Raw genomic sequence first — 42,793 nt, forward strand, 5'->3', positions numbered from 1 at the left:
TCTTTGCTATGTAAATAATTATTTATAGCTTCTTTTAGTTTTTCCATATATTTATATTCTTTTTCTAATTCAAAGACACGATTTACATTAAGTGCAAACAATACTCCTTCTTTTAATTCATAAGAATTTTCTAAAAATAGTTTATCTAAAAATAAAATAGTATTTTTTATAATAAGCCTAGCTATTTCAGGCTTATTTTTTATATTTTTATATTCTATCAATAAGCATGTTGCAATTTTTAATTGTAATAAAGGATTTTTCACATCATAAACTATATTATTAAGTTGTTCTAAAATTTCTTCTTTTAATATAAAATCATTATATTTATGCTTAGAATAATTAGGATTGTAGTTATAAAAATAATATAAAAAATCAATACTATCTTTATATATTATATTTTTTTCATTTTTATTGATTTTATCTACTAACTCGCTAAATGAAACTATATTTTCACAGCCATTTAAGTCTAGCTCGAGTAAATCGCTTATGATCTTTGTATCTCCCATTTTAATTCCTTAACAATGCTATATATTCACTTTGTTTTTCGTTTAAGACTTTAAAAGTGCTTATCATGTAAGAAAATTCATCATCACTTAAACTATAAAGTTCTTTAACTAATAAATCATTTTTTGCTCTTAAGACATCATAAGCTTTTTTAGTTTTTGGAATTTCATCATCACTTGGTTGAGGCAGAGGAATTCTTTCTAAGTAGGTTTTGCTTACATTGATTTGCACCATATTTCTTATGATAAAATCAACCACTAAAGAATTAAACAAAGCCAAAGTAAATAAAATTCTTTCATAAGACACTACATCTATACAAATTTCATCATCTTTTAAAATATATAGTTTTGGTACATTTGCAAACATACTATGTCCAAAACCACAATTTTTTGGTAATAAAGAAGCTATCAAGGTTCTTTCATTTGTATCGCTTGCAACAGCCCTATAAGTAAATCTAAAAAATTCTCTATCATACTTTATCAATTCAGGCTTTAGTTCTTTGCTGGTGGCCTTTTTAGCTCTTAAAAGTTCTTTGCTTTTTAAACGCTCATCAAATTTAGCCTTTTTTAAAAAATAAGTAGCTTGGCTAAAATTTGCATTAAATTGATGTATCATTTTACCTTCATATAAGGGCAAAAGTCCTTCCCTAAACTCTTCTATAAACAAATCTTTATCACTAGTCATATTTAATTCTTGTCTAAAATCTATATAATCAAAAGACAAGGTTTGAAAAGTATTGTAGCATTTTCTTAGAATTTCTAAAGCTTGCTTGTCTTTTAGCTCCATTAAGGCTAGGTGAGTTGGGCTTAGCTTTTTGATATCTTCTAAACTTAGAGTTAAAATTTCATCTTTGTTTTTTAATGAGTTTATATCTGTTTTATAAAACATTGTTTTGATTTTGTGAGTGTGATTTGCTTGCGTGTTTTTTATAAGCATAAGAGCAAATTTATAGCTTCTATGAACATCTATAAAGATAGCTTTATTGTTTTCAAAACTATAAAAATACTCTAAAGTTTTATTTTCTAAAATTTCTTTTCTTAAAGTCAAGCTTCCATCTTCAAACATCAAAGCACTAGGAAGCACATAAGCTAAATTTCCATCTTGTTTTAAAAGAGAAAGATTTTTTTCTACAAAAAGACGAAATAAATTAATATCTTTTGTTAAAGAATTAGACATAAATGTGTTTTTATAATAAACATTAATTACATCTATATATGCTTTTTGTTTTTCATAATTTTGCTTTATATAATCTTTCACTAGCAAATTGTCTTGAATTTCTTTTTTCTTGCTAGCGATTAAGCTTCTATAATCGCTTTTATATTGTGGAAAGAAATCATTGTCACTAAATTCTGATTTATCCCAAGGTGGATTACCTATGATGATATCAAAGCCTTTAAAGACTTGATTTTCTATGATTTCAGGAAATTCTAACTCATAATTAAAGAAGTTAAATTCTTTTTGATATTTGCCGATGATAGCTTTTGCTTGTTCATTTTGGCTTAAATTTTGTATATCATCTTGACTTAGGGCTTTTAGAATTTGTAATTCTTCTTTGTTAGCAAAATGAAGTGAGTTGATATAGTCTAGATATAAATTTAACTTATCAAGCTTTGGTGTGATTTCATTTTGATAGATTTGTTTGGATTGTTTGATTTGTTCTTCGTTGGTATCTTGTAGATTATCAAGCTTTTCAAATACTTCTTGTAAAATTTCAAATTCTTGAGTAATGGAATTTGTGAAAATATTTTCTTTATTTTGCTTTATTAAATTTTCAAAATCACTTATACTTGAGCCTACCAAAGCATTGCCACATTTTATGTGATGTTCTATAAAAGAAAGTGGGGTTCCAAAGATAAAACTATCTATCCAAAGACTAAGCTTAGTAAGCTCTATACTAAATGGATTTAAATCCACTCCATAAATAATGCGTTTTAGCAAAAGTCGTTTTAAAACATCACTTTCATCTAACTCATAATCTTGCGTGAAATCTTTTATATGATTTGCGATATTTTCTTTTTCTTGTTCGTGGAGTTGCTTTAAATTTGTAAAATGTTCAAAATCTGATAAAACAATATGCGTGATAGCATTTAAAACCGCAACTAAAAAATGCCCACTACCGCAAGCATTGTCTAGAATTTTAAATTTCAAAATGTTTTCATTGTTTAGTTTGTCTTTTAAAGCACTTTGGATTAAAAAATTAGCTATGGATTGAGGTGTATAAAAGCTTGCACTTGCTTTTCTTGAGTTGCTAGTATTTTTTAGATAAATTTGTCCTTTTTCATAAAAGGTATATTTTTCTAATTTTTTTGATTTTTCTAAAATTTTAAAATCATAATTATCAAAATAACACTCTATTTCTTTTGATTTTTCTTTATAGCTTACATAGTAAATATGTTCATTTGCTACTTCAAAAAAGTAAGAAAGCAAGCCTTCATAAATCGTGCCTAAATGCTCTATGCTTAAGGTTTTATAATCTCTTTTAAAAGTTAAATTTTTATCTTTGTAGTATAATAATTGTTCTAAAATTTTCTTCAAGTCTTTATCGCTGAAAATCTTTGGTGTGTTTAAAAGAGTGGTTTTGCTCTCATCAAACAACCCGCCATTGAAAACAGGCATGTCAAAATTGCCTTTACCTTTATTATAAATTTGAAATATCATTTCTAAATCACCAAAGCCAGCACTTGAGCTTTCATCATCGCTTAAATTTTGCAATAAAGTTTTTATGCTAATTTTGCTTTTGAAGTATTTATGCTTTTCTAAGATATTTTCAAATTTATCTTCAAAATAAGCAATAAATAAAAGCCTAAACACAAAATATAAAGAATTTTCATAGATTAGCTTTAAATCAGCTTTAGTTTTGTTATAAATCTTAGAACCTATAAATTCAAATAAAGATTCATTGCCATTAGTTCCATAGATGATAGATTTTAAATCATCTTCTATTTTTATTTTTGATTCTTTATTAACTTGTAAAGATTTTTCTATGTGTTTTTCTTCCGTATAACTTGCTGAAGCAAAAATACTATAAAAATACGCAAAAGCTTGGTAATTTTTATCTTTTATGATTTGTTCTAAATTTATCTCATAAAATACCTTGTTTGCACTAAGTGTAGAGTTATCATAAAAACGCCAAAATCTACCATTAGTTAAAAAGCCATAATTTTTCTTAAGATTACTAAGATATCTTAAAATTTGAAAATGGGGATTTTCTTTTACTTTTTTATTATCTATTTACACATCATAGGCTTTTGACTCCATGATAATAGTGAATTCATTGCTTGATTTTTTTGTTTCTTTGTCTAAATTTTCATAATTTGCTTTTATATTTTCATCACTAAAAAGCAAAAAATCGGGCTTTTCTAATTTACCTTGTATGATCTTTTCATCTTGTCTTATAAATTTCCACCCTAAAATGTCTAACACTTTTGATATAAATTCATCTTCAAATTGATGTTCGTTATAATTTTGAAAATTTCTTTGAGTGGCGTTGTATAGACAGATTATATTATCTAAGGTTGTTTTATATGTGTTTTCATTTTTAGTAAAATTATAAATATTTGGAAAATCCACCTCTAGAGCATAGTTGGTAAAAAGATTATTATCAAGATATTTTTTAATTTCTTCATAAAAATTCATAGAACAGCCTTAGTATTTTTTAAAATGATAACAAAAAGAACTTTTTAAAATGCTAAGAAATACTATCAAGCTTTATAATGAATTTAAATTTAGAATTAATAAAAACCTTACCATCTATCTTAAAAGAAGCCTTCCTTGAAGTCCTATCAATAATTAAGAAACCTTTGATGAAATTAAATTATTAAAATACTAAATTCTAATAAATTGATATATGAAAGATTAAATTTGGTGGAGACGAGGGGAATTGAACCCCTGTCCAAAAATAAAACAACCACGGCATCTACATGCTTAGCAAAGGTGAAAATTTCATCTAGCCAAACTCACCTTCCAAAATTTCAAGCTAGACTAAGACTTTAACTTCAATCAAAACTTGTCAAATTTCAATCTACACTATCAAAAATGACCAAATCCTAAGCTAGATAGTATCACTTAAAATTCAGGCTCAACTGAACTTACGCAGCTTTAGCGTAAGCAGGAGCAAATTTAACGTTGTTTGCGTTTAATTTTAATTTGAGCTTTATACGCTTTGCTCAAAGCGACATGCCACCAAGGCCACTCTACTCCTGTCGAAGCCAAGTCGTCCCCGTTATTTAGAAATTTTATCAGGAACATTTGCAATTTGAGGGTTAAATACACTTAAAAAAGAAGCATTTTTTTCATAATCACTGCAATATCTATCAAGCTGCTCACCCACTAAAAACATCCAATCCACAAATTCATCACTAGCAGGCCCATCAAATTTAGCTGCTTCTTGCATAATTTCCTCACAAAATGTGCAAAAATTTGCAATCTCATCTAAATTTAATCTTTTAGCAGCCCAAACTACATTGTGAATATTTTGCTCTAAGTCTTTTAAAGCTTCTTTGTATTTTGAGCTATCACTGCTTAGCTTTACTATCAAAGGCTCTAAAACATCGCAAAGACTTCTAAAAAAATACAAAAAACGCTCGATTTCTTCAAGCTCGTAATCTAACTCTAATTGCTCTAAAATTCCCATAAAAACTTCTATAATCTAAGTTTAAATGTTTATTTTAGCAAATTTTAGATAAAATTAAAATTTCTTAGCAAAATAAAATGGAAAAAATATGGATAGAATCGTAGAAATTGAAAAATTCTCCCCTGATGAAACTTATGAAACAAGTCTTAGACCTTCAAATTTTGATGGCTACATAGGACAAGAAAACATTAAAAAAAATTTAGAAATTTTCATTAAAGCTGCTAAAAAAAGAAATGAATGTCTAGATCATATCCTTTTTAGTGGGCCTGCAGGACTTGGTAAGACAACTTTAGCAAACATTATCTCATATGAAATGAATGCAAATATCAAAACTACCGCTGCACCCATGATAGAAAAAAGCGGAGATTTAGCTGCGATTTTAACTAACCTTAGTGAGGGAGATATTTTATTTATCGATGAAATTCATCGCTTAAGTCCCGCCATAGAAGAAGTGCTTTACCCTGCTATGGAGGATTTTCGTCTTGATATCATCATCGGCAGTGGACCTGCTGCACAAACGATAAAAATCGATTTACCCAAATTTACTTTAATAGGTGCTACTACAAGAGCAGGTATGCTAAGTAATCCTTTACGCGATCGCTTTGGTATGCAATTTCGCTTGGAATTTTATAAAAATGAAGAGCTTGCTATCATTTTAGAAAAAGCAGCTCTAAAGCTTAATAAAACTTGTGAAAAAAAAGCTTCTTTAGAAATAGCCAAACGCAGTCGCTCAACCCCAAGAATAGCATTAAGATTGCTTAAGCGTGTAAGAGACTTTGCTGATGTAAATGATGAAGAAATCATTAGCGAAAAAAGAGCTAAAGAAGCGCTTGATTCTTTAGGGGTAAATGAGCTTGGTTTTGACGCGATGGATTTGCGGTATTTAGAGCTTTTAACTGAAGCTAAAAGAAAACCTATAGGACTTTCTAGTATAGCTGCAGCATTAAGTGAGGATGAAAATACCATAGAAGATGTGATAGAGCCATATTTACTAGCAAATGGTTATATAGAAAGAACAGCCAAAGGTCGCATTGCAAGCTTAAAAAGCTTTGATGTTTTAAAATTAAAATATAACAAAGGTTTATTTGATGAAAAGTAGTAATTTTTTCTTGATTAGTTTTATTTTGATCATTTTATTTTGGGTACTTTTTTTGTTTAAACCTTTTTTGATGAATATAGCCATAGCAAGTTTAATGGCTGTTTCTACTTCTAATGTTAATGTTAAATTTTTAAGTATTTTCAAAGGTAAAAAAGTCGTTGCTGCAGCAGCTACTACTGCTTTTATGCTAGCTTTATTTTTTATCCCTTTTGTATATGCTATTATAGAGCTAGCAAAGGCTGCAAAAGGTTTTGATATAAGCTATTTTCACAATACCATAGAATATTTTAAAAATTATTCCCTACACCTACCCGAATCTTTAAGCTTTATAGAACCCAAAATCAAAGAAGCATTAGCAAGTATTGACTTAAATTCTATCTCTAAAAATGTTTTAACCTATCTTTCAAGCGCAACTAAATTTGGCACTAAATTTCTAACTGACATGGTATTAATTTGCGTATTTTATTTCTTTGCTAATCTTTATGGAGCCCAACTCATTGGCTATATAAAAAGCATAGTGCCTATGAAAAAAGAAGAAACTCAAGGCATTTTAAGTGAAGTGAGTAATGTAATGTCTGTGGTGTTTTATTCTATGGTGCTAAATGCCATTTTACAAGGGGTGCTTTTTGCTATCATTACTAAATTTTATGGTTATGATGCGATTTTAATGGGAATATTATTTTGCTTTAGCTCTTTAATCCCTGTGGTAGGTGGGGCCTTAGTTTATGTGCCTGTCTCTTTATATGAATTTGCAAATAATAATCTAAGCGGTGCTTTAGTGATTTTCATTTATAGCGTGGTAATGATATCTTTTATCGCAGATACTTTAGTAAAACCTTATATCATTAAATGGATCAATGAAAAACTTGTTCAAATTCCAACACAAATTAACGAACTTTTAATTTTCTTTGCGATGATAGCAGGAATTTCAAGTTTTGGCTTTTGGGGTATTATCCTTGGACCTGCTATTTTAACTTTCTTTATTTCTACTTTAAAATTATATGTGATTTTAAAAGAAAAGCATTTTGTATAAAAGCGATTATTTTCCAATAATCGCTAAAATTTCTTCTTCGCTTGTAAGTTTTTTATTGTATTTAATCACTAAAAATTTAGAGTTTTTATACACATCTAAAACTCCATTTATGCCTTTAATCATATTTAAATCATGTTTTGTTTCTAAAGATAAATAGACATTTTTAAAATCTGCCGGACTTTGTAAAAACAAAAGCAACGCAAACCAAATTACAGACAAAGCTATCAAAATAAAAGCAAGAGCAACTAAACTAAAATGGTGTAAAAAATACCCTCCAACGACACCACCTAAAAAGCTTCCAAAATAGCCAAAAGCATTAAACACACCCAAAGCTGCGCCTTTTTCATTTACCTTAGCAAATTTACTCGCACAGCTTTGCATAATAGGCTCATGTAAATTAAATCCTATAAAAAACACTACAACACCCACCATAAACACTAAAGCATTATGCGAAAAAGCAAATATAATATAAGCAATGATAAAAAATGCCACACCTAAAAGCAATATCTCTTTACTTAAGCCTCTTTTTTCTCCCAAAGATCCTGATAAACCCATAGCTAAAAACCCAAGCACCATAGAGCTAACATAAACATGCCATAAATTCTCACTTGGATAATTAAACTCATGCACCAAAACCAAAGGAATACTTAAAAACGCAATACTCATAAGCATTTTTTGCATACAATTAGTAAGATTCATCAAAGCTAAGTTTTTTTCTTTTAAAAGTTTTTTCAATGGGGTTTTAGTATTTTCATGCACTATTGTATGCTCTTTTGGCACAACGCTAAATAAAAGCACGATACAAATTAGACTTAAAATGGCACTTAAATCAAACAAACTAGAAAGTCCAAATTTAGCACTCATTAAAGGAGAAAGCACTAAAGAAGCTGCAAAAGAAAGTCCTATAAATGAACCCATGATAGCCATAGCCTTGCCACGATTTTCTTCATTGATAAAATCACTTATCATAGCAGTAGCTACTGCTCCTATGGCTCCTGCACCTTGTAAAAGCCTTCCAAACATCATCGTATAAATATCATCAGCATATGAACACACCAAAGAACCTATGATAAACACCACAAGTCCTATTAGCATAGTTTTTTTACGCCCTATTTTATCTGAAATAATACCAAAAGGAACTTGCAATGCCATTTGAGTTAGAGCATACACACCTACTAAAAGCCCTACTAAAAACTCATTAGCTCCTTTTAAATTTAAAGCATATAAACTTAAAACCGGTAAAACTATAAACAATCCAAAAAATCTAGTTCCTACAATAAAAGACAAAGGTAAAACGGTTTTTAACATCTTTTCTCCTTATAAAGGATAATTTTACTATGATTTTGATAAACTTTTTTTAAAGTCAAAACAAAAAGAGTAATTTATGAAGAAAAAATTAAAAATCATTCTAGCAACTTCTAACGCACACAAAGTAGAAGAAATCAAAAAATTTTTAACTACTTATGAAATTTATGCCTTAAATGAAATCATCACCCCTTTTGAAATCATCGAAGATGGCACAAGTTTTAAAGAAAATGCTTTGATAAAATCTAAAGCTATTTTTAATGCTTTAGGCAAAAAACAAAATGAATTTATCACCTTAAGCGATGATAGTGGTATAAGCGTAGAGGCTTTAGACAATGCGCCAGGGATTTTTTCTGCAAGATACTCTCAAGAAGGCACTGATGAGGCCAATAGAAACAAGCTCATCCAAGCTTTACATGAAAAAAATCTACATCAAAGCAAAGCTTTTTACACTGCAGCCATAGCTATAAGCTCAAAATATGGACATTTTAGCACGCATGGATATATGCATGGCCTTGCTATTGATACTCCAAGGGGTAATAATGGCTTTGGGTATGATCCTTTATTTATCCCAAAAGGTTTTGATAAAACTTTAGGTGAATTAGACGAGCAAGTAAAATTAAAAATTTCACACCGCTCACAAGCACTAATGTTTGCTACTTATATCTTAAGGGTATTAGAAAAAATGGAGTATTGATGAAACAATTTATAAAATATATGCTTATTGCTTTTGGTGTTTATGTGATTTGGATTTTACTTTATTTTAATTTTGCTTTAAAATAATGATAAGTTAAAATAAAACTTGGCAATAAAAAAAGCGAGCCAAACAAAAGCAAGCTCATAGCTAAAACCGTAAGCAAACCAAAATAAATCGTCGGGATAAAATTACTGCTAATCATCACTAAAAAACCTAGAATAATCGTAACACTAGTATAATAAATCGCACTTCCTATACCTATATGTGAAGCTTTTATAGCCTCTTCTAAGCTTTTATGTTTTAATTCTTCTTTAAAACGATGAATATAATGAATCATATCATCAACCCCTATTCCTATACAAATAGCAGCTATGGTAATACTCATAATATCAAGTGGTATATTTAAAATACCCATTAAGCCAAACACCAAAGCTAAAGGTATGAGATTGGCCAAAATCGCCACAAAAGCATAAACAAAACTTCTAAAAATCACCACAAACAAAGCAAAAATCACAAGCACCACAAAGGCTAAAGTGTCAAATTGTGATGAAAAAAGACTTTGAAGCATATTATTATACAAAGGCATAATACCACTGATTTTAACCTCTACATTATCATTTTGCAAAAGCTCATTTAAGTCTTTTTCAAGCTGTTTTAAAAAAGCATCGCGTCTTAAATTTGGATCACTATCTAGCATACGCACGCTAAATCGCAACTCATTATTTTCTACACTAACAAAAGGGGTTAAAACTTGCTTTTTAAAATTCTCATCTAAATTTTCATACAAAAACGCTAGAGCAAAATCATCTAAAGTCTTACCATCATTAATGCTTTTTCCAAGCTCTAGCAAACTTTGCAAGCTAAGCACAGAGCCTACATATTTTTGCTTACTTAAAAACTCATGAACCTTAGCAGCTATTCTTGTTTTTTCACTACTAAAAAAATACCTATCATCTTTGGATAAATCATCAAATTCTTGTTCAAACTCATCTAAGCTTTCATTTTGTTTTGGATTTTGCTTAAATTTGACAATCACATCTAAAGGCATAGTTCCACCTAGCTCTTTATCTATAATCAACAAACCTTGTTTAATCCTAGAACTATCTTTAAAATAACTCACAAAACTATTTTCTACTTTAATTTGTAAAATTCCATACAATGCAAAAGCTACACAAAATAAACTTATACTATAGATAAATTTTCTATGTTTTAAACTTACATTTGCACAAAAACTTAAAAATTTCAACGAATTTTGATTAAGCTCTTTAAAATTTAAACGCGGCATTAATACCAAAATACTTGCAAAATAAATATAAGCTAAAATCAAACTCACACTGATGCCAAGGCTCATCATAATACCGAGTTTGATAATAGGCTCAATATCTGAAAAAACAAAACTTAAAAACCCAACAACCGTGGTTAAAATAGCAAAAAAACTAGGACTTGCTTTATCAAGTAAGGTTGAGAGTAAAAGCTTATAAACGCTAGCTTTTGGGTGTTTGTGTAAATTTTCTATAAAATGCACGATTAAGTGTATCACAACAGAAACAGTGATAATGAGTACCAAAGCTACATAGTTTGAAGACACCACAGTAATATCAAAGCCCAAAAGCGCGAAAATCCCGCTTGAAGTAAAAAGCGAAACCACACAAATTCCCAAAGCCAAAAACACTAAACGCAAAGAGCCAAAAAACCACCAAAGTGCTATAAATAAAAGCCCTATTAAGCTAAGTCCATAAATTTTTAAATCACTTTTTACATAATTAATCATATCATTAGCGATCATTTCAACACCACCAAGGTGTAAAAAGTCTCCATTTTGACTATATTTAGATACTATTTTAGTAATTTCTTCTAATCTTTTTGCACTAAATTCCCTTGAGCTTTCTTGGTGCTTTTTAATCAAGGCTCTAAAATGTTCTTTTTCATTTTCATTTTGCGCATTATCCCTTGAATCAATCAAGTCATTATAAACAAGATCAGGTGCTAGATAAATCAAAATTCCCGTTGTTTTTCCATCTTTTGAGATAATATTATTTTTATAAAAGGGTTGATTTAAAATTTCTTTTTTAGCTAGATTAATATCCACATCTTGACTAAAAATATTAGGTATATTTTGGATAAGCTCTTTTAACTCTTTACCTTTAGAACTTGCAAGCAAAGGTGCATTAGCGACAGAAAATACCTTTTGCACACCATTGATTTTTTCTAAATCAAGGGTTAAGTTTTTGATAGTTTCTAAATTTTCTTTAGCAAAAATATCTTTATTTTTAGGAGCAAAAGCAAGCATTAAAAAATTATCATTGCCATAACGCGCTGAAACTTCTCTATATAGTTTTAAACCCTCATCATGCTCTAAAAGCAAGCTTTCAGCACTTGCATCAACACTTAAATTTTTAGCAAAAAAACTAAAAAATATACAAAAGATTAAAGTAATCCCCAAAGTTAGCTTTGGGAAATTAAGAAAGATTTTTAAAATTTTACTTAGCATTATTTAGAAAAATCAACACTAGAAAGCTTTTCAAGCAAGGTTTTAAAATCACCATTTTGTAAGACATCTTTAAATTGTGAGCGATAAGTTTGTATAATACTTATACCAAAAATATCCACATCATAAATTTGCCAATCATTATTTTTATCATAAAATTTAAAGATTACAAAATTTTCTTTACCATCTACTATCATAGAAGTTTTTAAAAAGGCTCTTTTATTTTTTTCTTCTAAATTAATCACTTTTAATTTTTGAGAATCATACAAAGCAAGCTTATCTGTGAAACTTTTTTTAAGGTTTTTTTCAAAAGCTTTGTTAAATTCATTTTTTTCATTTTCACTTAATTTTTCATATCTTGTAGAAAGACTAAGTTTAGCCATAAGTTCATAATCAAAAACACCATCAAATAAAGCAAAGATTTTTTCCGCTGCTTTAGCTTTATCGTTTTTATTTTGATCTAGAATTTTTAAGCTCTCATCAATTTTTTCTTGCATGGTTTTAGAAATATCTTGCAAATTTAAAGCAAAAGCAAATACTACGCTAAAAAACAAAGCTATGATTTTTTTCATTTTATCTCCTTATTTGATGAGTTCTTGGCGTCTTTGTTCATACGCATCGCGTATAAAAATGTAATAATCTACACTATTTTGGTAAATATCATCTATTTTTTCATACTCAAAACTTAATTCATTGAGTTTTAATGCAGCATTTACACCCACACCAACCCAAAAATTCTCAATATACCCCTCAGGCACCATAAACCAATTTACAGGCAAAGCTAAAGCATCTCTTACATTATAAGGACCTAAAAGTGGAAGCACTAAGTGTGGTCCACTACCTACTCCCCATTTGCCCAAAGTCGTTCCAAAATCAGCTTCATAACTTTTTAAAGGAGTTTTACTCGCACTATCTAACAAACCAAATCCAAAAATCACATTCACACAAAATCTTCCAAATTCCTCACCAGCTTTTCTAAATTCTAAACTTAAAAGATGATTAATAAATCTAAAAGGTGATCTTGTGGTATCAAAAGCATTTTTTACACCTGTTCTTATAAAACTTGGAGTAATGCTTTTATAAGAAAGCACAACTGGTCTTAAAAAATAAGTATAAAAATCATAATTAAATTTACTCATAGCTTTATTGTAGGTATAAAAGCTATCTTTGACTTCTTTTTTTTGATATTCTTGTTCAAAATCTTCAAAGTCATTTGCTAAAATCAAAGTGTTAAAAAATAAACACAAAGTTAGTATGTATTTTAACAAGCTTTTTCCTTTTAAAATTTCATAAATTGAAATCTTATATTATACAAAAATTAAAATAAATTTTTACATTAAAAATATTCTTTAAAAAAAATTAGTAATTTTTATTTACTTATGAAATAAGTCTTAGAAAATATGCAAAAAATATAAATTTATTTTTGCTTTTAAAAATAAGCTATAATTTTTTTAAAATTTACTATTAAAAGGATAAAAAATGAAAAAAATTTTTACCCTACTTTTTTTGTGTATTTTTGGCTATAGTGCTGATGTAAATATCGCTGCAGCTGCAAATGTAGCTTACGCTTTTAAAGCCTTACAAAAAGAATTTCAAAAAGAAAACCCTGATATTAGTATCAATGTAAGCTTAGGTGCTAGTGGAAATTTAGTTTCGCAAATCAAAAATGGAGCGCCATTTGATATATTTATGGCTGCAAATATGAAATTTGCACAAAGTTTGTATGAAGATAATTTTGCTAGTACAAAACCTGTTATTTATGCTCAAGGAGCTTTAGCTTTACTAAGTGTTAGAATGGATTTAAGCAAAGGATTAGACACGCTTAAAGAAGAAAAAGTAAAAATCATCACCATAGCTAATCCCAAAGCTGCTCCCTATGGTCAAGCTAGTATAGAAACTTTACAAAATGCTAAAATTTATGAGCAAACAAAAACTAAAATTATCGAGGCAAAATCCATAGGAGAAGCACTTACTCAAACATTAAAAGCAGCCGATGTGGGTTTTATAGCAGCAAGTGCTTTATATGAAGATACGCTAAAATCTTATAAACTCCAAGAAGGAAAAAATTATATTTTAATCAATCCAAAGCTTTATGAACCAATCAATCAAGGCATTGTTATCACTTCTTATGGTAAAGATAATGCTAAAGCTAAGAAATTTTATAATTTTATTTTAAGCAAAAAGGCTAAGGAAATTTTCAAAGCTTATGGCTATAATATCCCATGATTAAAGCTAAAATAAATATTATAAAAAATCATGAAAATATAAACTGGGTAGAATTTCTTATAAATAAACATAAATTATTTATGCTTGCTTTAGAACTTGATGAAAAAGCAAGCATTGATCAAGAAGTTTTACTAGCTTTTAAAAGTAGCGAGTGCTTGCTTAGTAAAAAAAATTTAGAAAATTCATTTTTAAATACCTTTTATGCAAAAATCATTGATATTTTTCAAGGACAAATCATCACTATCGTAAGATTAGAAAATGAAATTTGCACTTTCGAAGCTCAAATTAGCACCCATGAGTTTTTAGAGCAAAATTATCAAAAAAATGATTTTGTATTTGCTTATGTACATCCTAGTGCTTTATTTATCAAAGAGTATTTATGCTAAAACTTGACTTTGAAAAAATCTTTAAAAATAAAGAAAAAGAATTTAAACTTAAGGTTAAATTTGAAGTTAAAGAAGGAGAATTTTGTGCTATTTTTGGAAAAAGTGGTAGTGGCAAAACTACGCTTTTGAGAATTTTAGCAGGTTTTGAAAAAGCACAAGGAATTTGCACTTTTAATAATACGATATTTTTTGATGATAAAAACTTTCTAAGCCCACAAAAAAGAAAACTTGGCTTTGTTTTTCAAGATTATGCTTTATTTGAAAATATGAATGTAGAGCAAAACTTACTTTTTGCCAAAAAAGATCTAAAATTTGCTAATGAACTTTTAGAACTTTTAGATTTAAGCAAACACAAAAAAAGTCATATTTTAGAACTAAGTGGGGGACAAAAACAACGCGTAGCTTTAGCAAGAGCCATTATGCAAAAACCCAAACTTTTACTTTTAGATGAGCCATTTAGCGCCTTAGATAATGAGATAAAACTACACTTGCATGATTATCTTTTAAATATACATAAAACTTATAAAATCACTACTATTTTAATCAGCCATGATGTAAGTGAAGTTTATAAACTAGCTAATAAAGTCATCATTTTAGAAAATGGAGCTATCATTAAAGAAGGCTCGCCTAATGAAGTTTTTTTAAAGACACAAGGCTCACAAAAATTTGCTATAAAAGCACGCATTTTAAAACTACAAAAGCAAGATAGCATATTTATAGCCATACTTGCCATAGGTAATCAAATCAGCCAAGTAGCGCTAAGCCCTTTAGAAGCTAAAGATTTTAAAGAAAATGATGAAGTGCTTTTGAGCCAAAAAGCTTTTGCGCTAAATTTAAGCAAAGTATAAAAACTATAATTTACATTAACTTGTATATTAAAAAATTATATAAAATTTTTAATACAAGCTAAAACTTAGTGCTTAAGCCTTTTGGCTTAAAGCACATTCATACTTTGTATCATTACTTTTGCTTTACATTCAGCACAGCAATATAGTGTTTTTATCTTAGCTTCATCGCCCATAAATCTTGGTTTCATAATGCTAGCGATTTTCTCAATAGCCTTTTTAGTAGCAAATTCTTTCCCACACTCTACACAAGCAAAAAGTTCATCTTGAGCTAAAACCATAAAAGAAAAATACTCTTTTTCCAAATCTATCCCACTTCTTTGAAGCATTAAAGTATCTTTTTCAGCACAACTTGCCTCACAATACCCACAGGTAGTACATAAGCTTGCATTAAATTTCAAAGAATTATCTTTAGTATCAGCCACTAAAGCTCCTACATTACAAGCTCCCACACAAGACAGACATAAGGTACAGGTGTCTGCATTAATGGTGATTTTTCCATAGCGTATCCATTCTTTACTTGAGATATTGCCTAAATTTTCTTCCTTTATAAGCTCTCTTAATCTTATAGCAAAATCTTCTCTTTTTAAAAGCGCAGGATTATAAGAAATAAATTTGAGATTTTCTATAAAATGTGCTTGATTTATAGCCTCTAAAAGTTCTTTTTCATCTTTAGCTAGAAAAATTGCGTTTTGTTTAAATTTTCTTTGAAAAATTTCATTCATCAAAGCTATCACTTCTAAAGCACCTTGTGATAAGCCATCGCTATAAAAAATCGCACTCGCACCACTTGTTTGAAGCATAGCTAAAAAATGTGCTTGATCAAGATAGTTTTCGCCTTTAATCATAAAAGGCATTACATCTTCTTTTAAAGTGATATTTAAATTTTCTATAGACATTTTCTCAGGGATTATTAAAATGATTTTATCTTCATAAAATTTTAAAATTTCATAAAAGCTATTGCGTGGCATAGGTGCATAATCAAGCGCTCCACTAGGACAAATTCCTACACAATCACCACAGCTTAAACAATCCACATGAGAAAATTCTAATTTTCTTTGCTCATCATCTTTTAAAATAGCCACACTAGGACAAATTTCAGCACATTTTCCACAATGAATACTTCTTCTTTCATGGTATTGACAAATGCTATCATCATAACTAATATAATTTCTAAATTTATATTTTGGAGAATTAGAATTTAAAAGTTTTATAAGTTCTTCTTGACTTAAAGTGGTTAAATCATAGCAACCACTTTGTTGATCAAAACTTTCTTTTTTTACATCATATAAGAAAAAATCACAATCAATCTCTACTTGCTCATTATCTTTTAAAGCTATCACACAAAGCTCGCCCACGCAACCTAAAACACCCAAACATTGCTCATTACTTAGTTTTAAAACCTTATATTCTTGTTTTTTTAAGCTTTCAATAAGCTCATCTTGATCCTCATTGCTTACAATAATTACATTTTTACCCACTTCTTTGGTGTATTCTAAATCAAGTCCTAAATCATAAACTTTAGATCTAATCTTATATAAGGACTCAATAGTTTTAGCTTTTTTAAGTACATCATCTTGTGAGTTTTTAAGGTAAAAATTAATTTCAGGCGCATAAACTTCAGGATTTAAAAGCTTTGAATTTCCTATAAAAACTTCTTCATTACAGGCTTTTTGAACTATGCTAATATCATCACTTAAAGGAATTAAATCTTCATTTTCTAAAAATACAAAATCTTTCATAGCACTCTCTTTTAAATTTTTTAATCTTAATTATATAAATTTCATTATAAAAAAGTTATAATTTTACTAATTTATTCTTAAGGTTTAAGATGAACAAATTTAGAAATTTTCCACCCATAAACACGCTTATAAACGATGAAAACTTGGCTAGCTACCCTTTGTATTTAAGATCTCATTTTGCAAAAATAGTTGTTTCAAATTGTAAAAAAGAACTAAGTAAAAATGAAAATTTAAATTTTAGCTTGCAAGATTTGCTAAGTAAAATTACTCAAAGCATTGATGAGTTTTTAAACATGCAAAGTCAAAGTTTAATCAATGCTAGTGGAGTTATTATACACACTAATCTTGGTCGTAGCATTATTGATGAGAGTATTTTTGAAAGAACTAAAGAAATCATCTGTTCTTATTCAAATTTAGAGTTTAACATGCAAAGTGGTAAAAGAGGCTCAAGGTATGACGCACTTAGTGCAAATTTAAAAATATTATTTAATTGTGAAGATTGCTTAGTTGTTAATAACAACGCTTCTGCTGTATTTTTGATCTTAAACACCTTAGCAAAAAATGAAGAAGTTATTACTTCAAGAAGTGAGTTAGTTGAGATTGGGGGAAATTTTAGAATTCCTGAAGTTATGCTAGCAGCTGGAGTTAAACTAAAAGAAATAGGCACGACTAATAAAACTCATTTATATGATTATGAAAAAGCTATCAATAAAAATACTAAAATGATTTTAAAAACCCATCGTTCTAATTTTGCTTTTAAAGGATTTTTTGAAGAAGTAAGCTTAAGTGAAATTCACACTTTGACAAAAAAGAAAAAGCTCATATCTTATTATGATTTGGGTGCTGGCTGGTGTGAAAAGATTAATAAACAACTTAGTAAAAACGAGCCGAGTGTGAAAGAGCTTTTAAAACATTGTGATATTTTAAGTTTTAGCGGTGATAAACTTTTTGGTTCTACTCAAGCAGGCATTATACTTGGAAAGAAAAAATACATTCAACAATTAAAGAAAAATCAACTTCTAAGAATGCTAAGGGTTGATAAAATCACTCTAGCTTTTTTAAATGAAACTGCCAAAGCTTACTTAGAAAAAGAATATGAAAAAATCCCCACACTAAAACTTTTAAATGATGATTTAAAAACCATAGAAAAAAAAGCACTCTTTGTCAAAGAAAAAATTCCTATAAAATGTGAGTTAAAAGCTTCTAAAAGTTTAGTAGGTGGTGGCTCTATGCCTGATAAAAGCTTAGATACTTTTGTGTTAAGTTTTGATGAGAAAGCTTTGCTTTTACAAGAAAAATTTAGAAAAAAAGGCGTAATCGGCCGTGTTGAAAATGGGCATTTTGTGCTAGATTTTAGAAGTATTTTAGAAAAAGATTTAAACAAAATAATAAGCATTATTAAAGAGGTATTTCATGCATAGTATCATCATAGGCACTGCTGGGCATATTGACCATGGTAAAACTTCGCTTATTAAAGCTTTAAATGGTTTTGAAGGCGATGATTTAAAAGAAGAGCAAGAAAAAGGCATTACGATTAATCTTAGCTTTTCAAATTTAAAAAGTGAAAATTTAAATATTGCTTTTATCGATGTGCCTGGGCATGAAAGTTTAATTAAAACTATGATAAGTGGTGCTTTTGGCTTTAGAGTGTGTATGTTTGTCATAGATATAAACGAGGGTTTAAAGGCTCAAAGTATAGAGCATTTAAGGGTTTTGGAATTTTTAGGCGTAAAAGATGTAGTGCTTATTTTGAGTAAGGTTGATTTATGCAAGGATTTAGTACAAAAGCAAGCAGAGCTTTTAAAAGAATTAAAAGCCTTTAAAATCAATATCTTAAAAGTTTTTCCAACTAGCATTTATGATGAGCAAAGTATATTAAATTTAAAAAACTATCTACTTAGTTTAAAGCCTAAAGAAAATGATGAAAATTTGATTTTTAGATACTACATTGATAGGGTTTTTTCTCTAAAAGGTATAGGAACGGTAGTAACAGGGAGTTTAAATGAAGGAAAAATAAGCAAAAATGAAAAAATATTTTGCCTTGAAAATCAAAAAGATATCATTGTAAAAAACATACAAATTCATGAAGAAAATGTTTTAGAAGCAAAAGCTTATAATAGAGTTGCTTTGAGTTTAAATTGTGATTATCATGAGTTAAAAAAAGGCTATATATTAAGTAAAAAAGGTGTTTTTAAAAGCTTTAAAAGTATCGATGGGGTTGTTTTTAATGCAGAGATTAAACACGGAAGTATTTTAGAATTTTGCAGCGGCTCAAAAAAGCTTAATGCAAAAATTAGTGTAATCAAAGAATTTGAAGATAAAACTTATATTAACTTAGAATTTGATAAAAACTTACCTTTGTGTTTTGATGATAAATTCATCTTGCTTGAAAATGGGCGTATTAAAAGCGGTGGTGTGGTACTTAATGCGGTAAGTGAGCCTTTAAAAAAAGATATAAAAGCTAAGTATTTAGCACTTTTAGAACAAAAAGATTTAAAAAAGGTATTTGAGTTTTTAAAACAAACTCACAAACTTGGCTTTGGATTACTTTCAAGCTATCAACGCTTTAAACTCACTCATGAGCAAGCCCTGAACCTAGCAAAAAGCTTAAATCATGTTTTTGTCGATGAGCAAGCTTTAAATGTATATGATTTAAATGCTATGCAAACTTTGAAAGAATTTATTGATTTTATTTTCTCTAAAAATCCTTATGCTTTAATCTCGTCTCATTCTATCGCCTTAAGGCTTAGCTGGGCAAGTGAGAGCTTTTGCGCTTATACACTCAAGCAAATGCAAGAAAAATTAGATTTTAAAGATGGCATATGGTTTTTAAAAGGACAAGATTTTGAAAAATTACAAGAAAAGGCTCATTGTGAGCTTTATGAAATTTTAAAAAAAGAAGGCATAAAACCTACCGCACCTTACAATCTTTATGAGTATTTAGAGCTTGATAGGAAAAATGGAGATCTTATTTTAAAAAAACTCACTAAAGAAAACAAAGTCAAAAGATTAGCGCATAATCTTTTTATAGAAAAAAATACTCTTGAAAATCTCATGCAAGAGTTTTTAAAACTTTTGCAAAATCATCATTTAGATGTAGCTTTTGTTAAAAATCATTTTAAAATTTCGAGAAAATATGCCATAGCTTATTTAGAATATCTTGATAAAAACTACCCTCAAGTTAAAAAAATAGAGGAAAAAAGAATATTAAAAATCTAAGTGTTAAAGATTACATTTTATAATGTGCAAAAATTTTAAAACAAAGGAAAATGATGAAAAAATCTTTAGCTCTTTTAACTCTTGCTAGCTCTTTATTTGCTGCAAGCAATGAAGAAATTATTAATTTTTTTAAGAAAAATCCAAATTTATCAAATGCAAACATTAGTGTTTCTAGTAGAGAAAAAATTCCTGATACTAACTTTGAAGCTGTGATAGTTAATTTTGAAATTAGTGGTAAAAATTTCCAAGAAATCGTTTTCACTCAAGATAATATCATCACAACTGAAGTAATTGATGTAAAAAAAGGTGAATTTTACTCTCAAGTTTATCAAGCAAAACTCATGGAAAAACAACAAGCTGAATTTTCAAAAAAAGCTCTAGTTGAACTTAAAAAAGAAAAAATGTTTATTTCTTTAGGCGATAAAAACAAACCTTTACTTTATGTTTTTAGCGATCCTGAATGTCCATATTGTAGAATGCATTTAGATAAAATAGAAGAAACACTAAAAACTCATCAGGTTAAATTTATCTTAACCCCTATCCATGATACTAGTGCTTTTGAAAAATCTGCATTAATTTACAAAGAAAGTAAAAATGCTAAAGATGATGCGCAAAAAATCGCTATCATGAAAAAATATTATGATAAAAATTTAAAAGATTATAAAAAACCTAGTGAAGCTGAGGTTAAAGCAGTAAGAGAAACTTTCGCAAAATACTCTAAACTTGGTCTTCGTGCTGTGCCAACTATAATCGATGCTCAAAAATAATTTTTTCTTGCTTGTGTTTGCACTATTTTTAAGTGCTTGCACAGGCCCTATGCAAACTTTTATCCAAACAAATAATGAGGGTATTTTCCTGCATGCTAGTAAAAATCAAAGTTTTTCTTTACACATCAATAATCCTTCAAAATTAAACACAAATTTAGAAGCCAAGCTCGCTCAAAAATTACAAAATTTAGGCTTAGTTTTAAATAATGTTCAAAGTGATTATAAAATTTATATCAATATAGTAGATTTTAAGAAATTTTCTTACGCACAAAGATTACGCGCTTCTAATGCGAGATTTTTTTATAATGACTTTGATAAAATAGATGATGTTTTTGAAATGGAAGTAGAAAATTACTATCTTTTGCAAGTTAATTTACAAATTAGCTCCAAAAACTCTACTCAAAGCACCTCGCTTTTAGCAAGAACTGCTTATCTTGGCAATATAGACAGAGCCAAAGAGTCTTTAGAAGAAAAAATCGCTAATCAAATAACAAGCTTTTTTTATATACACTAAAGATGGCATTTAAGCCATCTTTTTAAATATAACCATGATCAATCATCGCATCAGCTACTTTTTTAAAGCCTGCTATGTTTGAACCTACTACTAAATTTCCTTCATGATTATAAGCTTTTGCATACTCGTATGAATTTTCAAAAATATTTTTCATAATCTTATGTAATTTTGCATCAACTTCCTCAAAGCTCCATTGACACATACTTGCATTTTGTTGCATTTCAAGTTGAGAAGTCGCTACACCACCTGCATTAGCAGCCTTAGCTGGCGCAAATAAAAAGTCTTTTTGATTTAACATAAAATCGATCGCTTCAAGTGTGCTTGGCATATTAGCTCCCTCTGCTACCATACGACAACCATTGTGATATAAGGTTTTAATATCTTCTAAATTTAATTCATTTTGCGTAGCACTTGGAAAAGCTATATCACAAGGTATACTCCATACTCCATTACAACCTTGTTTATACGCACTTTTTGGAGTAAAAATAGCACCTTTTTAAGCATTGCATAATCACTCACTCTAGCTCTTTTTACTTCCTTAATTTCTTTTAATAAATCCAAATCTACCCCATCTTTATCATAAACAAATCCATCGCTATCGCTTATTGTGATTGCTTTTGCACCAAGTTGATGTAATTTTTCTATGGTATAAATTGCCACATTTCCGCTACCTGAAACTGCACACTCTTTTCCTTCTAATGCATTGTTATACTTTGCTAGCATTTCTTGAGTAAAATACACACAGCCATACCCTGTTGCTTCTGTTCTTACTAAACTTCCACCCCATGGAATTTTCTTTCCCGTTAAAGTTCCATCAAAATTAGAGCTAATTTTCTTATAAGCTCCAAACATATATCCAATTTCTCTAGCACCAACCCCTATATCGCCTGCTGGCACATCAGTGCTTGCACCTATGATTTTTGAAAGCTCGGCCATAAAAGCTTGACAAAAACGCATAATTTCTGCTTCGCTTTTACCTTTAGGGTCAAAATTTGCTCCTCCTTTAGCTCCCCCTATCATTAAACCTGTTAGAGAGTTTTTGAAAATTTGTTCAAAACCTAAAAAATTCAAAACATCTAAATCTACACTAGGATGAAATCTGATCCCACCTTTATAAGGTCCTAAACTAGAATTAAACTGCACTCTATAACCAAAATGCGTTTGAGCTTTACCCGCATCATTGATATATACAACTCTAAATATAGTCGTTTTTTCAGGCATAACAATACGCTCTAATATAGCATGATCTTGATAAGTTTTGTTAGATTCAAGTAAAGGTTCTAAAGAATTTAACACCTCAGTTGTTGCTTGAAAAAAGATAGGTTGTCTTGGGGAAATTGCTTGAATTTTTTCTAAGGTTTCATTGATATATTGTTTAGCTATACTCATAAATTGTCCTTTTTATAGTATCTTGCTGTTTGCATTGGCTAAAAATTTTTTTAGCGCCTTTTGCTCCTTTGTTCCTATTTTGTAGTAAATTAGCTTTAAATATGCACTAATTTCTTTTTGAGAAAGATTTCTTGACTTAGAATAATCTAGCAAAATATATTGCGGAATGAAAATTTTACTTTTTGTGAAATTTTTCATCATTTTTTTATAAATAGAAAAATTTTTAATACAAGAAAATCGAGCAAAAACAAAAGGTAGTTTTGTCTTTTCATACCATAATTCGCATAAATCAATATAATCTTTTGGATTTTGCAAATAAAGTTTTAAAGCCTTATCACCGATGATAACCTCCCCTTTTTGCTTTAAAACTTTTGCAAGAGCATTAGAAGTTGCAGAGCTTGCATCTTCTTTGCTTTCAGATTGTTTTTTCACTAAAACGCTTTTTACCTTTTTGCTTGCGCAAATCCCCACATTTAAGGTTTTGTATTTTTTTCTACGACTTTCAACACTTGAGATAATCGCTGCATCAATGCGTCTAAAATACAAATGGCGATTTAGCTTACTAGGAACCCCTTTTTTGTATTCTGTAGTTTGCTTAACATAGCTAGGAAAAGCTGATTTTTTAAGATAGATATGTAAAGGGAGTAAATTAAGATAATCTATCTTACCAAAAATCATCTCGACCTTTCTATGATTAAGTAAAAATATCCTATTAAAAAATATCTTAAATATAAATTAATTTTATTAAAAACACTAGTAATATCAAATTTATATAATTTAAAAAGAAAAAAAGTAACATTTAAAACATATTTTTTAAATGATTTTTAAAAAATATGTTTTTATAACTCATATAAACAATAAAAAATAGATAAAATTAAGTTTTATAATAAAAAATTATTTTAAATAAAACTTAATTTATAAAAAATTATTTTAAACTATCAAAATATCTCTGATAATCAAAATTATTTATCAAAGCTACTCCATCTTCAACCGCAGCTTTTGCTACCGCAGCACTAACTACAGCTTTTACTCTGCTATCAAATGGTTTTGGTATCACATAATCTCTACCAAAACTAAGCTCTTCTACTCCATAAGCTTGTTTTACCTCATCAGTTACTTCAAGCTTAGCTAAATCAGCCAAAGCTTTTGCGGCTGCTATTTTCATATTTTCAGTAATTTTAGTTGCCTTTACATCTAAAGCTCCTCTAAAGATAAAAGGAAAACCTAAAACATTATTAATTTGATTTGGATAATCACTTCTACCTGTTCCAACTATAGCATCGTTTCTAACTCTTTTAACATCTTCTGGCATTACTTCAGGTACAGGATTAGCTAATGCAAAAATCACGGGATCTTTTGCCATACTTAAAATCATCTCATCATCTAAAATCTTAGGTGCACTCAAACCCAAAAATACATCAGCACCTTTTAAAGCTTCTCTTAAAGTGCTATCTTTGGTATCGCTTACAAATTCTAGTTTATATTTATTTAAATCATCTCTTTGAGTATTAATTACACCTTTACTATCTACTAAAACGATATTTTTAACCCCTAAATTTCTATACATTCTAGCACTTGCAATACCTGCTGCACCTGCACCACTTACCACTACTTTAATATCTTCAAATTTTTTACCACTAATTTCCATAGCATTCATTAATCCTGCTGTAGAAATGATCGCGGTTCCATGTTGGTCATCATGCATTACAGGAATTCCAAGATCTTGCAAAGCAGCTTCTATTTCAAAACATTTTGGTGCTGAAATATCTTCTAAATTAATCCCTCCAAAAGTAGGCGCTATAGCTTTACAAAAAGTAACAATTTCATCTATACTATGAGCATTAATTTCTAAATCATAAGCATTAACATTAGCAAATTTTTTAAACAAACAAGCTTTTCCTTCCATAACTGGTTTGCTTGCACTCGCTCCTATATTGCCAAGTCCCAAAACCGCACTACCATCGCTTACTATAGCAACTAAATTAGCTTTATTAGTGTATTTATAAGCTAAAGTTTCATCTTTTGCTATCTCAATACAAGGTTCAGCAACCCCAGGAGAATACGCCAAAGATAAATCATGCGCACTATCCATAGGCTTTCTAACAACAATATCTACTTTACCACCTAAGTGATATTCTAAAGCCTCTTCTTTTAAATTCATTATTTTTCCTTCATATAATTTAGTAAATTTTTTATCCTAAGTTTAGCCTTTTGCACTCCTAAAAATTCCAATACTTCAAATATACTAGGACTAACCGAGTTTCCTGTGAGTGCGATGCGTATAGCTTGAGCTAGATCTTTTAACTTAAGATTATTTTCTTCTAAGAATTGATTAGTTAATTCTTCAAATTCACAAGCATTTTTTTGCTCATTTAAAACCATAGCGTATTTTTCCAAATAAGTTAAATTTGTAACATTGAGAAATTTATCTACAGCCTTTTGATCATATTCTTTTGGGTTATTTAGTAACACTTTAGCCCCACTAATAATATCATGTAAGGTTTTAGCTCTCTCTCTTAACATATCTAGCAAAAAGCCTGCTTTTTCATACTGACTTAAATCAAATCCTAAATCTTTTAATTGCCTATTGATTTCTTCAAAAGGTAAAGTTTTAATATAATGAGCATTAAGCCATTCTAATTTTTTAAAATTATAGCAAGAAGCACTTTTGTTAATATGATTTGGATCAAAAAGCTCTTGCATACTTTCTAAAGAAAAAATTTCATCATCGCCATGACTCCAACCAAGACGCACTAAGAAATTAAGCAGGGCTTGAGGTAAAATCCCCATATTTTTATATTCCATCACATCAGTTGCTCCATGACGCTTAGAAAGTTTCTTGCCATCTTCACCATGTATCATAGCTACATGATAAAATTTAGGTATTTTAAAGCCTAGTGCTTCATAAAGGACAATTTGTTTTGGAGTATTTGATAAATGATCATCTCCTCTTATAACATCACTCACACCCATTAGTGCATCATCAATTACAACGGTTAAATTATAAATTGGGCTACCATCGCTTCTTGCAATCACAAAATCATCTAAAATATCTTCAGCCTTAAAACTAACCTCGCCCTTAATGCCATCTATAAATTTAATCTCTCCACTTTGTGGTGCTTTTATACGCACCACAGGCTCAATACCACTTGGGGGAGTTCCTTTAAAATCTCTATATCTACCATCATATTTTGGACGCTCTTTAGCTGCTTCTTGCTTAGCTCTTAACTCATCAAGCTCTTCTTTGCTCATATAACAATAATAAGCCTTGCCCTCATCTAATAATTTTTGAATGTATTTTTTATAAATATCAAATCTTTGGGATTGATACTCAATCATCCCATCATAATCAAGTCCGCACCATTTAAATGCTTCTATAATAGCTTGCGTAGCTTCTTGTGAATTTCTTTTTAAATCCGTATCTTCAATACGCAATAAAAATTTACCCTTATTTTTTCTTGCATAAAGATAATTATATAAAGCTGTTCTAAGCCCTCCTATGTGCAAATATCCTGTTGGAGAAGGAGCAAAACGCGTTGTGACTTCTTGCATATTTTTACCTTTTTTAAATTTTTATTGTTATAATGCTATATTTACACTTAAATAAAGGTTTTATATGAAAAAATTTTTAATATCTTGTTGTTTCGCTGCAAATATTTTATATGCTCAAACCCTTAGTGGTGTAGCAATGGTAGTAGAAAATCAACCTATTACTCTTTATGATATAGAACAAACTATGAAAGAATTAAAAACTAATGACAAACAAAAAGCTATAGCATTTTTAGTAGATGATAAAGTTCAACAAAGTGAAGCTAAAAAGCTAGGAATTTATGTAAGCACTTTTGAACTTAATGAAAAATTAGGCCAAATAGCAAAAGGCAATAAAACTGACATTAATGGTTTGCAAGCAAAGATAGAAAAAGATGGTTTAAGTTTTGAAGTTTTTAAAAACAAAGTTAGAAAAGATCTTGAAAGAGAAAAACTTTATAGAAGCATAATGCAAAATGCAAAAATCAATATTGATGATGAAACACTAAAACATTTTTATGAAAGCAATCTTGATAAATTTAGCACTTTTTCAAATATAGACTTAGTTGTTTATAATTCTACCAATCCTGAACTTTTACAACAGCTTGCACAAAATCCTATGTATAAAAATTCTCAAATTAAATCAAAAGCCATTAGTTTAAACGCAGCTAGTTTAGATCCAAGATTACTTGCTTTGTTAAATAATACAAAAATAGGAGAATTTACTCCAGTGTTAAATGGCGAAAACGCTTATATAGTGTATTTTATAAAAGAAAAATATGGTAAAAATCCTATCGAATTTGATTTAATCAAAGATCAAGTTAGCAATGTCTATACCCTAACTCAAAAAGAACAAGCCTTAAAAAATCATCTTGATAAAATAAGAGCAAATGCTCATATAGAAGAATTAAGATAGGTTAAAACCTATCTTCAATTAATGTCTTGAAAGATAATTTGTATCATAATTATTATTGATAAAATCTGCATTATCCATCATTGCTAAATGAAAATCTTTGGTTGTTTTTATCCCACCTACGATAAGCTCTTGCAAGGCTATTTTCATTTTAGCTATAGCTGTGTTTCTATCTTCTCCCCAAACGACTAATTTTCCAATCATAGAATCATAATATGGAGGCACACTATAATCTTGATAACAATGGCTTTCCATTCTTACATTGCGTCCTGCAGGAGCTACATATTTTGTGATTTTACCTGGGCAAGGTAAGAAAGTTTTAGAATCTTCAGCAGTAATTCTACATTCTATAGAATGACCTTTAAGTTTAATTTCTTCTTGTTTTGGTAGAGGATACCCTTCTGCTACTTTAATCATAAGTTCAATAATATCTACCCCGCTTACCATCTCACTCACACAATGCTCAACCTGCAAACGCGTATTCATCTCGATAAAATAAAAATCTAAATTTTTATCCACTAAAAACTCAAAAGTTCCCGCACCCTCATAATCAATAGCCTTAGCAGCTTTAACTGCTGTTTCATGAAGTCTTGCTCTTGTTTTTTCATCTAGTAAAATTGCAGGAGATTCTTCTATAAGTTTTTGATGGCGTCTTTGCATAGAGCAATCTCTCTCACCCAAATGTATCACATTTCCAAAGCTATCTCCTATGATTTGCACTTCTATATGGCGTGGGTTTTGGATGTATTTTTCCATATACATAGTTCCATCACCAAAAGCACTCATCGCTTCACTTTCTGCTGACCAGTAAGCTTTTTCTAAATCTTTTTCATCTTCAACTACACGCATACCACGGCCGCCACCACCTGCTGCTGCCTTTAAAATCACAGGATAACCTATTTCTTTAGCAAGTTTTTTTGCTGCTTCAACCCCACCTAAAGCCCCATCGCTTCCTGGGATTACAGGCACACCTGCTCTTTGCATTACTTGTTTTGCTTTACTTTTATCACTCATTAGTGCCATAGCAGCTACTGAAGGGCCTATGAATTTGATATTATGTTTTGCACAAATTTCAACAAAATTTTGATTTTCACTTAAAAATCCATATCCTGGAAAAATCGCATCCGCTTCGCTAATTTCAGCTGCACTAATAATAGCTGGGATATTTAAATAGCTTTCTGAACTTCTAGCATTTCCTATGCAAATACTCGCATCAGCATATTTTAAATACAAAGCATCTTTATCTGCAGTAGAATACACACAAATTGCTTTTTTTCCCATTTCTTTTACAGTTCTTAAAGCTCTTAATGCAATTTCTCCACGATTTGCTATTAAAACTTTTTTAATTTCCATTTTATAATTTCTCCACCACAAATAAAGGCATACCAAATTCTACAGGCTGACCATCTGCAACTAATACTTCTACTATCCTACAATCATATTCAGCTTCGATTTCATTCATAATTTTCATCGCTTCAATAATTGCTATAGTACTTCCTTTTTTAATAGTTTGTCCTGCTTTAGCAAAAGGTGCTGCACCTGGGCTTGGAGCTTGATAAAAAGTACCTACCATAGGGCTATTGATAGTCGGTTTATTAGAAGAGTTTGAGCTTGCTTTGGTTTCATTAACTACATTTACATTAATTGGCTGTGGAGCTGGAGCAACAGGAGCTGGAGCTGGTAATTCACAACACATATCTCTTTCAAGTTCTATTTCAAATCCATCTTGTTCTTTTATTTTAATCTTGCTTATATTTGCTTCTGCAAAAAGTTGCATTAGTTCTTTGATTTCTTCTTTTGTCATATATTCTCCTTAATTTATAAGACTTAATTTATAATTATATATAAAAATACTAAAAATAACTTCAATTATTTATTTTTTACTTTTATTTTAAGATATAATTTAAAAATTCACTTTAATTATAAAGGACAAAAATGGGCTTAAAAGCAGATAATTGGATCAAAAAAATGGCATTAGAGCACAATATGATAGAGCCATTTTGTGAAGCAAATATAGGTAAAGGTATAGTTAGTTATGGGCTTTCAAGCTATGGATATGATATAAGAGTTGGAAGAGAATTTAAGATTTTCACTAATGTAAATTCCACCGTTGTAGATCCTAAAAATTTTGTAGAAGAAAATGTAGTAGATTTTGTAGGCGATGTATGTATAGTACCTGCAAATTCTTTCGCGCTTGCAAGAACAGTTGAATATTTTAAAATGCCAAATGATGTTTTGGCTATTTGTCTTGGCAAAAGCACTTACGCAAGATGTGGCATTATAGTAAATGTAACCCCTTTTGAGCCAGGTTTTGAAGGACATATCACTATAGAAATTTCAAACACCACTCCCCTTCCTGCTAAAATTTATGCTAATGAGGGTATAGCTCAAGTTTTATTTTTACAAGGAGATGAGCCTTGTGATGTAACATATGCTGATAAAAAGGGTAAATACCAAGCTCAAACAGGTATAACTTTACCAAGAATTTTAAAATAATTTTATTTTCAACCGATATAAAAACTTAGTCAAGTAATAGGAAAATATATATGTTTAATGGAAAAAGCATTTTAATCACCGGTGGCACAGGAAGTTTTGGAAAAACTTATACTAAAACTTTACTTCAAAAATACAAACCCAAAAAAATCATCATTTATTCACGCGATGAACTCAAGCAATTTGAAATGGCAAGAAAATTTAATGATAATTGTATGCGTTATTTTATAGGTGATGTAAGAGATAAAGAAAGACTGAGCATAGCAATGAAGGATGTTGATTTTGTCATTCATGCAGCTGCTATAAAACATGTACCAATTGCAGAATATAATCCAATGGAATGTATAAAAACTAATATCCATGGAGCACAAAATGTAATCGATGCGTGTTTGGAAAATAATGTAGAAAAATGTATCGCTCTTTCAACCGATAAAGCTTGTAATCCTATTAATTTATACGGAGCTACAAAGCTTGCAAGTGATAAGCTTTTTGTAGCAGCAAACAACATAGCAGGAAATTCTCATACTAAATTTAGCGTTACAAGATATGGTAATGTAGTAGGTTCAAGAGGATCTGTCATACCATTTTTTAAAAAACTCATCAATGAAGGCGCTAAAGAACTTCCTATCACAGATGAGAGAATGACAAGATTTTGGATATCCTTAGAAGATGGGGTTAATTTCGTGCTGAATAATTTTGCCTATATGCATGGAGGGGAAATTTTCGTGCCAAAAATTCCTTCTATGAAAATCGTTGATTTAGCTAAGACTATGGCTCCTAATTTAGCTCATAAAATCATAGGTATAAGAGCAGGTGAAAAACTACATGAAATTATGATTTCAAGTGATGATAGTCATTTAACTTATGAATTTGAAAATTATTATGCCATTAGTCCAAGCATTCAATTTAATAACACTAATGTTGATTTTAGTATAAATGCAAAAGGACAAAAGGGTAAAAAAGTTTCTAATGGCTTTTCTTATAGCTCTGATAACAATCCATCATGGATTAGCCAAGAAGAGCTTTTAAATATAATAAATCATACAGAGCTTGAAAAATGATAACTTATTCTCATCAAAATATTGACGAACAAGACATACAAGTAGTTTGTGAGGCTTTAAAAGATGATTTTTTAACCGGTGGAAAAAAGGTTGAAGAATTTGAACAAGCCCTTTGTGAATATGTGGGTGTAAAATATGCTTGCGTGCTAAATTCGGCTACTTCTGCTTTACACCTTGCATATTTATCTTTAAATATAAAAGATAAAATTGTCTTAACAACCCCCATTACCTTTGCTGCAACTGCAAATGCAGCTTTAATGGCAGGTGCTAGGGTTGAATTTATAGATGTAAAAAGCGATGGAAATATTGATGAGAAAAAACTTGCTTTAAGATTAAGCCAAGATAGCTCTAATATAGGAGCAATTTGCGTGGTTGATTTTGCGGGAAATAGTGTAGAAATGGATGAAATTTTAGCCTTAGCTAAACAACACAACATCCCACTAATTGATGATGCAAGTCATGCCCTAGGTGCTATTTATAAAGATCAAAAAGTAGGTTCTATGGGGAATTTGAGCATATTTTCTTTTCATCCAGTTAAACCTATCACAACCTTTGAGGGTGGTGCGGTTGTTAGCAATGATGAGGAATTAATCTCAAAAATCAAGCTTTTAAGAAGTCATGGCATAGTCAAAAAAAGACTTTGGGATAGTGATATGATTGAACTAGGCTATAATTATCGTTTAAGTGATGTAGCTTGTGCTTTAGGTATAAATCAACTAAAAAAACTTGATAATATGCTAGAAAAAAGAGAAATCATCACAAATTTTTACGATAAAGAATTTGAAAAAAATCCTTATTTTAGCACTATAAAAATCAAAGATTATAAAAAAAGCTCAAGACATTTATATCCTATTTTGCTTTTTCCTGAGTTTTATTGCCAAAAAGAGATTATTTTTGAAAAATTATTAAATTTGGGCATAGGTGTACAAGTGCATTATAAGCCTACTTATGAGTTTAGTTATTATAAAAACTTATACGGAAATTTATTCTTAGAAAATGCGGATAATTTTTATAAAGCTGAACTTAGCATACCTGCTCATCAAGAAATGAGTTTAAAAGAAGCACAATTTATTAAAGATAGTTTATTTAAGATTTTAGAAGAAACTAAAAAGGCTTGTTGTGAGTAAAAGTATATATGAGCTAGCTTGTGAGCTTTTTCCTATATGCAGAAGTATTACCGGGAAAGGCTTTGGACAAAGCTTAAAAATACTTGATGAAGCTATGGGGGGGGGTATATTAAAAATTCACTCTATAGCAAGCGGGAGTAAAGTGTTTGATTGGGAAGTGCCTGCTGAATGGGAGATAAACGATGCTTATATCATCACTCCAAATGGAGAAAAAATTTGTGATTTTAAGCAAAATAATCTTCATGTATTAAACTATAGCACAGGCATAGACACAGAGCTTGATCTAGCAAGCTTACAAGAACACCTTTACTCTATAGAGGGTATGCCTGATGCTATACCTTATGTGACAAGCTATTATAAAAGGCGTTGGGGTTTTTGTATAAAACATGAAGATAGAGTTAAACTAAAAGAAGGAAAATATAAAGTTTTCATCGATGCAAAACACCATGAAAATGGGGTTTTAAACTATGCTGATTTACTCATACCTAGCACGCAAGAAACAAAAGATGAAATTTTAATTTCCACTTACCTTTGTCATCCATCTATGGCAAATAACGAGCTAAGCGGCCCTGTAGTAGCTGCATTTTTAGCTAAATGGCTTTTAGAACTTAAAGAGAGAAAATATAATTATCGTTTTGTTTTTATTCCTGAAACCATAGGGAGTATAGTTTATCTTAGTAAACATTTAAAACATTTACAAAAACACACTAAAGCAGGTTTTATACTCTCTTGCATAGGTGATGATAATGCTTACTCACTCATTCACACTCCAAGTGAAAATACCCTAGCAGATAAAGTAGCTTTGCATACCTTAAAAGAAAAAAATAATTTTAAAGAATTTAGCTTTTTAGATAGAGGAAGCGATGAGAGACAATACTGTGCTCCTTTAGTAAATTTACCCGTAGTTTGTGTATGTAGAACTAGATTTGGTGATTATAAAGAATACCACACTAGCAAAGATGATTTAAATTTCATCAGTGAAGAAGGCTTACAAGGTGGCTTAAAAGCCATGCAAGAAATCATTATGAATTTAGAGGTTAATGAAATTTATCAAAATACCGTATTTTGTGAACCAAATTTAGGCAAAAGAGACTTATATATAGACCATTGTAAAAGAGAAGGAAGAGTTGAAAATATACTTAGTTTCTTAGCATTTTGTGATGATAAAAACGATGTTTTAGATATAGCCTCAAAACTAAACATGCAAGCTTATGAATTAAAAGATTTAATAGAAAAATTAAAATTTCATAAACTAATAAAATGAAATATTTCTTAGAATACAATGATAAAAAATACTCTAATGTAGATTTAATAGAAGCTTTTAAAAAACTTAGTATCAAAAAAGGCGATATTTTGTGTGTGCATACTGAACTTTTTAATTTTGGCACACCCTTGCTTCCTAGAAATGAATTTTTACAAACTATATTAAATTGTTTTTTTGAAGTTATAGGTAAAGAAGGTACTTTAATCATGCCTACATTTACTTATAGTTTTTGCAAAAATGAAGTTTATGATAAATTAAATTCTCCTACAAAAATGGGTGCTTTAAATGAATATTTTCGCAAACAAGCAGGAGTAAAACGCACTAATGATCCTATATTTTCCTTTGCTATAAAAGGAGCCAAAGAAGAATTGTTTTTAAAAGACACTACAAGTTGTTTTGGCGAAAATTGTGTGTATGATGTTTTAATAAAAGAAAATGGAAAATTTCTTACTTTTGGGGGTATTGGACACACCATAACCCACCATATTGAAGAAAAATATCAAGTAGATTATAGATATTTTAAAAAATTCCAGGGTTTTATTCTTGATGAAAATGGAGAAAAACAAAAAAAAGAAATCTTATATTTTGTTAGAGATTTAAACAAACACTCTCTTCCTAATATTAAAAATATTATTAAAATAGCTTTATCATCTTTTAAAAGCGATATGATAAAATTTGCCAATGATAACATAAGTATTTTTATTGCTCAAGAATATGAAAATGCCATAATAAGAGCCTTAAACATAAATAAAAATGTACTTATTCTAAAGGATAGTTAAAAAATGGAAAATAAATTTTATGAAATTTTAGAAAATATACTAGAAGTAAAAGTTGATGAAAATTCAAATTTAAGCATGCAAAATTGCAAAAATTGGACTTCTTTAAATCATATTGATATAATCATGAGCTTAGAAGAAGAATTTGAAATCAAATTTAGCAAAGATGAATTAAGTCAGCTAAAATCACAAAATGAACTTTTGCAAGCTATTAAGGAGAAATTATGCTAGAAAATACAAAAGAATTATTTAAACTAATAGAAGAAAAAAATCCACTACACAAAAAATGTTTAGATGGATTACAACTCTCTAAAGAAGAATATGAAGATTTAGAAAAGCTTATTGTTTATTACAAAGATACACTAAATATTACTTTAGAAGAACAAGCTCAAAGCTATATAGTTGTATTAAATGATACTTTAGAAGAAACTAGATATTTTATAGAATTTGGAAAATATAGATATAGCACCTTAGCAGAAGTAGAAAATATGGTGTATTTTAATGAAAACTATATGAAGCAATACATGGTAGGTCTTGCTATATCTTCTTTTATATGGAATGCTCATATTGAGGTTAGAAGATATTTTGCTAAGTATATAGATGAAAAACAAAATCAAGAAAATACCTATCTTGAAATAGGACCAGGACATGGTGAATTTTTTGTTAAAGCCCTAAGAAGTCAAAAATTTAAAGAATATTTTGGCATCGATATATCTCCTATAAGTTGTCAAATGAGCAAGGATATGGTAGAAAATCAGTTTGGCGAAATAAATACTAAATGCGAATTTATATGTAAAGATTTTACCAAATGTGAGTTTAACAACAAAGCTGATTTGGTAGTAATGGGAGAGGTTTTAGAACATGTTGAACAACCTTTACAATTTATGAAAGATGTAAAAGCCTTATTAAATGATAATGGAGAAATCTTTGCGACTATACCTATCAACGCTCCTGCAATTGATCATATTTATTTATTTTCTCATCCTGATGAAGTTAAAGAATTACTTAATAAAGCAGGATTGAAAATCAAAGAATGTGAATATTTTATGGCGAATAATTATTCTTTAGAAAAAGCACTAAAAACAAAAAATGCTATTGTAATGGCAGTAGTTTTGGTCAAAGAATGAATCTTTTTTCACCAAATTTAAAAAGAAATGATCTCATAAAACTTAGCAAGGAAAATCATCATAAAAAAATTACTATTAATGTTTTTAGAAATCACTCTTTTGAAGTGATTTCAAGCATACTAAATGCATTTTTAGCCTTTAGTAAATTAAAGGCTGAATTTAACATAAGCTCTTATGATGATAGTTTAAGTTATGATAATTTTCAAAAAGCAGATTTAAACATCATATTTATAGATTTAAACAATTATAAAAAAAATGTAGATGATTTTATCAAAGAAAAAATACAAGAGCTATCAAGCATTAGCAACGCTCCTATCATCACACTTTTACTTGGTAATACAAGCTTAAAAGAATATAGTATTTGCAAAATACTAAAGCCCTTTTTAGATGAAAATCTCATCACAGATGATAGTAATTTTGAAATAAATGCAAGCAGACTTAGTAATAAAGCTTGTGTAAAATTAGCCCAAATTCTAGGACTAAAAATCCTACCTAGCCTTTTACAACCAACTTTAAAAGCAATCATCATAGATCTTGATAATACCTTATACCAAGGAATTTTAGGCGAAGATGGTATTGAAAATCTTACTTTATCTAGCAATCATAAAGCCTTGCAAAGTGAGCTTTTAAATTTAAAAAATCAAGGTTTTTTACTCGCCATTGCTTCAAAAAATGAAGAAGAAGATGTAAAAAAACTTTTTTCACAAAGAAAAGACTTTTTATTACAACTTGATGATTTTAGTATGATCAGGGCTAATTGGAAAAGTAAAGACGAAAATATTAAAGAAATTGTAAATTTTTTTAATATAGCTTTTGATAGTGTGCTATTTATTGATGATAATATAGCCGAAATTGAAAATGTATCACACCTTCATATTAACACCTTGCTAGCTGATGAAAATAGTGCTTATAGTTTAAAGCTCTATCCTAGACTTTTAAAAACAAGCTTTAGCAAAGAAGATGAGTTAAGAAGTGCTGATATTAAAGCAAATTTACAAAGACAAGAGCTTGTCAAGCTTAGCCCTAAAGAGTATTTTGAAAAATTACAGATTTGTTTGAAATTTCATATCAACCACACGGATGAACTTGAAAGAATTTCACAACTACTTAATAAAACTAATCAATTTATATCAAATTACTCAAGATTAAGCTTAAAAGAGTGTGAAGAATTTATGCAAAAATATGCTATTTTGACTATAAGCATGAGTGATAAATTAAGTGATAGTGGCATTATAGCAATTTTTTTAGCTTATAAAGATGAAACAAATTTAATCATAAAAGATCTTTGCATAAGTTGCAGAGCTTTAGGAAGAAAGCTTGAAAAAATTATGCTATATAAGGCTATAGAGTTATTACATGTGCATTTTAATACAAAAGAATGTATTTTATACTTTCAAAAGGGCGAAAGAAATATGCCATTTTTAGAATTTTTATATAGTTTAAATGCAAATATAAAAGAAAATTTTGCTCTAATCCAAAAAGAAATGATAAATTACGAAGGACTTATAATTGAAAGCTAGTTTTAATAAAGCCAAAATAGCAGGTATAAGCGTTTGCGTGCCTAATAAATGTATAAACATAGATGATTGCTTAGAAGATGTTTTTCAAAATGATGTCAAAATGCTAAAAAGAATGAAAAAAATTTCAGGCATACAAGAAAGATTTATCGCTGATGAAAATATTAGCACAACAGATTTAGCCTATGAAGCAAGTATAAATTTATTTAAAATGCTCGATTTTGATAAAAATAAGCTTGATATAGTGATTTTTGTTACACAAACTCCTGATTTTTTTATGCCATCATGCGCAAACTATCTTCACAAACGATTAAATTTAAAACCTCAAACCATAGCTTTTGATGTAAATCAAGCGTGTTCGGGGTATTTATACGGCTTATTTATAGCTTTTTCTTTTTTAGAAAATCAAAATGCAAAAAATATTTTATTAATTTGTGGTGATACTTTAAGCAAAACCATAAATCCTTTGAATGTAAATTTAGCTCCAATCTTTGGCGATGGAGTAAGTGCAACACTTATAAGCAGTGCAAATGAAAAATCGTTTTTTAAGCTTTATTCTAATGGAGAAGGTTTTGACAAACTCATCATACCCAATAGAGCTTTTGCTAAACTTAATGAGAGTAAAAGCTCCAATAAAGAAATATTTCAAACCAATAAGCATAGGAGCTTAGATAATCTTTACATGGATGGGGCTGAAATTTTTAACCAAGCATTTAATCTTGAGAGCCAAAGTATAAAAGAAATGCTTGATTTTTGTGAAAAAAGTAAAGATGAAGTGGATTATTTTTTATTACATCAATCCAATCAATTTTTAGTTGATTCTATTATAAATGACTTGGGTATTGATAGCTCTAAAACACCAAATTTTTTGATGTCAAAATACGCTAATTTAAGTGCTTGCTCTTTACCTGCTTTACTTTGTGAAATGCAAAAAAATGATTTTAGTGCCATTTTAAGTGCTTTTGGTGCTGGATATGCCTGGGGGAGTGCTTATATAAATTTTGATAAAAACTTTAAAACTGATACAATTTCAATTTATAAAGGAGAAAAAAATGACTAAAGAAGAATTATTAGAAGCTATTAGCGAAGCTATGCATATGGATGAAACACTAAAAGAAAATATGATTTTAGATGATATTGATGAATGGGATAGCTTAGCTTTTGTATCTATCATGGTATTATTTAAAAACTCACTTGGTAAACAAATTAGCGGTGATGATCTTAAAAAATGTGAAAAAGTAAGCGATCTTTTAGCTTTAGCTGGTGTTTAAACAAATATTTGTTTAAACTCTTTTCACACTTAAAACAATCTGCTCATTTTCCTCTTTAAAAGTATATATTAAATCATCACACTTATATGAGATTTCTTTTTTACAAGTTTTATCTTTTAAAGGTTCTTGTAAAATTTGCGGTAAGTGTTTTTTAATAAGTAATTTCATAGGTATACCCATACCATGAGTTAAGTCTTTAATAAATTTGCCATCTATTTGTTTTTCATCTATAACTTTTATAAATTCAACATCAAGTCCATGTTCTTTTAAAATATTAACATATTCTTCTTTTTCTTCTAAAGGAACATATTCATCAAATTTAGAATGATAAGCAATATATTTTGGATTTGGATATTTTGCTTGTATATTTAGATGATCTTTATTTAGTGTTTCTCTAATGAGTTTTCTAGCAGGTGAAAAATAATAAGGGGATTGTTTGTTTGTAGTCCATAGTGTTTTTTCAGAAGCACAAAGTTTAATATTATTAAAATAGTGAAAGGTTCCAAAGCAAAAATACTCAGTATAATCAACTTCTTTACCAAAACCTATAACTCTCCATAAATTAGTAAGACTAACATGGGAAGAATTATCCATTACAACATCAACAAGCCAAGGAGCTATTTTTGCACATAAATTTGCTAAATAACCTCCATGAGACGATCCGATTAAAATATGCTTTATACCCCCCCCATAGCTTTAAAAGGAGAATTTTTTCTAATATATAAAAGAGCATTTAGTATATCTGTTGCTTGCATGATACCAAAATTTTGATATTCATTTTTGGTAGGCTGTAAGCTCACACTTAAATCCAAATAATAATCTTTGTCAAATTCCCAACTATCTTTCTTTTTTTGAATTTCTTTATTAAGATAATCCATAGCAGGATGAAATTCTTCAAAAGTATTAAGTTTTGATATATCATAAGGAATTTCTATGTCAATAGCTTTTAAGCTTGCATCAAAAATAAGTTTATCAATATCATCTAAATACCATTGTGCTCCAGTTTGAGGACGATTACCTATACCATGATAATTTACACTCAAAACTGCTACATTGTAATTTCTAGCACAATAATCACTTATATAATAAATGCTTTTTATATCACTGCCAATACCGTTTATAACGCAAACAATGGCCTCTATTTCTTTACTATCATCATAAGTTAATTTAAATTCTAATTTACTTTCTCTTTTTATATTTAATTCTACATCATCACAAGAGTCTATGAAATAAGTTTCATTTTTTAACATTTAAAAAGCCTTTGCTAGTTTTAGATATATTTTATCAAACAATCTCTAAAACAAATTTATCATTTTCATCTTTAAAGGTAAAAACTTTATTTTTACAAGGATAAGATATACTATCTTTTTTCATACTAAATGTTTTATCTTTTAATTTTTCAAGCATAATAGGTAATTCTTTATTAAATAATGCCTTATCAGGAATTCCACACCCATGAGTTAAATTTTTAATAAATTTACCATCTATATCTTTTTCATCTATTAGATGAAAATCTACTTCATAATTTAAGGCTTTTAAAATTTCTATCATAGAAATTTTATGATCAGCTGGAGTTAAATCATCTTTAGCGCTATGATAACTTGTATAAATAATATTTTTATTCTTTTGAGCTTGTAAGATCAAATGATCTTTATTAAGTAAAGCTCTTATTAAATAATTTTCATCAGCAAAATAATAAGGTGAGTTTGGGTTTTTGCGTGTCCAATAAGTTTCCACATAACAATGAACTTTACTATTTAACTCATCTTCGTTTAAAATAGCATCACCTTTATTTAAATCCCTTCCTATGATATATCTTAACGGAGGCAATGCAGCACCTGAATTATCTATCACTCCATCTACATACCAAGGAGCTATTTTTGCACACATTAGTGCCACTAAGCCACCGTATGACCCCCCCCCCGTAAATTTTAGGTAAAGATTTAAATTGAGGATAATTTTTCATTATATCTTTTAAGGCATTGATATGATCGATAGCAGGCATAATGGCAAAATTATTATACTCATTGTTAGGTGGGATAAAAGTCACAGATAACTCAACCTTATAGTCTTGATTTAAAATTCCTTGTTCTTTTAATATACTCATTTTTTGATCAAGAATTTGATAATATTTTTCTATATTTTTTGTATTATCTAGCACTTCAAATTCTATTTCAAAATCCCTGAAAGCCTTTTCAAATGTTCTTATATCGTCTAATAAAAAAGTCATTTCAGCGCTATATTTATCCACATCAGAAACTCTTTGGCAAAAACAATGATAAAATACATTTACAGCTACTACATCAAATTTTTTAGCTATAAAATTTCTATAACTTTCTAGAAAATGTATATTTGCATTTGCTCCATATCCACCTATGATAAAAACAATAGCTTTCATTTGCTTACTATCATCATAAGTGATTCTATATTCTAATTTACTTTCTCTTTTTATATTTAATTCTACATCATCACAAGAGTCTATAAAATAAGTTTGATTTATGAGCATATTTTTCTTTCTTGATATTATAATTTATATGCTATTATAACTAATTAAAATACATTCAAAGAAAAAAGTATGAAATATATATTTAAATGCAATGATAAAAAATATTCCAATATAGACTTAATAGAAGCTTTTAAAAAACTTGGTATTAAAAAAGGTGATATTTTGTGTGTACATAGTGAATTGATGAAATTTGGTATTCCTTTACTTCCTAGAAATGAATTTTTACAAACTATATTAGATTGTTTTTTTGAAGTTATAGGTAAAGAAGGTACTTTAATCATGCCTACATTTACTTATAGTTTTTGCAAAAATGAAGTTTATGATAATTTGAATTCAAAAAGCACTGTTGGTGTTTTAACAGAATATTTTCGCAAATGGGGGGGGGGTAAAACGCACCAATGATCCTATATTTTCATTTGCCATTAAAGGAGCTAAAGAAGAATTGTTTTTAAAGGACACTACAAGTTGTTTTGGAGAAAATTGTGTGTATGAAATTTTAGCCAAAGAAAATGGAAAATTACTTTTATTTGGCTCTAAAATAGCCGGGTACACTTTTAGTCATTTCATAGAAGAAAAAGCTCATGTTCCATATAGATATTTTAAAAATTTTAGTGGAAAAATTATTGATGAAGATGGTAAAATACTCCAAAAAAATATTAAATACTATGTTAGAAAATTGGATGAAAATTCAGATTTAGATGTTGATAAACAAGTAGCTATTTTAAAAAATGATGATAATTTTAATATTTTAAATTTTTCCAATGCTCATATAATAAATATCAACATGAAAAACTATTTAGAAAAAACATTAAAAGCTTTAAAGGATAACCCTTATTGTTTGCTAAAGGAATAAAATGACAACTCATATCAATGATTTTTTACAAGAAAGTGTTGCTAAATTTGGAAGCAAAAATGCTTTTGTTGAGTTTAATGGTAGAAGTATAGGCTATAAAGAATTTGATGATTTAAGTAAAAAAATAGCAAGTAAAATTCTTTCTAAACTTCCTACTAAAAGTACACAAGATCCTGTATTAATCATACTTCCTAAAGGAATTGATTGTTTGCTTTCTTTTTTTGGTGTAGCAAAAAGTGGAAATTTTTATACACTTTTAGATGAAAAAAGTCCCAAAGAGCGTGTAGAAAAAGTTATAGAAGTTTTGAAACCAAAGCTTTTAATTACTTCTAAAAAATTAAATTTAGATTTTAATCTTGATACCATTTTCACAGAAGATTTTGAAAGCTTTGTTATAAATGAAAATGCTTTAGAAAAAGCTTTAAACGATCACATAGATACTAATTTACTTTATGTCTTTTTTACAAGCGGAAGCACAGGAACTCCAAAAGGAGTAAGCATAAGCCATAAAAGTGTGATTGATTATACTTTTTGGGTATGTGAAACTTTTAAACTAGATCATGAGGATATACTTGCTAATCAAGCACCATTTTACTTTGATAATAGCATATTAGATATATTTAGCTCTGTTAAAATGGGAGCTACGCTTCATATACTGCCAAATCATCTTTTTGCTTTTCCAAATAAAATTTTGGAGTATCTAGAACAAGAAAAAATAACAACAATTTTTTGGGTACCTTCAGTGCTGATTTATTTTGCTAATACCAATGCTCTTGAAGCCTTTACACTAAGGCATTTAAATAAAATTCTTTTTTGTGGTGAAATCATGCCAAATAAACAACTCAACATTTGGCGCAAATACCTTCCTAGTGCTTTATTTGCTAATCTTTATGGACCTACTGAAATTACCGATGTATGTTCTTTTTACATAGTTGATAGACAATTTAGCGATGATGAGCTTTTACCTATAGGAAAAGCTTGTAAAAATACCCAACTTTTAGTCTTTGATGAAAATTTAAATTTAATTACTCCAAGTCAAGTGGGAATTAAAGGCGAGCTTTATGTAAGAGGAACTTGTCTTTCTTTAGGCTATTACAACGATAAAGAAAAAACAAAGCAAGCTTTTATGCAAAATCCTTTGCATGATAATTACCTAGACTTGCTTTATAAAACAGGTGATGTGGTAGCTTATAATGAATTTGGTGAACTTTTATGTTATGGACGGATAGATCATCAAATCAAATATATGGGTCATCGCATAGAACTTGGAGAGATAGAAAGTATTATCAATTCTCATGAGAATGTAAGAAATTGCGCTTGTATTTTTAAAGAAGAAATTATTTGCTTTTATGAAAGTAAGGAAGAGTTAGATTTTAAAAACTTTTTAAAAGACAAACTCCCTGTTTACATGATACCTAAAAAATTTGTCAAAATAGAACAATTTGCTTTAAATGCAAATGGGAAGATTGATAGGAAGGTTTTGAGTAAAAACTCTTAAATCTCCACTCTT

At 29.1% G+C, this 42,793-nt stretch carries 36 protein-coding genes, 1 other RNA gene and 4 pseudogenes; 23 read left to right on the top strand and 18 right to left on the bottom strand.

Annotated elements, in window-relative coordinates:
* The 4 genes and pseudogenes from L8W64_RS06375 to L8W64_RS06390 form a co-directional block, all read right to left on the bottom strand.
* The coding region (locus tag L8W64_RS06375; RefSeq protein ID WP_263673217.1) for a hypothetical protein at positions 1–506 on the bottom strand (506 nt) is incomplete at its 3' end.
* Between the two features lies 1 nt (position 507).
* A pseudogene (locus tag L8W64_RS06380) lies at positions 508–4,140 on the bottom strand (Eco57I restriction-modification methylase domain-containing protein).
* Positions 4,141–4,366: 226 nt separating this feature from the next.
* Positions 4,367–4,725, bottom strand: a transfer-messenger RNA (tmRNA) gene (gene ssrA / locus L8W64_RS06385).
* Between the two features lies 1 nt (position 4,726).
* Positions 4,727–5,137, bottom strand: coding sequence for a hypothetical protein (locus tag L8W64_RS06390; RefSeq protein ID WP_039619086.1), 411 nt, complete (start codon positions 5,135–5,137; stop codon positions 4,727–4,729).
* 88 nt (positions 5,138–5,225) lie between these two features.
* On the opposite strand from L8W64_RS06390, the gene ruvB reads away from it, so the two are divergent.
* Positions 5,226–6,236, top strand: a complete 1,011-nt coding sequence (ruvB, locus tag L8W64_RS06395; protein WP_039619088.1) for a Holliday junction branch migration DNA helicase RuvB — start codon at positions 5,226–5,228, stop codon at positions 6,234–6,236.
* Positions 6,226–7,269, top strand: coding sequence for an AI-2E family transporter (locus tag L8W64_RS06400; protein ID WP_133319757.1), 1,044 nt, complete (start codon positions 6,226–6,228; stop codon positions 7,267–7,269). Before ruvB ends, L8W64_RS06400 begins: the two co-directional genes overlap by 11 nt.
* A 6-nt stretch (positions 7,270–7,275) precedes the next feature.
* On the opposite strand, the gene L8W64_RS06405 is transcribed toward L8W64_RS06400, so the two are convergent.
* On the bottom strand, positions 7,276–8,577 hold the full coding sequence (locus L8W64_RS06405) for an MFS transporter (RefSeq protein WP_263662585.1): 1,302 nt from the start codon (positions 8,575–8,577) through the stop codon (positions 7,276–7,278).
* 76 nt (positions 8,578–8,653) lie between these two features.
* On the opposite strand from L8W64_RS06405, the gene rdgB reads away from it, so the two are divergent.
* Positions 8,654–9,271, top strand: a complete 618-nt coding sequence (rdgB, locus tag L8W64_RS06410; protein WP_263662584.1) for an RdgB/HAM1 family non-canonical purine NTP pyrophosphatase — start codon at positions 8,654–8,656, stop codon at positions 9,269–9,271.
* A gap of 61 nt (positions 9,272–9,332) precedes the next feature.
* On the opposite strand, the gene L8W64_RS06415 is transcribed toward rdgB, so the two are convergent.
* From L8W64_RS06415 to L8W64_RS06425, 3 genes are read right to left on the bottom strand one after another with little or no spacing between them, the layout of a single operon-like run.
* Positions 9,333–11,762, bottom strand: coding sequence for an efflux RND transporter permease subunit (locus L8W64_RS06415; protein ID WP_263662583.1), 2,430 nt, complete (start codon positions 11,760–11,762; stop codon positions 9,333–9,335).
* Positions 11,762–12,331 (bottom strand): ABC transporter substrate-binding protein, encoded by a 570-nt coding sequence (locus L8W64_RS06420; protein WP_258108135.1) that lies wholly within the window; start codon positions 12,329–12,331, stop codon positions 11,762–11,764. The genes L8W64_RS06415 and L8W64_RS06420 overlap by 1 nt, the downstream gene beginning before the upstream one ends.
* A 9-nt stretch (positions 12,332–12,340) precedes the next feature.
* Positions 12,341–13,027 carry a VacJ family lipoprotein gene (locus L8W64_RS06425; RefSeq protein WP_263673220.1) on the bottom strand — a complete coding sequence of 229 codons (687 nt, stop codon included), beginning with the start codon at positions 13,025–13,027 and terminating at the stop codon, positions 12,341–12,343.
* A gap of 211 nt (positions 13,028–13,238) precedes the next feature.
* On the opposite strand from L8W64_RS06425, the gene modA reads away from it, so the two are divergent.
* Genes modA through L8W64_RS06440 form a run of 3 tightly spaced genes read left to right on the top strand, consistent with a single transcriptional unit; the run spans position 13,239 to position 15,219 of the window.
* Entirely contained in the window at positions 13,239–13,985 is a 747-nt protein-coding gene (modA, locus tag L8W64_RS06430) for a molybdate ABC transporter substrate-binding protein (RefSeq protein ID WP_263662582.1), read from the top strand.
* Positions 13,982–14,371: a hypothetical protein gene (locus L8W64_RS06435; RefSeq protein ID WP_263662211.1), complete on the top strand. Its 390-nt coding sequence runs from the start codon at positions 13,982–13,984 to the stop codon at positions 14,369–14,371. Before modA ends, L8W64_RS06435 begins: the two co-directional genes overlap by 4 nt.
* Complete coding sequence (locus tag L8W64_RS06440) at positions 14,365–15,219, top strand: ABC transporter ATP-binding protein (protein ID WP_258108839.1); 855 nt, start codon at positions 14,365–14,367, stop codon at positions 15,217–15,219. Before L8W64_RS06435 ends, L8W64_RS06440 begins: the two co-directional genes overlap by 7 nt.
* Positions 15,220–15,305: 86 nt before the next feature.
* Here L8W64_RS06440 and L8W64_RS06445 read toward each other — a convergent pair whose 3' ends face one another.
* On the bottom strand, positions 15,306–16,958 hold the full coding sequence (locus tag L8W64_RS06445) for a 4Fe-4S dicluster domain-containing protein (protein ID WP_263673222.1): 1,653 nt from the start codon (positions 16,956–16,958) through the stop codon (positions 15,306–15,308).
* Positions 16,959–17,047: 89 nt separating this feature from the next.
* On the opposite strand from L8W64_RS06445, the gene selA reads away from it, so the two are divergent.
* The 4 genes from selA to L8W64_RS06465 are packed head-to-tail and all read left to right on the top strand — an operon-like array spanning position 17,048 to position 21,458.
* Positions 17,048–18,379, top strand: coding sequence for an L-seryl-tRNA(Sec) selenium transferase (gene selA / locus L8W64_RS06450; protein ID WP_263673224.1), 1,332 nt, complete (start codon positions 17,048–17,050; stop codon positions 18,377–18,379).
* Positions 18,372–20,177: a selenocysteine-specific translation elongation factor gene (gene selB, locus L8W64_RS06455; protein WP_263673225.1), complete on the top strand. Its 1,806-nt coding sequence runs from the start codon at positions 18,372–18,374 to the stop codon at positions 20,175–20,177. Before selA ends, selB begins: the two co-directional genes overlap by 8 nt.
* 53 nt (positions 20,178–20,230) lie before the next feature.
* Complete coding sequence (locus tag L8W64_RS06460) at positions 20,231–20,944, top strand: thioredoxin fold domain-containing protein (protein ID WP_220566922.1); 714 nt, start codon at positions 20,231–20,233, stop codon at positions 20,942–20,944.
* Positions 20,931–21,458: a hypothetical protein gene (locus L8W64_RS06465; protein ID WP_263669889.1), complete on the top strand. Its 528-nt coding sequence runs from the start codon at positions 20,931–20,933 to the stop codon at positions 21,456–21,458. Before L8W64_RS06460 ends, L8W64_RS06465 begins: the two co-directional genes overlap by 14 nt.
* A 22-nt stretch (positions 21,459–21,480) precedes the next feature.
* On the opposite strand, the pseudogene gdhA reads toward L8W64_RS06465, so the two are convergent.
* From gdhA to gltX, 4 genes and pseudogenes are all read right to left on the bottom strand, one after another.
* Positions 21,481–22,847 (bottom strand): annotated as a pseudogene (gene gdhA / locus L8W64_RS06470) (NADP-specific glutamate dehydrogenase).
* 12 nt (positions 22,848–22,859) lie between these two features.
* Positions 22,860–23,525, bottom strand: coding sequence for an MqnA/MqnD/SBP family protein (locus L8W64_RS06475; protein ID WP_133319772.1), 666 nt, complete (start codon positions 23,523–23,525; stop codon positions 22,860–22,862).
* Positions 23,526–23,772: 247 nt separating this feature from the next.
* Positions 23,773–25,008 (bottom strand): malic enzyme-like NAD(P)-binding protein, encoded by a 1,236-nt coding sequence (locus L8W64_RS06480; protein ID WP_263673226.1) that lies wholly within the window; start codon positions 25,006–25,008, stop codon positions 23,773–23,775.
* The gene (gene gltX, locus L8W64_RS06485; RefSeq protein WP_263673228.1) at positions 25,008–26,399 is read right to left on the bottom strand and encodes a glutamate--tRNA ligase; all 1,392 of its coding nucleotides are present in this window, start codon (positions 26,397–26,399) and stop codon (positions 25,008–25,010) included. Before gltX ends, L8W64_RS06480 begins: the two co-directional genes overlap by 1 nt.
* Positions 26,400–26,463: 64 nt before the next feature.
* On the opposite strand from gltX, the gene L8W64_RS06490 reads away from it, so the two are divergent.
* Complete coding sequence (locus L8W64_RS06490) at positions 26,464–27,291, top strand: peptidylprolyl isomerase (RefSeq protein ID WP_263673230.1); 828 nt, start codon at positions 26,464–26,466, stop codon at positions 27,289–27,291.
* Positions 27,292–27,309: 18 nt separating this feature from the next.
* Here L8W64_RS06490 and L8W64_RS06495 read toward each other — a convergent pair whose 3' ends face one another.
* Positions 27,310–28,641 carry an acetyl-CoA carboxylase biotin carboxylase subunit gene (locus L8W64_RS06495; RefSeq protein ID WP_039619123.1) on the bottom strand — a complete coding sequence of 444 codons (1,332 nt, stop codon included), beginning with the start codon at positions 28,639–28,641 and terminating at the stop codon, positions 27,310–27,312.
* 1 nt (position 28,642) lies between these two features.
* Positions 28,643–29,092 carry an acetyl-CoA carboxylase biotin carboxyl carrier protein gene (gene accB, locus L8W64_RS06500; protein WP_039626958.1) on the bottom strand — a complete coding sequence of 150 codons (450 nt, stop codon included), beginning with the start codon at positions 29,090–29,092 and terminating at the stop codon, positions 28,643–28,645.
* Positions 29,093–29,223: 131 nt separating this feature from the next.
* Here accB and dcd point away from each other — a divergent pair, with 131 nt between their 5' ends.
* The 10 genes from dcd to L8W64_RS06550 are packed head-to-tail and all read left to right on the top strand — an operon-like array spanning position 29,224 to position 37,924.
* A complete protein-coding gene (dcd, locus tag L8W64_RS06505; protein WP_012661997.1) occupies positions 29,224–29,784 on the top strand; it encodes a dCTP deaminase in 561 nt (186 codons plus the stop codon).
* Between the two features lie 50 nt (positions 29,785–29,834).
* Entirely contained in the window at positions 29,835–30,842 is a 1,008-nt protein-coding gene (gene pseB, locus L8W64_RS06510) for a UDP-N-acetylglucosamine 4,6-dehydratase (inverting) (RefSeq protein ID WP_263673231.1), read from the top strand.
* A complete protein-coding gene (gene pseC / locus L8W64_RS06515) occupies positions 30,839–31,969 on the top strand; it encodes a UDP-4-amino-4,6-dideoxy-N-acetyl-beta-L-altrosamine transaminase (RefSeq protein WP_263673232.1) in 1,131 nt (376 codons plus the stop codon). The genes pseB and pseC overlap by 4 nt, the downstream gene beginning before the upstream one ends.
* Entirely contained in the window at positions 31,962–33,233 is a 1,272-nt protein-coding gene (locus tag L8W64_RS06520; protein WP_263673234.1) for a DUF4910 domain-containing protein, read from the top strand. The genes pseC and L8W64_RS06520 overlap by 8 nt, the downstream gene beginning before the upstream one ends.
* A complete protein-coding gene (locus L8W64_RS06525) occupies positions 33,230–34,012 on the top strand; it encodes an AAC(3) family N-acetyltransferase (RefSeq protein WP_263673236.1) in 783 nt (260 codons plus the stop codon). The genes L8W64_RS06520 and L8W64_RS06525 overlap by 4 nt, the downstream gene beginning before the upstream one ends.
* Positions 34,013–34,015: 3 nt before the next feature.
* The gene (locus tag L8W64_RS06530) at positions 34,016–34,240 is read left to right on the top strand and encodes an acyl carrier protein (protein ID WP_087699877.1); all 225 of its coding nucleotides are present in this window, start codon (positions 34,016–34,018) and stop codon (positions 34,238–34,240) included.
* Complete coding sequence (locus L8W64_RS06535; protein ID WP_263673237.1) at positions 34,234–35,136, top strand: class I SAM-dependent methyltransferase; 903 nt, start codon at positions 34,234–34,236, stop codon at positions 35,134–35,136. Before L8W64_RS06530 ends, L8W64_RS06535 begins: the two co-directional genes overlap by 7 nt.
* Complete coding sequence (locus L8W64_RS06540; RefSeq protein ID WP_263673239.1) at positions 35,133–36,656, top strand: HAD-IIIC family phosphatase; 1,524 nt, start codon at positions 35,133–35,135, stop codon at positions 36,654–36,656. Before L8W64_RS06535 ends, L8W64_RS06540 begins: the two co-directional genes overlap by 4 nt.
* Positions 36,646–37,713, top strand: coding sequence for a beta-ketoacyl-ACP synthase III (locus tag L8W64_RS06545; protein WP_263673241.1), 1,068 nt, complete (start codon positions 36,646–36,648; stop codon positions 37,711–37,713). The genes L8W64_RS06540 and L8W64_RS06545 overlap by 11 nt, the downstream gene beginning before the upstream one ends.
* Entirely contained in the window at positions 37,706–37,924 is a 219-nt protein-coding gene (locus L8W64_RS06550; protein WP_263664915.1) for an acyl carrier protein, read from the top strand. Before L8W64_RS06545 ends, L8W64_RS06550 begins: the two co-directional genes overlap by 8 nt.
* 12 nt (positions 37,925–37,936) lie before the next feature.
* On the opposite strand, the pseudogene L8W64_RS06555 reads toward L8W64_RS06550, so the two are convergent.
* From L8W64_RS06555 to L8W64_RS09000, 3 genes and pseudogenes are all read right to left on the bottom strand, one after another.
* Positions 37,937–39,174: pseudogene (locus L8W64_RS06555) on the bottom strand (DUF2920 family protein).
* Positions 39,175–39,208: 34 nt separating this feature from the next.
* The gene (locus L8W64_RS08995) at positions 39,209–39,814 is read right to left on the bottom strand and encodes a DUF2920 family protein (protein ID WP_412175214.1); all 606 of its coding nucleotides are present in this window, start codon (positions 39,812–39,814) and stop codon (positions 39,209–39,211) included.
* Positions 39,768–40,430 (bottom strand): DUF2920 family protein, encoded by a 663-nt coding sequence (locus tag L8W64_RS09000; RefSeq protein ID WP_412175215.1) that lies wholly within the window; start codon positions 40,428–40,430, stop codon positions 39,768–39,770. The genes L8W64_RS08995 and L8W64_RS09000 overlap by 47 nt, the downstream gene beginning before the upstream one ends.
* A gap of 69 nt (positions 40,431–40,499) precedes the next feature.
* Between L8W64_RS09000 and L8W64_RS06565 the strand changes: the two are divergent.
* Positions 40,500–41,283 (top strand): annotated as a pseudogene (locus tag L8W64_RS06565) (AAC(3) family N-acetyltransferase).
* A gap of 1 nt (position 41,284) precedes the next feature.
* Positions 41,285–42,781: an amino acid adenylation domain-containing protein gene (locus L8W64_RS06570; RefSeq protein ID WP_263673243.1), complete on the top strand. Its 1,497-nt coding sequence runs from the start codon at positions 41,285–41,287 to the stop codon at positions 42,779–42,781.
* Positions 42,782–42,793: the final 12 nt, after the last annotated feature.

The organism is Campylobacter sp. IFREMER_LSEM_CL1097, from assembly GCF_025772225.1.
Lineage (GTDB): Bacteria > Campylobacterota > Campylobacteria > Campylobacterales > Campylobacteraceae > Campylobacter_D > Campylobacter_D lari_D.

Coding starts and splice junctions, on each gene's coding strand:
- L8W64_RS06390 (WP_039619086.1), bottom strand. CDS start 5,137: ATGGGAATTTTAGAGCAATTAGAGTTAGATTACGAGCTTGAAGAAATC.
- ruvB (WP_039619088.1), top strand. CDS start 5,226: ATGGATAGAATCGTAGAAATTGAAAAATTCTCCCCTGATGAAACTTAT.
- L8W64_RS06400 (WP_133319757.1), top strand. CDS start 6,226: ATGAAAAGTAGTAATTTTTTCTTGATTAGTTTTATTTTGATCATTTTA.
- L8W64_RS06405 (WP_263662585.1), bottom strand. CDS start 8,577: ATGTTAAAAACCGTTTTACCTTTGTCTTTTATTGTAGGAACTAGATTT.
- rdgB (WP_263662584.1), top strand. CDS start 8,654: ATGAAGAAAAAATTAAAAATCATTCTAGCAACTTCTAACGCACACAAA.
- L8W64_RS06415 (WP_263662583.1), bottom strand. CDS start 11,762: ATGCTAAGTAAAATTTTAAAAATCTTTCTTAATTTCCCAAAGCTAACT.
- L8W64_RS06420 (WP_258108135.1), bottom strand. CDS start 12,331: ATGAAAAAAATCATAGCTTTGTTTTTTAGCGTAGTATTTGCTTTTGCT.
- modA (WP_263662582.1), top strand. CDS start 13,239: ATGAAAAAAATTTTTACCCTACTTTTTTTGTGTATTTTTGGCTATAGT.
- L8W64_RS06435 (WP_263662211.1), top strand. CDS start 13,982: ATGATTAAAGCTAAAATAAATATTATAAAAAATCATGAAAATATAAAC.
- L8W64_RS06440 (WP_258108839.1), top strand. CDS start 14,365: ATGCTAAAACTTGACTTTGAAAAAATCTTTAAAAATAAAGAAAAAGAA.
- L8W64_RS06445 (WP_263673222.1), bottom strand. CDS start 16,958: ATGAAAGATTTTGTATTTTTAGAAAATGAAGATTTAATTCCTTTAAGT.
- selA (WP_263673224.1), top strand. CDS start 17,048: ATGAACAAATTTAGAAATTTTCCACCCATAAACACGCTTATAAACGAT.
- selB (WP_263673225.1), top strand. CDS start 18,372: ATGCATAGTATCATCATAGGCACTGCTGGGCATATTGACCATGGTAAA.
- L8W64_RS06460 (WP_220566922.1), top strand. CDS start 20,231: ATGAAAAAATCTTTAGCTCTTTTAACTCTTGCTAGCTCTTTATTTGCT.
- L8W64_RS06465 (WP_263669889.1), top strand. CDS start 20,931: ATGCTCAAAAATAATTTTTTCTTGCTTGTGTTTGCACTATTTTTAAGT.
- L8W64_RS06475 (WP_133319772.1), bottom strand. CDS start 23,525: ATGATTTTTGGTAAGATAGATTATCTTAATTTACTCCCTTTACATATC.
- L8W64_RS06480 (WP_263673226.1), bottom strand. CDS start 25,008: ATGAATTTAAAAGAAGAGGCTTTAGAATATCACTTAGGTGGTAAAGTA.
- gltX (WP_263673228.1), bottom strand. CDS start 26,399: ATGCAAGAAGTCACAACGCGTTTTGCTCCTTCTCCAACAGGATATTTG.
- L8W64_RS06490 (WP_263673230.1), top strand. CDS start 26,464: ATGAAAAAATTTTTAATATCTTGTTGTTTCGCTGCAAATATTTTATAT.
- L8W64_RS06495 (WP_039619123.1), bottom strand. CDS start 28,641: ATGGAAATTAAAAAAGTTTTAATAGCAAATCGTGGAGAAATTGCATTA.
- accB (WP_039626958.1), bottom strand. CDS start 29,092: ATGACAAAAGAAGAAATCAAAGAACTAATGCAACTTTTTGCAGAAGCA.
- dcd (WP_012661997.1), top strand. CDS start 29,224: ATGGGCTTAAAAGCAGATAATTGGATCAAAAAAATGGCATTAGAGCAC.
- pseB (WP_263673231.1), top strand. CDS start 29,835: ATGTTTAATGGAAAAAGCATTTTAATCACCGGTGGCACAGGAAGTTTT.
- pseC (WP_263673232.1), top strand. CDS start 30,839: ATGATAACTTATTCTCATCAAAATATTGACGAACAAGACATACAAGTA.
- L8W64_RS06525 (WP_263673236.1), top strand. CDS start 33,230: ATGAAATATTTCTTAGAATACAATGATAAAAAATACTCTAATGTAGAT.
- L8W64_RS06530 (WP_087699877.1), top strand. CDS start 34,016: ATGGAAAATAAATTTTATGAAATTTTAGAAAATATACTAGAAGTAAAA.
- L8W64_RS06535 (WP_263673237.1), top strand. CDS start 34,234: ATGCTAGAAAATACAAAAGAATTATTTAAACTAATAGAAGAAAAAAAT.
- L8W64_RS06540 (WP_263673239.1), top strand. CDS start 35,133: ATGAATCTTTTTTCACCAAATTTAAAAAGAAATGATCTCATAAAACTT.
- L8W64_RS06550 (WP_263664915.1), top strand. CDS start 37,706: ATGACTAAAGAAGAATTATTAGAAGCTATTAGCGAAGCTATGCATATG.
- L8W64_RS08995 (WP_412175214.1), bottom strand. CDS start 39,814: ATGTGTGCAAAAATAGCTCCTTGGTATGTAGATGGAGTGATAGATAAT.
- L8W64_RS09000 (WP_412175215.1), bottom strand. CDS start 40,430: ATGCTCATAAATCAAACTTATTTTATAGACTCTTGTGATGATGTAGAA.
- L8W64_RS06570 (WP_263673243.1), top strand. CDS start 41,285: ATGACAACTCATATCAATGATTTTTTACAAGAAAGTGTTGCTAAATTT.